The 57,671-nt window shown below is 45.1% G+C and carries 51 protein-coding genes, 2 pseudogenes, 1 riboswitch and 1 other annotated feature (2 of these 55 only partly in view); of the genes and pseudogenes, 24 read left to right on the forward strand and 29 right to left on the reverse strand.

Annotated elements, in window-relative coordinates:
* Together hcp and L9Q40_RS12800 are read left to right on the forward strand one after the other, a co-directional pair.
* Positions 1–810, forward strand: the end of a protein-coding gene (gene hcp, locus L9Q40_RS12795; RefSeq protein WP_498793513.1) for a hydroxylamine reductase. 852 nt of this gene lie to the left of the window's left edge; the window shows 810 of its 1,662 coding nt (coding positions 853–1,662); its start codon lies beyond the left edge, outside the window; the stop codon is at positions 808–810.
* 83 nt (positions 811–893) lie between these two features.
* A complete protein-coding gene (locus tag L9Q40_RS12800) occupies positions 894–1,943 on the forward strand; it encodes an FAD-binding oxidoreductase (RefSeq protein WP_498793514.1) in 1,050 nt (349 codons plus the stop codon).
* Positions 1,944–2,036: 93 nt separating this feature from the next.
* Here L9Q40_RS12800 and L9Q40_RS12805 read toward each other — a convergent pair whose 3' ends face one another.
* The 3 genes from L9Q40_RS12805 to L9Q40_RS12815 all read right to left on the reverse strand — a co-directional run bounded on the left by L9Q40_RS12805 (position 2,037) and on the right by L9Q40_RS12815 (position 5,271).
* A complete protein-coding gene (locus tag L9Q40_RS12805) occupies positions 2,037–2,969 on the reverse strand; it encodes a class I SAM-dependent methyltransferase (protein WP_498793515.1) in 933 nt (310 codons plus the stop codon).
* A gap of 30 nt (positions 2,970–2,999) precedes the next feature.
* Positions 3,000–3,692: a TIGR01621 family pseudouridine synthase gene (locus L9Q40_RS12810; RefSeq protein ID WP_498793517.1), complete on the reverse strand. Its 693-nt coding sequence runs from the start codon at positions 3,690–3,692 to the stop codon at positions 3,000–3,002.
* A gap of 208 nt (positions 3,693–3,900) precedes the next feature.
* Entirely contained in the window at positions 3,901–5,271 is a 1,371-nt protein-coding gene (locus tag L9Q40_RS12815) for a sodium-dependent transporter (protein ID WP_217906122.1), read from the reverse strand.
* A 425-nt stretch (positions 5,272–5,696) separates the two neighbouring features.
* On the opposite strand from L9Q40_RS12815, the gene cls reads away from it, so the two are divergent.
* Both cls and L9Q40_RS12825 read left to right on the forward strand, forming a co-directional pair.
* Complete coding sequence (gene cls / locus L9Q40_RS12820) at positions 5,697–7,151, forward strand: cardiolipin synthase (RefSeq protein ID WP_014231527.1); 1,455 nt, start codon at positions 5,697–5,699, stop codon at positions 7,149–7,151.
* Between the two features lie 240 nt (positions 7,152–7,391).
* Entirely contained in the window at positions 7,392–8,597 is a 1,206-nt protein-coding gene (locus L9Q40_RS12825; RefSeq protein ID WP_498793519.1) for a cystathionine beta-lyase, read from the forward strand.
* 59 nt (positions 8,598–8,656) lie between these two features.
* Here the strand turns inward: L9Q40_RS12825 and L9Q40_RS12830 are convergent, their stop codons facing one another.
* From L9Q40_RS12830 to pspA, 7 genes and pseudogenes are all read right to left on the reverse strand, one after another.
* Complete coding sequence (locus L9Q40_RS12830) at positions 8,657–9,226, reverse strand: DNA-3-methyladenine glycosylase I (protein WP_065296668.1); 570 nt, start codon at positions 9,224–9,226, stop codon at positions 8,657–8,659.
* A 63-nt stretch (positions 9,227–9,289) separates the two neighbouring features.
* A pseudogene (gene vmeI, locus L9Q40_RS12835) lies at positions 9,290–12,390 on the reverse strand (efflux RND transporter permease subunit VmeI).
* The gene (locus L9Q40_RS12840; protein WP_498793521.1) at positions 12,387–13,472 is read right to left on the reverse strand and encodes an efflux RND transporter periplasmic adaptor subunit; all 1,086 of its coding nucleotides are present in this window, start codon (positions 13,470–13,472) and stop codon (positions 12,387–12,389) included. The pseudogene vmeI and the gene L9Q40_RS12840 overlap by 4 nt, the downstream one beginning before the upstream one ends.
* Position 13,473: 1 nt before the next feature.
* The gene (locus L9Q40_RS12845; protein ID WP_498793523.1) at positions 13,474–14,505 is read right to left on the reverse strand and encodes an efflux RND transporter periplasmic adaptor subunit; all 1,032 of its coding nucleotides are present in this window, start codon (positions 14,503–14,505) and stop codon (positions 13,474–13,476) included.
* Between the two features lie 159 nt (positions 14,506–14,664).
* Entirely contained in the window at positions 14,665–15,054 is a 390-nt protein-coding gene (pspC, locus tag L9Q40_RS12850; RefSeq protein ID WP_020332968.1) for an envelope stress response membrane protein PspC, read from the reverse strand.
* Positions 15,047–15,280 (reverse strand): envelope stress response membrane protein PspB, encoded by a 234-nt coding sequence (gene pspB / locus L9Q40_RS12855; RefSeq protein WP_014231520.1) that lies wholly within the window; start codon positions 15,278–15,280, stop codon positions 15,047–15,049. Before pspB ends, pspC begins: the two co-directional genes overlap by 8 nt.
* A 14-nt stretch (positions 15,281–15,294) precedes the next feature.
* Entirely contained in the window at positions 15,295–15,966 is a 672-nt protein-coding gene (gene pspA / locus L9Q40_RS12860; protein ID WP_020332966.1) for a phage shock protein PspA, read from the reverse strand.
* Between the two features lie 232 nt (positions 15,967–16,198).
* Between pspA and pspF the strand changes: the two genes are divergently transcribed.
* The 6 genes from pspF (at position 16,199) to L9Q40_RS12890 (ending at position 22,678) form a co-directional block, all read left to right on the forward strand.
* Positions 16,199–17,206: a phage shock protein operon transcriptional activator gene (gene pspF, locus L9Q40_RS12865; RefSeq protein ID WP_014231518.1), complete on the forward strand. Its 1,008-nt coding sequence runs from the start codon at positions 16,199–16,201 to the stop codon at positions 17,204–17,206.
* A gap of 236 nt (positions 17,207–17,442) precedes the next feature.
* Positions 17,443–19,062 (forward strand): ABC transporter substrate-binding protein, encoded by a 1,620-nt coding sequence (locus L9Q40_RS12870; RefSeq protein ID WP_498793526.1) that lies wholly within the window; start codon positions 17,443–17,445, stop codon positions 19,060–19,062.
* A complete protein-coding gene (locus tag L9Q40_RS12875) occupies positions 19,062–20,024 on the forward strand; it encodes an ABC transporter permease (protein ID WP_065296661.1) in 963 nt (320 codons plus the stop codon). The genes L9Q40_RS12870 and L9Q40_RS12875 overlap by 1 nt, the downstream gene beginning before the upstream one ends.
* Positions 20,011–20,898, forward strand: a complete 888-nt coding sequence (locus L9Q40_RS12880; RefSeq protein ID WP_014231515.1) for an ABC transporter permease subunit — start codon at positions 20,011–20,013, stop codon at positions 20,896–20,898. Before L9Q40_RS12875 ends, L9Q40_RS12880 begins: the two co-directional genes overlap by 14 nt.
* On the forward strand, positions 20,898–21,893 hold the full coding sequence (locus tag L9Q40_RS12885; protein ID WP_014231514.1) for a peptide ABC transporter ATP-binding protein: 996 nt from the start codon (positions 20,898–20,900) through the stop codon (positions 21,891–21,893). Before L9Q40_RS12880 ends, L9Q40_RS12885 begins: the two co-directional genes overlap by 1 nt.
* Positions 21,890–22,678: a peptide ABC transporter ATP-binding protein gene (locus tag L9Q40_RS12890; protein WP_264902001.1), complete on the forward strand. Its 789-nt coding sequence runs from the start codon at positions 21,890–21,892 to the stop codon at positions 22,676–22,678. Before L9Q40_RS12885 ends, L9Q40_RS12890 begins: the two co-directional genes overlap by 4 nt.
* 66 nt (positions 22,679–22,744) lie before the next feature.
* Here L9Q40_RS12890 and L9Q40_RS12895 read toward each other — a convergent pair whose 3' ends face one another.
* Both L9Q40_RS12895 and L9Q40_RS12900 read right to left on the reverse strand, forming a co-directional pair.
* Positions 22,745–23,134 carry a DUF2750 domain-containing protein gene (locus L9Q40_RS12895; protein WP_498793528.1) on the reverse strand — a complete coding sequence of 130 codons (390 nt, stop codon included), beginning with the start codon at positions 23,132–23,134 and terminating at the stop codon, positions 22,745–22,747.
* A gap of 75 nt (positions 23,135–23,209) precedes the next feature.
* The gene (locus L9Q40_RS12900) at positions 23,210–24,115 is read right to left on the reverse strand and encodes a manganese-dependent inorganic pyrophosphatase (RefSeq protein ID WP_498793530.1); all 906 of its coding nucleotides are present in this window, start codon (positions 24,113–24,115) and stop codon (positions 23,210–23,212) included.
* Positions 24,116–24,309: 194 nt separating this feature from the next.
* On the opposite strand from L9Q40_RS12900, the gene L9Q40_RS12905 reads away from it, so the two are divergent.
* Positions 24,310–25,524 (forward strand): putative manganese transporter, encoded by a 1,215-nt coding sequence (locus tag L9Q40_RS12905; RefSeq protein WP_498793531.1) that lies wholly within the window; start codon positions 24,310–24,312, stop codon positions 25,522–25,524.
* A 60-nt stretch (positions 25,525–25,584) separates the two neighbouring features.
* Here the strand turns inward: L9Q40_RS12905 and L9Q40_RS12910 are convergent, their stop codons facing one another.
* The 4 genes from L9Q40_RS12910 to torE form a co-directional block, all read right to left on the reverse strand.
* Positions 25,585–27,324, reverse strand: a complete 1,740-nt coding sequence (locus L9Q40_RS12910; RefSeq protein WP_498793532.1) for a glycoside hydrolase family 36 protein — start codon at positions 27,322–27,324, stop codon at positions 25,585–25,587.
* A 229-nt stretch (positions 27,325–27,553) separates the two neighbouring features.
* Entirely contained in the window at positions 27,554–30,016 is a 2,463-nt protein-coding gene (gene torA / locus L9Q40_RS12915; protein ID WP_329352466.1) for a trimethylamine-N-oxide reductase TorA, read from the reverse strand.
* A gap of 25 nt (positions 30,017–30,041) precedes the next feature.
* A complete protein-coding gene (gene torC / locus L9Q40_RS12920) occupies positions 30,042–31,226 on the reverse strand; it encodes a pentaheme c-type cytochrome TorC (RefSeq protein WP_020332960.1) in 1,185 nt (394 codons plus the stop codon).
* A gap of 50 nt (positions 31,227–31,276) precedes the next feature.
* Complete coding sequence (torE, locus tag L9Q40_RS12925) at positions 31,277–31,456, reverse strand: trimethylamine N-oxide reductase system protein TorE (RefSeq protein ID WP_014231506.1); 180 nt, start codon at positions 31,454–31,456, stop codon at positions 31,277–31,279.
* Positions 31,457–31,896: 440 nt separating this feature from the next.
* Between torE and L9Q40_RS12930 the strand changes: the two genes are divergently transcribed.
* Positions 31,897–32,700: an ABC transporter permease gene (locus L9Q40_RS12930; RefSeq protein WP_498793534.1), complete on the forward strand. Its 804-nt coding sequence runs from the start codon at positions 31,897–31,899 to the stop codon at positions 32,698–32,700.
* A 245-nt stretch (positions 32,701–32,945) separates the two neighbouring features.
* On the forward strand, positions 32,946–33,083 hold the full coding sequence (locus L9Q40_RS12935; RefSeq protein ID WP_014231504.1) for a hypothetical protein: 138 nt from the start codon (positions 32,946–32,948) through the stop codon (positions 33,081–33,083).
* Between the two features lie 101 nt (positions 33,084–33,184).
* On the opposite strand, the gene focA is transcribed toward L9Q40_RS12935, so the two are convergent.
* Positions 33,185–34,045, reverse strand: coding sequence for a formate transporter FocA (gene focA / locus L9Q40_RS12940; protein WP_014231503.1), 861 nt, complete (start codon positions 34,043–34,045; stop codon positions 33,185–33,187).
* Between the two features lie 302 nt (positions 34,046–34,347).
* On the opposite strand from focA, the gene L9Q40_RS12945 reads away from it, so the two are divergent.
* The 3 genes from L9Q40_RS12945 to L9Q40_RS12955 all read left to right on the forward strand — a co-directional run bounded on the left by L9Q40_RS12945 (position 34,348) and on the right by L9Q40_RS12955 (position 36,359).
* Complete coding sequence (locus L9Q40_RS12945; RefSeq protein WP_014231502.1) at positions 34,348–34,584, forward strand: TIGR02647 family protein; 237 nt, start codon at positions 34,348–34,350, stop codon at positions 34,582–34,584.
* A 312-nt stretch (positions 34,585–34,896) separates the two neighbouring features.
* Positions 34,897–35,724: an NAD-dependent epimerase/dehydratase family protein gene (locus L9Q40_RS12950; RefSeq protein ID WP_498793535.1), complete on the forward strand. Its 828-nt coding sequence runs from the start codon at positions 34,897–34,899 to the stop codon at positions 35,722–35,724.
* A complete protein-coding gene (locus L9Q40_RS12955) occupies positions 35,721–36,359 on the forward strand; it encodes a YdcF family protein (protein ID WP_065299456.1) in 639 nt (212 codons plus the stop codon). Before L9Q40_RS12950 ends, L9Q40_RS12955 begins: the two co-directional genes overlap by 4 nt.
* A 71-nt stretch (positions 36,360–36,430) precedes the next feature.
* Here the strand turns inward: L9Q40_RS12955 and L9Q40_RS12960 are convergent, their stop codons facing one another.
* Both L9Q40_RS12960 and cysS read right to left on the reverse strand, forming a co-directional pair.
* Complete coding sequence (locus tag L9Q40_RS12960) at positions 36,431–37,009, reverse strand: thymidine kinase (protein WP_118118179.1); 579 nt, start codon at positions 37,007–37,009, stop codon at positions 36,431–36,433.
* An 80-nt stretch (positions 37,010–37,089) separates the two neighbouring features.
* Positions 37,090–38,472 carry a cysteine--tRNA ligase gene (cysS, locus tag L9Q40_RS12965; RefSeq protein ID WP_065296655.1) on the reverse strand — a complete coding sequence of 461 codons (1,383 nt, stop codon included), beginning with the start codon at positions 38,470–38,472 and terminating at the stop codon, positions 37,090–37,092.
* A gap of 203 nt (positions 38,473–38,675) precedes the next feature.
* On the opposite strand from cysS, the gene L9Q40_RS12970 reads away from it, so the two are divergent.
* The 4 genes from L9Q40_RS12970 (at position 38,676) to L9Q40_RS12985 (ending at position 41,876) form a co-directional block, all read left to right on the forward strand.
* Positions 38,676–39,170, forward strand: a complete 495-nt coding sequence (locus tag L9Q40_RS12970; RefSeq protein ID WP_020332956.1) for a peptidylprolyl isomerase — start codon at positions 38,676–38,678, stop codon at positions 39,168–39,170.
* 60 nt (positions 39,171–39,230) lie between these two features.
* Positions 39,231–39,959: a UDP-2,3-diacylglucosamine diphosphatase gene (gene lpxH, locus L9Q40_RS12975; RefSeq protein ID WP_498793536.1), complete on the forward strand. Its 729-nt coding sequence runs from the start codon at positions 39,231–39,233 to the stop codon at positions 39,957–39,959.
* 108 nt (positions 39,960–40,067) lie between these two features.
* Positions 40,068–41,282 (forward strand): EAL and HDOD domain-containing protein, encoded by a 1,215-nt coding sequence (locus tag L9Q40_RS12980; protein WP_498793537.1) that lies wholly within the window; start codon positions 40,068–40,070, stop codon positions 41,280–41,282.
* Positions 41,283–41,372: 90 nt separating this feature from the next.
* Positions 41,373–41,876, forward strand: coding sequence for a YchJ family protein (locus L9Q40_RS12985; protein WP_329345864.1), 504 nt, complete (start codon positions 41,373–41,375; stop codon positions 41,874–41,876).
* 243 nt (positions 41,877–42,119) lie between these two features.
* On the opposite strand, the gene hisIE is transcribed toward L9Q40_RS12985, so the two are convergent.
* The 8 genes from hisIE to hisG all read right to left on the reverse strand — a co-directional run bounded on the left by hisIE (position 42,120) and on the right by hisG (position 49,301).
* The gene (gene hisIE, locus L9Q40_RS12990) at positions 42,120–42,755 is read right to left on the reverse strand and encodes a bifunctional phosphoribosyl-AMP cyclohydrolase/phosphoribosyl-ATP diphosphatase HisIE (RefSeq protein ID WP_014231493.1); all 636 of its coding nucleotides are present in this window, start codon (positions 42,753–42,755) and stop codon (positions 42,120–42,122) included.
* Complete coding sequence (gene hisF / locus L9Q40_RS12995; RefSeq protein WP_014231492.1) at positions 42,752–43,525, reverse strand: imidazole glycerol phosphate synthase subunit HisF; 774 nt, start codon at positions 43,523–43,525, stop codon at positions 42,752–42,754. Before hisF ends, hisIE begins: the two co-directional genes overlap by 4 nt.
* Positions 43,507–44,244: a 1-(5-phosphoribosyl)-5-[(5-phosphoribosylamino)methylideneamino]imidazole-4-carboxamide isomerase gene (gene hisA, locus L9Q40_RS13000; RefSeq protein WP_498793538.1), complete on the reverse strand. Its 738-nt coding sequence runs from the start codon at positions 44,242–44,244 to the stop codon at positions 43,507–43,509. The genes hisF and hisA overlap by 19 nt, the downstream gene beginning before the upstream one ends.
* Before the next feature lie 13 nt (positions 44,245–44,257).
* Positions 44,258–44,872, reverse strand: coding sequence for an imidazole glycerol phosphate synthase subunit HisH (gene hisH / locus L9Q40_RS13005; RefSeq protein ID WP_020332950.1), 615 nt, complete (start codon positions 44,870–44,872; stop codon positions 44,258–44,260).
* Positions 44,873–44,908: 36 nt separating this feature from the next.
* On the reverse strand, positions 44,909–45,982 hold the full coding sequence (gene hisB, locus L9Q40_RS13010; RefSeq protein WP_014231489.1) for a bifunctional histidinol-phosphatase/imidazoleglycerol-phosphate dehydratase HisB: 1,074 nt from the start codon (positions 45,980–45,982) through the stop codon (positions 44,909–44,911).
* A 68-nt stretch (positions 45,983–46,050) separates the two neighbouring features.
* The gene (gene hisC / locus L9Q40_RS13015; protein WP_065299453.1) at positions 46,051–47,091 is read right to left on the reverse strand and encodes a histidinol-phosphate transaminase; all 1,041 of its coding nucleotides are present in this window, start codon (positions 47,089–47,091) and stop codon (positions 46,051–46,053) included.
* Positions 47,092–47,106: 15 nt separating this feature from the next.
* Positions 47,107–48,399 carry a histidinol dehydrogenase gene (gene hisD / locus L9Q40_RS13020; RefSeq protein WP_330470458.1) on the reverse strand — a complete coding sequence of 431 codons (1,293 nt, stop codon included), beginning with the start codon at positions 48,397–48,399 and terminating at the stop codon, positions 47,107–47,109.
* Between the two features lie 5 nt (positions 48,400–48,404).
* The gene (hisG, locus tag L9Q40_RS13025; protein ID WP_014231486.1) at positions 48,405–49,301 is read right to left on the reverse strand and encodes an ATP phosphoribosyltransferase; all 897 of its coding nucleotides are present in this window, start codon (positions 49,299–49,301) and stop codon (positions 48,405–48,407) included.
* Between the two features lie 51 nt (positions 49,302–49,352).
* Positions 49,353–49,490 (reverse strand) — a sequence feature (His leader region).
* A 362-nt stretch (positions 49,491–49,852) separates the two neighbouring features.
* Here hisG and L9Q40_RS13030 point away from each other — a divergent pair.
* From L9Q40_RS13030 to L9Q40_RS13040, 3 genes and pseudogenes are all read left to right on the forward strand, one after another.
* Positions 49,853–50,318: pseudogene (locus L9Q40_RS13030) on the forward strand (sigma 54-interacting transcriptional regulator); the annotation flags it as partial.
* Positions 50,319–50,417: 99 nt separating this feature from the next.
* Positions 50,418–50,768 carry an AAA-type ATPase lid domain-containing protein gene (locus L9Q40_RS13035; RefSeq protein ID WP_498793547.1) on the forward strand — a complete coding sequence of 117 codons (351 nt, stop codon included), beginning with the start codon at positions 50,418–50,420 and terminating at the stop codon, positions 50,766–50,768.
* 175 nt (positions 50,769–50,943) lie between these two features.
* On the forward strand, positions 50,944–53,337 hold the full coding sequence (locus tag L9Q40_RS13040; protein WP_498793539.1) for a hypothetical protein: 2,394 nt from the start codon (positions 50,944–50,946) through the stop codon (positions 53,335–53,337).
* A gap of 102 nt (positions 53,338–53,439) precedes the next feature.
* On the opposite strand, the gene tet(35) is transcribed toward L9Q40_RS13040, so the two are convergent.
* Complete coding sequence (tet(35), locus tag L9Q40_RS13045; RefSeq protein WP_014231483.1) at positions 53,440–55,041, reverse strand: tetracycline efflux Na+/H+ antiporter family transporter Tet(35); 1,602 nt, start codon at positions 55,039–55,041, stop codon at positions 53,440–53,442.
* A gap of 109 nt (positions 55,042–55,150) precedes the next feature.
* A riboswitch (Lysine riboswitch) is annotated at positions 55,151–55,331 on the reverse strand.
* A 591-nt stretch (positions 55,332–55,922) separates the two neighbouring features.
* Between tet(35) and L9Q40_RS13050 the strand changes: the two genes are divergently transcribed.
* Positions 55,923–56,330, forward strand: coding sequence for an H-NS family histone-like protein (locus tag L9Q40_RS13050; RefSeq protein ID WP_014231482.1), 408 nt, complete (start codon positions 55,923–55,925; stop codon positions 56,328–56,330).
* A gap of 121 nt (positions 56,331–56,451) precedes the next feature.
* On the opposite strand, the gene L9Q40_RS13055 is transcribed toward L9Q40_RS13050, so the two are convergent.
* Positions 56,452–57,671, reverse strand: the 3' portion of a protein-coding gene (locus tag L9Q40_RS13055) for an inosine/guanosine kinase (protein WP_065296650.1). Its footprint extends 85 nt past the window's final position; 1,220 of the gene's 1,305 nt are visible here — the last part of the coding sequence; its start codon lies off the right edge, out of view; it ends in the stop codon at positions 56,452–56,454.

Genomic DNA, 57,671 nt, shown 5'->3' on the forward strand with positions numbered 1-57,671 from the left:
GAGCTTAAGAAATACCCTCACCTGGTGGGTAACTACGGTAGCGCCTGGCAAAACCAACAGAAAGAATTTGCGAACTTCCCTGGCGCAATCGTGATGACATCAAACTGCCTGTTGAACCCAAATGTGGGTCAATACGCAGACCGCTTATTCACACGTAGTATTGTTGGCTGGCCTGGTGTGGCTCACATCGAAGGCGATGACTTCAGCCAAGTGATTGAATGTGCACTCGCGCAAGACGGTTTCCAACATGATGAAATCGAACACCACATCACGGTTGGTTTCGGTCGCAATGCACTGATGAACGCCGCGCCTGCGGTTATCGACCAAGTGAAACAAGGCAACATCAAGCACTTCTTCCTGGTAGGCGGTTGTGACGGCGATAAAGCCGAGCGCAGCTACTACACCGACTTCACGGCAGAAGCGCCTGAAGATACGCTAATCCTGACATTGGCGTGTGGTAAGTTCCGCTTTAACAAAAATACGTTCGGCGATATCAACGGCATCCCTCGACTGTTAGATGTAGGCCAATGCAACGATGCGTACTCAGCAATCCAGCTTGCTCTGGCACTGGCGAAAGAGTTTGACTGTGACATTAATGAACTGCCACTCACTCTTGTGCTTTCCTGGTTTGAGCAAAAAGCGATCGTTATCTTGCTAACGTTGTTCGCTCTGGGTGTGAAAGGCATTTACACCGGCCCTACTGCACCGGCTTTCCTAACACCAAACCTAATCGCAATCATCCAAGAGAAGTTCGATATGCGCAGCATTGGCAATGTTCAGGATGATCTAAAAGCTATTCTGGCAGCCTAAGAGACCGCTCGCTATGCGCCTCCTAATCTGGGGGCGCTTTTATAATCTAAGATTTTGAACTCGCTCCAACCAAAGAGATTGTTATGTTTTTTGAATGGCAAGGCAACCAACCCGTCACGCTCCGTTGTATCGACAAATATTTCGAAACACACGATACCGTCAGCATCAAGTTGGCCGAATTAACCGAATCACTTCTGTTTCAATTTAAACCCGGTCAGTTTATTAATCTGGGTGTCGAAATTGATGGAAAATTGGAATTTCGTGCCTATTCAATCAGCTCCGTTAATGAAGACGATCACCTTCAACTTACCATCAAGCGTGTAGCTGGCGGTAAAGTATCTAACTACATCGTCGACTCATTACTACTTGGCGATACCGTTCAGGCTTTGCCACCAGCAGGCGAATTTAACTGCATTGACCACCCGCCCGTTCTACACGACGGAAAAACAAAAGCGCTGCTGATCAGTGCTGGTTGCGGCGTCACACCAGTATTTTCGATGGCAAAACACTGGCTGAATAATCAGGATGAAAGCAACGTGGATATTGAATTTCTCCATATCGCGCGTAGCCCAGAAGAGACGATTTACTACGATCGGTTAGAAACGTTCGGTGCCGTGTATCCCAATTTCCATTTGAAGCTGTTGCTGAAGAACAACGAAGGAACGTTGCATCCGCAAGGTCGCTTGGACGCAGACTGGCTGCAAACGCTAGTCCCTGATTTTAAGCAACGCACGGTTTACCTCTGTGGCCCAAGCCAGTTCATGCAAGATGTTCACGGATACTTGAGCGAACTCGGTTTTGACATGGCAAACTTCTATCAAGAGAGCTTTACGCCAGCAGCTACGGAACCTTCAGCGGTATCAGATGAAACCGCCAGTGTCTCCGTGCCTGACTTTGCTCAAACCATTGATGCGCAAAAAGGTCAGGTATTGGCAGATGTGCTTGAAGGCGCGGGCTTACCCCTCATCGTCGCATGTCGAAGTGGCATATGTGGGTCTTGCAAGTGCAAAGTTCGTAAAGGCAGCGTCTCTTCCACCAGCCTAGAAACATTGACGCAAGAAGAAATTGAACAAGGCTATGTGCTCGCCTGCTCATCAACCATTGAAGCAGATCTTGAAGTGCAGATTGGTTAATTCTCCAAATACAAAAAAGCGCCGCGATGCGTCTGATTAGATGTTTCGCGGCGCTTTTTGTTTAATTTTTCTTCTATTGCGACAGAGAGTTTTTTAGCTAAATAGCAACACTTTCAATGCCGCTTCACTGTCCACGTCCGTAAACTCTGGCGGGTTATCCAGACGCTCGCGGAACGTCAGTTGTGGCGCTTCTTCTTGCATACTTTCAATCAAGAAATCACTGGTCACAGATGGTGAGTTCACACACGCCATTACTTGCCCGCCCTCTGCCAACAAATCAGGCAGTCGGCGCAGAATCTTTTTGTAGTCTTTGGTCAGTGCAAAGCTGCCTTTCTGGAATGAAGGTGGGTCAATGATGATCATATCGTACAGGCCAGATTTTTTAATTTTGCCCCACGACTTAAAGATATCATGCCCCATAAAGCTGACTTGGTTTGTGTTGTGACCATTTAGCTTATGGTTCTCGCGCCCTTTAGACAGCGACGCTTTCGCCATATCTACGTTTACGACTTTGTCTGCACCACCCGCTATGGCAGCGACAGAAAAGCCACAGGTATAAGCAAACAAGTTAAGCACATTTTTATGCTTGGCATTTTCGCGTACCCAATCGCGACCGTAACGCATGTCCAAAAACAGACCAAAGTTTTGGTTGCGGCCAATATCCAACTGGTATTTCAAACCGCTTTCTTCAACTACGGGGCGAGCATCTAACTCACCAACAAGCACTTCTGAAGGTGCGCCATCGGCATAACGGTGCTGAAGTACCATTGTACGGCCTTGTTTGCTTGCCCACAGTTCTGATTCAGCTAACGCATTGAGGCCACTTTTCAATTCAGCGAGAAACGCGTCGTCGACTTCTTTGAATAAGTTAATGATCAACTGACCTTGTAACCAGTCGCAAGTGATTTGCTCTAGACCTTCAAAACGACGGCCACGGCCGTGAAACAGTCGACGAATTTCACTCGGAGCTTGCGCGAGCTCGGTTTCCAGATGCTGAAAAAACAGCGAAAGTTGTGATGCTTGCATCGAATTCTCTTATTAATTTCTTTGTGACGGTTATTTGATCGTAGGCCAGTTCAGTTCCCATGGGGAAAGCCAGCTATCCAAGCCTTGAGAGACAATTTCACTGTGCCATTTATTGCCAAGGGCTTCATAATCTCTCGGATCGCAGACAAAGCGATATTGCTCATCATGATATTGGAAGCAAAGTGAGAAGGCATGCAGATAACCGCGATCAGCTTCGTTACCCGCATTGTAAATTGGATCGCCAACAATACCTGAGCCAACCGATTTTAATGCCACGCGGATTTGATGCGTTTTGCCAGTGTGAGGCTTACACAAAAATAGGCGCTCACCGGGTTCTGCAGCAAGGGAGAAAAACTGTGTTATCGCAGGATTATGTTTGCTGTTTACCAGTTTCCATGATGAACGGCGTGAACGTTCCATATCGCCAATCACCAAACCTTGTTTCTTTTTCGGCTTTTTCGAGCCAATCGCCAGATAGAATTTTTCCACTTGTCGATCAGCAAAGGCTTGAGACAAGACGCTGGCCGCTTTGGCGTTGCGTCCGAGGAGCAGAATACCCGACGTCATTTTATCCAACCGATGGATGAGATATAGCTGCTCATCCCCACTCTGCTTCGCCACTTCTTGCAGCAGCATAGTGTCACCATCGTCTTTATGAACAGAGACGTTGGGATGCTTGTTGATGATCAGAAAATCTGGATGGGTATGTAGAATATCGAACATAAAAACCTAGCTCCACGTTTGGAGCCAGAAGTATACCGATTCTGATTGATTAGGCGAGCTTAAACTGCCTATTCCGCTTTCCCTACCCCTAGCTTACGCTCTAAAAGTTAACGTGTGTAAGCTGCCTACAAATTATCAAGTAAGCAAGAATCAGTAACTGGAATAAAAAAGGGAGCCGACCTGGCTCCCTTTTTAAAGATGTGACGGTTTACAGCTTCTTCGAGAAGATAGCTGCCAGGCCGATAGTCACGATACCGAGTACCATGATTTCACCTTTACCACTGTCAAATCCTGATTTGATGCCCATGAAAGCAACAATTGCAATCGCGACTGGAATAACGTACTTCACTAGGTTGTACCATAGCCCAAATAGTGGGAAAGATACTTCACCATCATTCGTGATTTCTTTCTCAAGTTCATCACGCTTGAGTCTCCAGCCAGCAAAGATACACAGCAACATACCACCAACAGCCATAAAGATTTTGTCAGTCAGTAGGTCGAAGATGTCGAATGCACCTGTACCAAACAGTGTTGGACCCATTCCGCCCAGTGACAAAGAAGCGAATACACACAATATTGCCATTACCGAGCTTGCTGAAAGCACCGCTTTTGAACGCTTCATACCTTTTTCATCGATTAGGTAAGAAACCACAACTTCAAGCAGTGAAACCGAAGACGTTAATGCAGCCGCCGTCAGACCAACAAAGAACATAATCGCAAACAGGAAGCCGATTAGACCGCCCATTTCAGCAAACAGTTGTGGAACAACAACAAACACCAGACCTGGGCCTGCTGCTGGCTCAATACCGAAAGCAAACATCGCAGGGAACATTGCAATACCCGCAAGAATTGCGACGCCTGTATCCATTGCTGTAATCATGCCTGTGGTTTGAACCACGTTTTCTTTCTTCTTCAGGTAAGAGCCGTAAGTAATCATACAACCCATACCCAAACTTAGTGAGAAGAACGCCTGCCCGAGCGCAGCAAGTACCACACTGCTGTTGACTTCAGAGAAGTCTGGCATGAACAAGAACTCAACACCTGCCATTGCACCTGGTAGCATCAGACCTTTTATTGATACGACGATCAAAATAAGGAATAGCAGTGGCATCAGAACTTTACCTGCTTTCTCGATACCGCCAGAAATACCTTTCATAACAATGAAGATATTCATGAACAGGTAAAGCGCCATCCAAATCAGAGGCTGGATAGGGTCAGAGATAAAAGCTCCAAAGCTATCGCCGATAGCGTCAGGAGTACTCAGCAAGCCCGAGCCCACCTTAAAGATGTAAGCCAGAGCCCAGCCGCCAACAACAGGGTAGAAACCCATGATTAGCAGGCCACTCAGTACGCCCATTACGCCTGTAAACGTCCAGCGGCGATCGGTTGATTTAAATGCACCAACAGCAGCTCGACCTGTTTTTCGACCAACGGCAAATTCGGTCAGCATTACACTAAAGCCAATAAAGATGACGAAGATTAGATAAATGGCAACAAATGCGCCACCGCCACCCTCTCCCGCCGTGTAAGGAAATTTCCATATATTACCTAAGCCGACAGCGGAACCCGCTGCGGCCATAACGAAGCCTAATTTAGACCCCCACGTATCACGTGGTGCTGTATTAGTTGTAGCCACGCTTTTTCTCCAAAATTAAATGTGTTGTGTTTGCATTGAGATAGGCGTCAAAAATGTGTGTTTATATTAAGTTATACACTTATGAAAATAATGTTAGACGCTCTATGCGGTCAGTAAACCAGTTCCCCATTAAAATTAAAAGCCTCAACAAGTATATTTATCGCACAATTGCTGCATCACGCATGTTATATGCTGCTTTTTTATTCACTGATTAAAGATTAACCTTGGTTTTCAAACATGAATAACAGATTCCCCTGTTATGAACTTAATCCCTCATATAAAATCACTCTAACTCTTAATAAGAAAGCAGTTTCCCCAACACACTTTTATGCCTAATATCCTAGATGGGCGTATAAATTTGAGCGTATATGGATAAGTTTTATCATTTTCTTACTCTTGCTGGCATTGGACTGTATTGGTTATTGGTCGCTGGTGTCACCATTCGGGTAGTTTTAAAACGCCGTGCCGTAAGTGTTTCGTTAGCGTGGCTGATGATCATTTATATTCTTCCGGTTCTTGGTGTCGCGTGTTATTTCCTGTTTGGTGAACTTAATTTGGGCAGAAAGCGAGCTGAGCGCGCGAAAGAGATGTTCGCCCCCTTTGCAGAATGGTTCAGCCAACTTAATGATTGCCACGCGCACATGCCTGAAACGATGGGGCGTCATATCTATCGCATTGATGAACTGTGTAATAACCGTCTCGGGCTACCCGCTCTCAGTGGTAACACGCTCTCATTGCAACAGAAGCCAGACGAAATTTTGCACTCGATTATCGAAGATATCGAAAATGCGCAAACCAGTATTCGGATGGTGTTCTACATTTGGCACCCCGGAGGTCTAGCCGATTCCGTCGCCTCAGCGCTTATCCGAGCATCCAAACGTGGTGTCAATGTAAAACTGTTACTGGATTCTGCTGGCAGCCCACGCTTTTTCAGAAGCCCGTGGTACCGCATGATGAAAGATGCGGGCATTGAAGTTATACAAGCCTTGGAAGTGAAAATGTGGCGTATTTTCTTGCGCCGTTTAGATCTTCGCCAACACAGAAAGATCATTGTTATTGATGACGAGATCGCTTACACCGGCTCAATGAACCTCGTCGATCCGGCTTACTTTAAGCAAAGCAGTGGTGTCGGTCATTGGATTGACATTATGGTGCGGATTACTGGCCCAACGGTTAATGTGCTAAGCGCCATTCACTGCTGGGACTGGGAGGTCGAAACCGGCGAGCGTCAACTTCCTAAGCGACCGGAATGCAAAATCGATAGTTATCAGTACCAACATCCGATACAAGTGGTACCGTCAGGTCCAGGCATGCCGGAGTATCTTATTTATCAGGTGTTAACGTTAGCGATCAATCAGGCCAATCGTTCGGTGAGAATCACCACTCCGTATTTCGTGCCGAACACCGATTTGCTTGAGACACTGAAGATGACCGCGCAAAGAGGCATTGAAGTAGAACTTATCATCCCTCATAAAAATGACTCGGTAATGGTTCAGTGGGCTTCTCGCGCCTTCTATAGTGAGCTTCTTGCCGCGGGTGTAAAAATTTATGAGTTTTATGGCGGGTTGCTGCATACAAAATCTGTCGTTATTGACGACCAATTTTGTTTAGTCGGCACCGTAAACATGGACATGCGTAGCTTGTGGCTGAACTTTGAGGTAACGCTTGCAGTCGATGATGAAGACTTCACCAAAGAGATGTCATCTCTGCAAGACAGTTACATCAAACAGTCCTATCCGGTGGAAAAAAAGGTGTGGGATAAACGGAGCTTGTTCTCTCGCTTCTTAGAGCGTGTTTTCTATCTGTTTAATCCTCTGCTTTAAAGAATTTTGCTGGTAAGAGCGACTTCAATCCCGCACCAAACTGTTTGGCGCGGGATTGTTTTATCTGACTCCTATAAACCCCAAATAAGTGAGATAACCCTCATCACACTCACTGGGTATTCCCTTAGGCTATTAGGTGTTCCAAGTGGTTATGGCTCGATAATAGAGTTTTCCCTTGCAAACAACCCGTAGTCCATGTTTTAAATAATCAAAATCGTTTTATTTAAACAGGGAATTTATATGTCAGAGGGCAAAAAGACCAAGCTGATTACCGCAGGCCGCGATAAAAAGTGGACAAACGGTGTTGTTAACCCACCAGTTCAGCGTGCTTCAACCATCGTATTTGATAGTGTTGCAGAAAAAAACCAAGCAGCAATTAACCGCGCAAACAAAACGCTGTTTTACGGACGTCGTGGTACTAACACACATTTCGCGTTTCAGGACGCGATGGTTGAAATTGAAGGCGGTGCGGGGTGTGCTCTCTACCCTTGTGGAACTGCAGCTATTTCGAACACAATCCTGTCTTTAGTTGAGACTGGTGACCACATTCTTATGGTTGACACGTGTTACGAACCGACTCGTGATTTCTGTAACGTCATCATGAAAAAAATGGGCGTAGAGACAACCTACTACGACCCAATGATCGGCGAGAACATTCGTGATTTAATTCAACCAAATACCAAAGTACTTTTCCTGGAATCTCCGGGTTCAATTACCATGGAAGTACAAGATGTTCCGACCCTTGCTCGTATCGCCCATGAGCACGACATCGTTGTGGTACTCGATAACACTTGGGGCGCTGGTGTTAACTTCTCTCCGTTTGACCATGGGGTTGATATTTCAGTGCAGGCTGCGACGAAATACATCGTCGGTCACTCAGACGTTATGCTGGGCACGGCAGTCGCTTCAGAGAAATACTGGCCACAATTGAGAGAACAAAGCTACTTGATGGGACAGTGTGTTTCTCCTGACGATGTGTATCTGGGCCTCCGCGGTCTGCGCACTCTAGATGTTCGTCTTCGCCAACATGCAGAGAGCAGCTTAAAAGTGGCTAAATGGTTAGAAACTCGCCCTGAAGTGGAGCGTGTACTGCATCCTGCACTGGAAACCTCGCCAGGCCATGAATTTTTCAAACGCGATTTTACCGGCGGTAATGGTCTGTTCTCATTCGTACTCAAAACATCATGCCCTAAAGCAACAACAGCCTTGCTTGACGGTATGAAACACTTCAGCATGGGCTACTCCTGGGGTGGTTACGAGAGCTTGATACTTGCCAATGAACCAAAGAGCTTTAATAGCTTACGCACAGTCTCGCACCCACATTTTGAAGGGACGTTAATCCGTCTTCACATTGGTTTGGAAGACGTCGAGGACTTGATCGCCGATCTGGAAGCAGGTTTGGCAAGATACAATGCCCTGATTCTAGAGGAAGAAGTTTCACTTTAGGAATCGATATCCACAAAAATGCCCTCAACTCGAGGGCATTTTCTTATAGTTTGGTTTAGTCAGTCCGGCACCGTTTTACACGGACATCCGACGATATGGTCATCTACCATTCCGACCGCTTGCATAAACGCATAACAGATGGTTTCTCCGACAAATTTAAAACCTTTTTTCTTAAGGAATTTACTCATCGCTTTTGATTGCTCGGTAGACGCGGGCACTTCGCTCATATCCTGCCATTGATTGATCACTGGATTATGGTCGACAAACTGCCACAAAGCCTCTGACAAACTTCCATACTCATCAATCAACGCCTTAGCGGCTTTTGCGTTACTGAACACTGAATTGATCTTGCCGCGATGTTTGACGACATCATAATTGTCTACGATATATTCAGCTCGCTCTTCACCATGCTGCTCCAAAGCATCTAAATCGTAGTGTTCAAATGCTTCTCTGTAGCCTTCTCTTTTCTTTAGTATGGTTATCCAGCTTAGCCCCGCTTGTGCACCTTCAAGCGTAATAAATTCAAACAGTACTTTATCGTCATAAACGGGTATTCCCCACTCAGCATCATGATACTCACGTTCCAGCGGGTGGTTCATCGCCCAGGCGCAACTGTTATTTTCTGTCATTATACGTCCTTATAAAAACGCCCCTGACTCGCTAGCCAGAGGCGTTATCGATTTATACTCATTCTATTTCGGTACGGCTACTCTGTGGAATAGACGATACAGGACTGGGACAACAATCAAAGTTAATACCGTCGCAAAACCCAAACCGAACATGATCGTCACAGCCATTGGCTTGAAGAAAATATCGGGTAAAAGCGGAATCATGCCTAAAATCGTGGTGATTGCCGCCATACATACAGGACGGACACGGCTCACTGCGGCGTCGACAACCGCATCATAGGCATCTTTACCTGACTTCATTTCAATCTCAATTTGATCAAGCAAAACGATGCCGTTTTTCAGTACCATCCCCGACAAACTGAGAAAGCCCAGTAAAGCCATAAAACCAAATGGCGTATTCAGGGCCAAAAGTCCTGTGGTAACACCAATCAGAGCCAGTGGAACAGTCAGCCACACAATCAAAGGTTCTTTAACCGAGTTGAACAGGAATACGGTAATAAGGAACATGAACAAGTAACCCATTGGCATTGTCGTAAACAACGACGCCTGAGCATCACCTGATGACTCGTATTCACCGCCCCACTCGATAGAATATCCCGGCGGCATCTCAATCGCTCGATTTGAGGTTGTAGACGCTTTTGCAATGTTGAAGCCGTTTCTTCACCCAATATATCAGGGTCAGCCATCACAGTGAGCATACGTTTACGATTTTTACGCACAACGATTGGATCTTCCCAACGCATATCGTATCCCATTGTCACTTGTTGCAGCGGGATAAATTCAGTTTTTGCCGGACTCCAAATTTTCATTCCTTCAATGTTACGAATATCGATTCGTTCATCTTCAGGCAATCGAGCCACGATTGGCATCAACGTCGTACCATCACGATAAAGACCAATCTTCATACCCGAAAACGACATGGAGAGATAATCATCGACATCTGATTTGGTGATACCGTAACGGCGAGCTTGGCTCTCGTTAAACTGAGGCTCCAAAACTTGAGTACGTTCTCGCCAATCATGTCGAATATTCGTCGCGGCAGGGTCAGCGTACATAATATCCATTACCTGAGTGGCGAGCGTGCGAAGCACCGTTGGGTCAGAACCGATAAGTCGCGCTTCAATTTTCGCACCACCACCCGGGCCTAACTCAATTTGTTTAAGTTTATAGTTAATTTCAGGGTAATTGGCTTTTAGATGCTCTCGGAAACGCGCCATCAAGGGCTCAAGCGCTTCATAGTTTTCCATTCGCGTGGTGATTTCACCATACGCGGCATAACTTTTCTCTGGTGCATACGTCAACATGAAACGCTGCAAGCCTTTCCCTGCCGTCGTCGTAATATGCTCAACATGTTCTTGTTGCGCTAACCAATGTTCAAGTTCGTTCAGCTTATCATTGGTTGCTCTAATATCCGTCCCCTCAGGTAACCAAACATCCAACTGAAAAATCGGTGTTGTTGAAGATGGAAAGAAGGACTGTTTTACAAACATAAATCCGTACACACTGGCCGCGAGCCCAACAATTAAGACCACGACAGTGAACCATGCCCGACGCATGCAAAACTCGAGAAACGTCTTGTAGGTAACAAAAACAATACCATTATACGGGTCGCTATCTTCGCCTTCCGTTTGATTTATTTTCTGGCCTTTGAAGAAAATGTCGGCAAAAAATGGCGTCAATGAAATCGCGGTAAACCAACTGAGCATCAAAGAGATGAGAAGCACGGTAAACAAGGTACCGCAGTACTCACCTGTGGAGTCCTGCGAAAGCCCAATCGGCGCAAAAGCGGTGACCGCAATGATAGTCGCGCCAAGCAAAGGCCACTTAGTCTGGGTAACGATATCGGTCGCTGCTTGTAAGCGCGTTCTTCCCTTTTGCGTACCTATTAATATCCCTTCCACAACGACGATGGCATTATCCACCAGCATCCCCAAAGCGATGACCAACGCCCCTAAAGAAATACGTTGTAGATCGATGGCCAGGTACTTCATGAAGATGAATGTGCCAAGGACGGTTAGCAGCAGGATCAAACCGATAAGCAAGCCAGAACGAAGCCCCATAAAGAACAGCAATACGACGATCACTATCCCAATCGCTTGTGCGAGACTCACAACAAAGCCACTTACCGATTTATCCACTTCCTTCGGCTGACTATAAATTTCTGAAATCTCGATTCCGACGGGTTGTTGATACTTCAATTCAGCAAGTCGGCGATCAAACACTTTCCCGACTTCAACAACATTAACCCCTTGTGCAAACGAAACACCGACATTCAGCGCCAAGCTGCCATTGAAGTTGACGATATTGGTTGGAACCTCAATATACCCGCGTTTAATTTCGGCCACATCTTTAAGGAAAATCAGCCCCTGAGCACCCACTTCGGTCAGCAATAAATCACCCAACTCATCGACATTTTGAAACTGCCCGGTTGGTTGGATTCGAATATACTCATCACCAATTCTGATCGCACCAGCATCAGAGATTACGTTTTGAGTTGAGAGGAGACCGAATACGGTATCGGGAGACAAACCCAAAGTGCTCAATTTCTTCATCGAGATTTCAATAAAGACCTGTTCTTGCTGTGTGCCAGACACAGATACTTTACTCACACCGTCTACAAGTTCGAGCTCCCGTCTCAGGTAATCAACGTAATCCAGCAGTTCTTTGTAGCTATAACCATCTCCGGTCACTGCGAGCAAAATGCCGTAGACATCGCCAAAGTCATCAATCACCTGAGGATCATTCACACCAGGAGGTAACGTGCCTTTCAAGTCATTAACTTTTCGTCTTAATTCATCCCAAATTTGAGGTAAGTCATCCGGGCCGTAATTGTTTTTCATCGTTACGGTAATTTGAGACAGCCCACGACTCGAAATAGAATTCACCTCATCGACGTATGTCAATTGCTGAATGGCTTTTTCAAGTGGGTACGTGACCTCTTCTTCCACTTGTTGAAGCGTAGCGCCGGGATACGAGGTGACGACCATGGCGTCTTTGATGGTGAAAGCAGGATCTTCCAGACGTCCTAATCCAAAAAATGCGGAGACCCCACCGATCAAGAAAATCAGTGAAACCATCCAACTGATCACACGGTTTTTAATAAAGTACGCCGCGATTCCCGTTACGTCTTCATCCGTTTGAGGCACTTTATTTTTCTCGTTCATAAACCAGCCTCCTGCTCAACCACTTCTACTTGCATACCTTCTCTGAGTCTCGCAACCCCGGCAACGACAACCTTGTCGTGTAGTTCAAGCCCATCAAGCACTTGTATCGATGTCTTTGACGCTTTACCTGTACGTATCTGTTGGCGAGAAACGGTATTATCTTCATTCAATACCCAAACGAACTTGTTTTCACGACTCAGGTCATCGCCATCCGCGTTGAAAATTGCTTCGATTGGTACATTAATCCCGACATTCAAATTCAAACCGACCTTTTCATCTTTTGACGTGACTTCAACCGCCATTCCATCAAGGATGTATTCGTCTTTTGGCATCGGAAGTGAGAGGGTAACCGTGAACGTGCCGGTTGCTGGGTCGGGCTCAGTGGTAAACTCTTTTACGGTTCCTATGTATTCATTACCGCTTGGAACACGCACAACCCCCTGAATGGAGGTGAGCCTTTCATCAGTCGGAGGCTCTTTGACATACAAACGATCCGGAAATTGAATAAGTACTTCGAAACGATCCAAGCTGTGTATATTCACGATATATTGGCCAACTTGAATATTTTCGAACTGATCAACATTAACTCTGGAGATGATGCCATCCACTGGTGCTTTTAAAGTCGTAAATGACAAACGTAGTTGAGCTAGTTTCAGCTCTGCCAGAGCGATTTGGCGCTGAGCAGCAATTTCATCAAACTGCGATTTAGCCAGTAAGCCTTTATCGACAAGAGGACGAGAGCGGCGGTATTGACTATCCACTACAGAAAACCGGGCAGAAGCATTGTCCACATCCAATTGATAATCCGTCGGGTCTAACGTGGCAATAACGTCATCTTTTTTCACCTTATCGCCCTCTTTGACCCTGATACTGCTAATTTCTCCCGCAACTCTAAAACTGAGATGCGAACGATCAGCCGCATTGGCCACCGCAGGAAAGTACAGATTATCGTCGACCTTACTCCCCTCTAAAGAAACGACTCTTACTCGGGGGATTTCCACCTCTTTTTCAGGCCCTTTATCACCGCAACCCGAGATGAAGAACGGCAGGCATAAGACAGCTAAGGCTATAATTCTTTTCATATTACAACCCTCTTTCCTTAACCCAGGCTCTGACTTTGATACCCGGCTCTATCACGTTGACGCCAGAAATCACGATCACATCACCGTCATCCAGGCCTTGTAGAACCTGATTTTTGTCATTCATTGTGATCGCGGCTTTGGTCACAATACCTTGCTCATCTACACGCCAGACGTAGCTTTGTCCTGACTCTACAAACAGTGCTGAATTGGGAATGGTTGTAACGCCGGAGTTCAGTGAAGTAACAAGCACGTTACCGGACATCCCTGGTAAGATCCCAACGCCTTCAGGACGTTCCATTACCATAGTGACTTTGTAACTGCCCGTTTTAGGGTCGGCTTCGGTATCGATCTCCTGAAAAGTTAAATCGAATGACCGTTCTGGAAAGGCATCAAATTCCATTTTTGCTGTGACGTTAACCCCTGGTGCGTAACGATTAAGCAAGTGGCTAGGAAGCTGGAATATCACCTTCATCAATTGATTGGTTTGGATATTCATCACGCCTTCTTTGGCGGCAACGTATTCATGGTTTTCCGCAGGAAGGTATGAGATCGTACCATCATAAGGAGCAACGAGTTTGGTGTAACTCAAATTCGCTTTCGCCTGATCCCACTGAGCTTTGGCAGAATTGTGATTGGCTTTCGCTTCATCAAAGTCCTGTTCTGACACAACCTGATCGACACGAAGCTTTTTATACCGTTGGTATTGCACGTCCGCGAGCGCAAAATTTGCTCTCGCTTGTTGTTCCAGAAGCGTGTATTCGTCGGGGTTCAGTGTTGCCAACACATCACCTTTACTGACGAGTTGGCCTTCGTGAACGTCAATCGACTGAAGTAGCCCGGGCACACGAAAGGCTAATACGGCTTTATCGCCAGAGTCAGTCGTAGCAGGGAAATGACGATCAAACTGTGAGTTACCAACAGAGACCGTAAAAAGTTTAGCGGGTCGAGATTCTGGTTCGGGAACGGGTGGTAGTTCTTTACCACATCCCGACAAAGCAGCCGTAACGGCTATTGGAATGAGCAACTTTTTCATCATATTCATCCAACGAATATAGAGACTACATTTAAGTTAGATGAACAATGCTCAAGCTGCCATGTGAGGCGGAGATAATATTGATTTAAATGAGGAAATTGTGAGCAAAAAGCAGGCTTGGGGCCTGCTCTTTAAAATAAAATCCTAGTTGCATAATCCTCAGAGTTTGTTGAACTCTCTGTTGACTCTGAATGTATCGGAAGTGACATACGCTTCCATATTGCGAATTTTGCCATCAATGCGGTTAAAATCACGCTCAAGCACACTCAAGAACTGCTCCGGACTTTGACCCTTCTGCCATGGCTTACTCTTTAGAGTATGATCCTGCTGGGCCTTGATATTTTCTGAATAAGTCATTGGCTGCTTTTCCAACATAAACGCCAAAGCGACATAGGCGAGAAGCACCAAAAACGTACCGCCTAGCAAACCTGCAGAAATAACCAAGATACGAATCAACCAGACCTCCACACCAAAGTAGTTAGCAAATCCGGCACACACACCGGCAAGCTTGCCATTTGCTGGGTCGCGATAAAGCTCTCGACTACTCATACTTGCGTCTCCACGTTGGTGACTCTGCGTCTAGAATGCGTTCAAGTGTATCTACCCGAGCCTGCATCGATTCTGCTTTTTCGGATAGTACCTGAAGGCGCTCCAGATCCTGGCTCGACAGTGCACTATCCGTTTTACGTTTACTGCGATAGTGTAAGAAGAGCCAAAGTGGAGCGACAAAGATCAAAAAGACAATGACTGGTCCTGTTATAAAAAATGTCGTCATAAATGGCTCCTCTTTTATTTATCTTGTGATGACATCTGTTCTTTCAGTTTTGCCAACTCTTTTTCAATTTCATCTTGCGCCTGAAGCTCTGCAAACTCCTGCTCTAACGATTTTGACTGGCCAGTGCTTGAATATAGGTCAGCTTCCGCTTCCAACTCATCGACTTTACGTGAGTATTGTTCAAACTTAGCCATCGCTTCATTGGTACGGCTAGTGTGAAGATGTTTTTGTACATCACGACGATTAGTTGCCGTTTGATTACGGATTGCCAGAGCTTGCTGTTTCGCTCGTGTTTCCGCAATTTTGTTTTCCAGCTTACCAATTTCACCGGTTAACTTATCAATGGTCTCTTCAACCAAAGTTTGTTCTGTATGAAGACCTTTGATTAACTGTTCAAGCTTTTGCTTCTCTATAAGAGCAGCACGCGCTAAATCTTCACGCTCTTTCACTAACGCAAGACTGGCTTTTTTGCCCCATTCGTTGATCTGATCTTCGATAGCCTCAACTTTACGAGCCAGCTCTTTTTTGTCTGCAATCGCTTTCGCTGAGTTGGTGCGCACTTCGACAAGCGTGTCTTCCATTTCTTGAATGATGAGACGGATCATTTTTTCAGGATCTTCCGCCTTGTCCAACAATGCACTGATGTTTGAGTTAACGATATCTGCAAAACGAGAAAAAATACCCATGACGGAACTCCTCTTTTTTCCTATTAAAACCCGACAAGGTGGTGATTTACCTTGTGTCTACCTAAATACATAACAAGTTACGTGCCAACTTAAATTCCACCATAAAATCAATAGGTTATTCATTTTGTTGTTGTTATGCACCATTATGCTATGATGTTTTTCACCAACTGTTGGTGAATTTCACCAATTCCCTATTGAATTCACACCTAGGCAGCTAAGTAAGAAGGAATCTATGAAGCAAAACCTGATTGGTGAATCGCCCGCTTTTCTCGCTGTATTAGATAAAGTATCACAACTTGCGCCAATTGAACGCCCGGTACTCATTATTGGTGAGCGCGGTACCGGTAAAGAGCTTATTGCACAGCGTTTGCATTATTTATCAAGACGTTGGGACAAGCCACTTCTGTCATTAAATTGTGCCACATTGAGCGAAGGTTTGATTGATTCTGAATTGTTTGGCCATGAATCTGGCTCGTTCACTGGGTCAAAAGGCAAACATAAAGGTCGTTTTGAGCGAGCGGAAGGCGGTACCCTTTTCCTTGATGAACTGGCGACTGCGCCACTGTTAGTGCAAGAAAAGTTGCTGCGCGTAATCGAATATGGTGAATATGAACGCGTTGGCGGGCACACTGCTTTGAATGCCGACGTGCGATTAGTCTGTGCGACCAATGCCGACTTACCCAAACTTGCTGAACAAGGTGATTTCCGTGCCGATCTGCTCGACCGGCTTGCTTTTGATGTCATCATGCTTCCTCCTCTCCGTGAGAGAAAAGAAGACATTCTTTCTTTGGCGGAATACTACGCCATTAAGATGTGCCGCGAACTTCAGCTTGAATATTTCGTCGGTTTCACCGCAGAAGCAGAACGCTCGTTACTTGACTATCCTTGGCCAGGGAACGTTCGGGAACTGAAAAACGTTATTGAGCGCGCGATCTATCAACATGGCTTGAACGCCGATCCAATTGATCAGTTGATATTCAATCCTTTCGCAACCGTCTGGGACAACGCTTTGGGTCACTCGAATGAGCAAGAAGAAGAACAAGATGTGGCCGAACAAAGCACTCAAGTTCATTTCCCGCTCGATTACAAACAGTGGCAAGAAGAGCAAGATATTAGCTTGCTCAACCGTGCGCTGGAAGAAGCTAAGTTCAATCAGCGTCAGGCTGCAGAATTGCTCGGGCTAAGTTACCATCAATTACGTGGAATGGTTCGCAAATATGGGTTAGTCGGGCAAAGTTGATGCCGGGTTGAACTCAATATTTGCTATCACAAACAGAAACGAGACCTAAACATGCGTAACAATTTAGGTCTACAGTGATAATTAGACTAGGTCTTTTTATCTAACACACTGCGAGCAAAAGATTTTGTATTTGGAGCGAGTTCACAAAGGTGTTAAATTAGCGGGATCATTTTCGCTTGTAACGCCAGATGAGTAACTTCGATGAAACAAGCAAGATCCAATGAACATTTCATATTATGAATGCTTTTATAAGATTATCGCTGAGCCTTATCGGGATTAGCTTACTCACCGCCTGTGGCGATGAGATCGACCACAATGATATTCGCCAAACAGGATTTGTGTTTTGTGGGCAAGGTAAGCCAACAACATTTAACCCACAATTGGTTGATAGTGGTATTACTGCTGAAGCATTGAGCCCTCAGTTGTATGATACGTTGCTTACGCTCGATCCTACATCCCATAAGCCGGTTGCCAATATTGCACAAAGCTGGTCAGTAAATGCAGATGGAACTGAATACACGTTTAAGCTCAAGCATGGTGTTCAATTTCAGTCGACATCTTGGTTTACACCCAGCAGAGCACTGAATTCGCAAGACGTCGTGTTTAGCTTCAAACGAATCATTGATGACAACCACCCTTTCCATCAAGTGGGCGGTGGTTTGTATCCATGGTTTGCCGGTCTGGACTTCAAGAACTTGCTGCAAGATGTCATTGCTATCGACAATGACACCGTCATGTTTAAGCTTTCAAAGCCAAACTTCTCTTTTCTGGCCAACATTGCCACCAGCCACGCAGTATTGCTATCGGCTGAGTACGGACAACAACTCGCGGCTAAAGATCATAAAGAGCAGATCGATCAATTTCCCATTGGTACAGGCCCATTCCAGCTAAAAGAGTTTCAGGTGAATGATTTAATTCGCTTAGAACGTCATGCTCAATACTGGAATTCTCCTGCAAAAATGGAACAGGTGGTTTTTGATATTTCTCACCGTGGAACCGGCACACTGGCAAAATTACTGAGAAATGAATGCGATGTGTTGTCTTCGCCAATTTCAAGCCAGATACCAGTCATTCAGGAAAATGAAAATCTGGAATTGAAAGCGACACCAGCAAACAACGTCTCTTTCATCGCCATTAATACTGGCAACCCTGCGCTGACTGATCCTCGCGTTCGTCAAGCGCTTAACCTTGCGATAAACCGACAAAACATATTGGATTCCGTCTATTACGGAACAGGTTCTCAGGCCTACACCTTGCTCCCGCCAAACTCATGGGCTTATCAAAAAGATAGTGTCAAAATACGCTACGACAGAAACTACGCTCTCGCGCTTCTTCGTGAGGCTGGCTATCAAGAAGGCTTAGCGCTCACCATGTGGGTGCCGCTAGAACCTCGCGCGTTCAACCCAAGTCCTCGTAAAACGGCAGAGTTGATACAAGCTAACTTTGCCGATATTGGTGTGGATTTAACCTTGTTGACAGATGATAGGTTTGAACGTGTCGATTTGGATAATCTAGACAATCTTGATTTGCTGCTTACGGGGTGGATAGGTGATACGGGTGACCCAGATAACTTCTTCCGACCGTTATTGTCATGTGAGTCTGACCGAGTTGGCCTGAACGTTTCGATGTGGTGTAACGATGATTTCGATTTCCTACTGGATTTAGCGATAGAGACGCAGGAACCACGATACCGTTTGAACCTCTACCGTCAGGCGCAAAACATATTGAATGAGCAATTCCCTGTTATTCCACTAGCGCATGGTGTGCAATTCCGTGTTCGCGACAAATCGCTGACAGGCTTCAAATCAAGCCCTTTCAATGCACAACCATTTGATAGAGTTGAGAGAGTTCACTGATGTTTTTGTATACCATTCGACGCTTTAACCTATTTTTCATCACATTGATGATCCTCACTTTGGTGGGCTTCTCTCTGCTGCGTCTCGATCCTCTATCGCATTGGGCACAAGTTGAGTTTTGGTCGGGTTGGCAAAGTTATCTTGTTAACCTGTCACAGCTTGATTTCGGCTACAGCAAGAGTGGCAATGCCATTTTCGATGAGTTAGCCATCGTGTTCCCGGCAACGTTAGAGCTGTGCTTTTTTGCTTTTCTGGTTTCGCTGTTTATTGGGATTCCATTAGGAACTCTGGCGGGGATGAAACAGGGAAAAGTGTTAGATACCAGTATCTCGTTTTTAGCCATGTCCGGGTATTCCGCGCCAATTTTTTGGGTGGCGTTGCTACTTATCATGGTGTTTTCACTCGAGTATCAATTTTTCCCGGTGGCTGGCCGCTATGACCTGCTGTATGAAATCGATCATATCACCGGCTTTGCGATCGTCGATGCCTTTATGGCAAAGGGCGAGTATCGTGCCCATGCATTGCAAAGTGTTATTGAGCATATGGTACTGCCTTGTTTGGTATTGGCACTCGCGCCAACGACGCAAGTTATTGGTTTAATGCGTTCGTCGGTTGCCGAAGTAATGAGTCAAAATTACATTCGTGCCGCTCGAATTAAAGGTCTTTCCAACCGAGAGATCATCACACAGCACGTACTACGCAACGCGATTCCACCCATCGTCCCAAAAGTCGGCGTTCAACTATCAAGCATGATCACCCTTGCGATCATTACCGAGTCTGTTTTCAACTGGCCAGGTATTGGCCGCTGGCTATTAGATGCGCTGGCAAACCAAGATTATGCCTCTATTCAGGCAGGCGTTATGGTGCTTGCAACACTGGTTCTGACCGCCAATATCCTATCGGATTTGATTGGTGCCATGATTAACCCTCTGGTGAGAAAGGAATGGTATGCTAACAAATAACGTTTATCAGGAAGAACACATTCCAACTCAGTTCGAACGATTCTGGCGCAGTTACCGCGCTAACGGTTTGGCAATGTTTGGCTTATGGTGTCTCACTTTCATTGTATTAATCACCCTATTTGCGCCGTTAATTGCCCCTTTTGACCCTCAGGCTCAATCTGGCGAGCTGCTTGTGCCACCTTCTTGGTCACCATCAGGTTCTGTCGATTACTTTTTAGGAACGGACGACTTGGGACGCGATATTCTGTCACGTCTTATCATCGGGTCTCAGCTCACGTTTGGTGCAGCAGTGGGTATAACAGTCACGGCAGCCATCATCGGTTGCCTGATTGGTGTATTGGCCGGCATGACTAAAGGTCTGCTGTCCAGTACCTTGAACCACCTGCTCGACACAGTAATGTCCATTCCCTCGCTACTATTAGCGATCATTTTTGTGGCATTTCTGGGGTTCGGCGAGTTCAATATCTTGCTGGCGATTTGTTTGGCGCTCATTCCGCGTTTTATTCGCTCGGTTTACATCGCGGTTCACACTGAGGTGGAAAAAGACTACATCATGGCGGCACGTCTGGATGGTGCAAATGATTTCTATCTACTTTGGAGCTCGATACTGCCTAACGTGCTTACCGTCATCGCCGCAGAGTTTACGCTCGCGCTTTCTACTGCGATTTTAGATATCACCGCGTTGGGCTTTCTGGGTTTGGGAGCACAAGCACCAAGTACTGAATGGGGCGCTATTTTGGGCGATTCAGTCGAACTTATTTACATCGCACCGTGGACGGTAACCCTACCAGGCCTCACTATCATGTTTACTGTCATTACCCTAAACTTAGTAGGTGAAGGGGTACGCCGATCGCTTAATGCGGGGATCGAATAATGCCGTTATTAGACATTCGTCATTTGACCATTGAAATTGAAACACCTCAGGGAATGGTGCGAGCTGTAGACAGAATGAGCCTAACGTTAAACGAAGGTGAAATTCGCGGCTTAGTAGGTGAATCCGGCTCAGGAAAAAGTCTGGTTGCTAAAGCCATTGTTGGCGTTAGCAAAGATACTTGGCGAATCACCGCAGACCGAATGCGCTTGGGAAATATCGATCTCCTGCAGCTTACTCCTAAGGAACGGCGTAAAGTTATCGCACGAGATATTGCGATGATTTTTCAGGAGCCTTCGACCTGTCTGGATCCTTCAGAGGAAGTCGGCCGCCAACTGATTGAATCGATCCCTTCTCGATCTTTTGATGGTAAATGGTGGGAGCGATTTAAGTGGCGTAAAAAACAAGCCATTGCCCTACTCCATAAAGTTGGCATCAAAGATCACAAGCGGATAATGGGCAGCTACCCTTACGAGCTCACGGACGGTGAGTGTCAAAAAATCATGATTGCCATGGCGATTGCCACTAAGCCTAAATTGCTGATCGCAGACGAACCGACCAATGACCTTGACCCAATCACTCAGTCGCAGATCTTGCGTCTGTTGAGCCGGATGAATCAGCTCAACAACACAACGATTTTGCTTATTGGCCATGACCTAACCACTATCACACAGTGGGCAAACCGCATTACCGTGATGTATTGTGGTCAGTCTGTTGAGTCTGCTGACACACGTAAGATAATTGCAGCACCCAAGCACCCTTACACAGATGCTCTGCTAAAAGCGATGCCCGACTTTAACGATTGGGTACCACACAAACAGAAACTCCAATCTCTACCTGGCTCAATTCCACCTTTGCAGCATTTGCCAATTGGTTGTCGATTAGGTCCGCGTTGCCCTTATGCGCAAAAGCAATGTGTTGAAATCCCGCACACCCGGCGAATCAAGAATCATAAGTTCAACTGTCACTTTCCACTCAATACGGAGAAAAAGTCATGAGTGCGCTACTTGAAGTCGATAATTTGTCGAAGCAGTTTGTCACGCGCTCAGGTTTTTTTAAACGTGAAACGACTGTAGCTGTAAAGCCTGTCAGCTTCACTCTTGAACCGGGACAGACCATTGGCTTTATTGGGCAAAATGGCTCTGGTAAGTCGACACTGGCTCGTATGCTGGCTGGGGTTGTAGCACCAAGTTCTGGCGAAATTCGCGTAAATGGTGAACGTTTGGAACATAAAGATTATGCGACACGCTGCAAGCTGATTCGTATGATTTTTCAAGATCCGAATACCTCTCTCAACCCTCGCATTCAAATCGGTCGCATATTAGAAGGTCCGCTCAAGCGAAACACCAATATGCCGCCGGATGCGCGTATGAAACGCGTTAAAGAAACCCTTCGTCGAGTTGGCTTGCTGCCCGAACATGCCTATTTTTATCCGCAGATGCTGGCTGCTGGACAAAAGCAGCGTGTCTGTCTGGCACGCGCTTTGATACTTCAGCCATCGATTATCGTTGCTGATGAAGCACTAAACGGTCTCGATATGGCTATGCGCTCGCAGATTCTGAATTTATTCTTAGAACTACAAGAAGAGATGGGCTTGTCTTTCGTTTATGTGTCGCAGCACATTGGTATCGTCAAACACATTACCGATAAAGTCATGGTCATGCATGAAGGCGAAGTGGTGGAATGTGGTGATACTCAACAGGTTCTTACCCACCCTGAGCACCCAATTACTCAACGATTGGTTGAAAGTCACTTCTACAAAGCGCCCAACCACTCTATGTAACGAAAAAGCCTGCATTATGTGCAGGCTTTATTAATTCTTGGGCTGGTCAATGATCGTTGAATTTAACTATCGTCGACCCGCGAGTTTACGAAGTTCGAAATCAAACTCATCCGGAAACAGAACAACACCCTCTTCGTTCTGATTTGGGAATACCACAACCGAAAGCTCGTCATCTTCTAGTCCCACAGTCCAGCGGCTGTGCCACTTATTAAGTGAGATGGCTTCTGGTTCGCAATTTTCCCATTCACCTGTCGCCCATTGCTGAGCAAACTCTTCGTTCGGCCATACTGGGACACAATCGTCATCTTCTGTATTCAGCATCACGCAACCGTGTTCATCTTTTAGAATCCATACCTTGCGATTCTCGACGATCTCTTTTACGCAGTACTTCAACCGTTGTTCTTCATTATAACGATTGATCGTATCCATTTGCTCTTGGGTCAATGCCTCGGACATGTTGGTCTCCTGTTTCCCATAGAAAAATGCCCACCTATCGGCGGGCATTTCAATTATAAGCTGGTAATGTGAAAATTACGCTAATTCAGTTTGAAGCCAAGGCCAACCTTGCTTCTTACGGCTTAGAGTATTTTCCATCATTAGCATGCCGTTGTCTTCATGCTTAACTAGCTTCTCTGCCCACTCACCTTTGTATAGAAGACGAGTTTGAGCAGTAGTGATGTCTGTTAGCATCACAGCAGCGAAAGCTAGGTTATCTTTCTCACAACGAGATTCTAGGTCTGCTTCTAGTGCTTCGATCATACCGTCAACTTGCTCTAGTGTTGCAAGCTCAACCTGACCTACTACTACGTCACGACCGTTGAATGGGTAACCTTTCAGGTCTTTTTCAACTAGCTCAGCTGCTGACAGACCTTCGATGTTTGTTTTCGCGATCAGAAGATCTTTCGTGAATGCGTCAACGTCTTGTACGTCTGCGATTGCAGCTAGCTCTGCAACGGCATCTTTGTCTTTTTGAGTACAAGTTGGAGAAGCGAAGCCCACTGTGTCAGATAGGATTGCTGACATCATTAGCTTAGCGGTTTGAGGCTTGATCTCGTGACCTTCAATCTTGAACATGTTGAATAGTACCGTGTTAGTACAACCAACAGGCCAGATCCATGCTTCCATTGGGTTTACTGTCATCACGTCACCTAGACGGTGGTGGTCAACGATACCCGCAATTTCAGCTTCAGCGATGTCGTCTGGTGCTTGCGCTAGATCTGAGTAGTCTACTAGCCAAACAGTTTCACCCGCTACTGAAGTGCGAAGTTCTGGAACTTCTGCGCCAGCTACTTCAAGGATGTGCTGAGTTTCACGGTTGATTTCGCCCTGACGAATTGGCATTGCTTCAACACCACGCGCCGTAAGAAGTTCAGTTGCAACGAGTGCACTACAAATACTATCACTGTCTGGGTTCTTATGACCTACAACTAGAATCATGTCTCTTCCTATTCAAGTCAATTTGATACGCTTCCTGATAATGGCATCTTGTGCCTTGGAAGCTGTTTGCTCACAAAGGCCCGTACTTTACCTGATTTGTCGGACTTTGACACGAAGAAAAGTGCATAACTCTGTTGCGAATAAATCTCATTTATATATAATGATAATTATTCCCATTTGCATTTGAGCCCAGAATGAACGCGACGAGATTTTTGCATTCAGCCCAGCACTTGCTTCGGCCAACTCAGTTCCGCCTAGCGTATAAACGCCTACTTATTCCTGTCTTTATGCTCGCGTTGTTGATTAATGAACACACTCGTGATGTCGCGGTTACAACACTGTCCGACTCCTTTTGGGCAGTATCGTGTTATGTCTGTGCGACTCTGGTGATTTATCATTACCTTTCCCACTTATTATCGAAACCGAATCGATTTACCGAGCTCTACCGTCACTCTCAAACTCATCAGGTATTTTTCGCTGCGCTGCTTGGTGCCTTGCCCGGATGTGGCGGTGCAATTGTTGTGACGACTCAGTTTATCAGTGGACGAGTTGGTTTTGGCGCCATTGTCGCTGTACTGACATCAACAATGGGTGACGCGGCTTTTTTACTACTCGCGGCTAAACCCATGGTTGGGTTGGGCGTAGTTGTTACGGGCATCGTCGTCGGCACGATTTCCGGGCTGGTTGTAAATGCTTTTCATAAAGAAGATTTTTTACGCCCTGTCCATAAAATAGATCCAAATGAATCTTTTGATACGCAAAGCCAGAGCGAGCGCTATAACGAACAAGAACAAAAGGCGATCAATTTACAAGGCACATTCTGGAAATGGCTGCTATTGCCGACCAGTGTTATCGCACTGATGATGTCTTTCCAACTGGATATCAACAAGTTGCTTAACTTGCCATCAAATACCATTGAATGGATTGGGGCGACTTTCTCGGTGATGACGATGTCACTTTGGGCAATGACCAAAGAGCTGGGCTGTTACCAATCGACGGTATCCGAAGATGCCAAAATCACCGACTCCCATCCGATTCAAAAAGCAGCGCAAGATACTAACTTCGTCAGCGCGTGGGTGATCATTGCCTTCCTCGCTTTTGAGTTTACGACGTACTTTTCGGGGTTGGATATAGCCGGTTCTCTCTCGGATTGGGGGATCTGGATGCCATTGGCCGGGCTGGCAATTGGCACGCTTCCAGGGTGTGGGCCTCAGATTTTAGTGACAAGTTTGTATCTTTCCGGTGCTGCACCATTTTCAGCGCAAATAGCCAATGCAATTTCAAACGATGGTGATGCCCTTTTCCCGGCTATTGCAATGGCCCCAAAAGCGGCACTTGTTGCGACTATTTACTCATCGATTCCTGCATTTATTGTTGGTTACGGTTACTACTTTTTATTTGAGCTTTAACCGCTTCAAAATGGAAAAAGAGCCTCATTTGAGGCTCTTTTCTGCGCTTAATTCATAACACTATACTGTTACGATGGCTTTTGCATTCAAGCCCTTATCCAGGCTGACTAAAAACATCTGACAAGGGTCTTGATTCAGCTTTTCTCCCGTCCAGAAATCATACCAGTCGACAGGCTTGTCCGAAGTCAGCGTAAACTCCGTTGCGTCTTGATTTGAGAAGTTAAACAAACAATGCAGATCATTTTTCGATGTTAGCTTCAAAAATGCGTGATTTAAATTCAATGACGAAAAGATGGCAGACTCTTGGCTGCGACGCTGGCGCAACATAAGTTTCGACAACGTTTTGCTCGCAAATGGGGTAATCTCTGGCAGTGGATCGCCAGAAAGTAACAAGCCGCCACAAGCCAAAAGTACAGTACGATGAAATTCGTAGTCCTCACGCGAAGCCGCTTGATTTGGTAACGAGGTAAACGTTGCGCAGTCTGGGTCAATCTGCCAAAGCTTCCGGTGCTGCCAACTGCGGTAAAATGTTTCTTTTGCGATCTGTTCGAAGCGATGACTATGACGTTCAACGTCATCGGAAACACGCATCGCATCCACCAGCCCCAGTGAAGGCCACATTGGCGCATTACAACCCAGCAGCCAAGCGTCACCCGCCCCTTTCGCTATCGCTTCCATTCCCATTCGGTACGCTTCTACACCTGTCACTCCAGATTGACTGCGTTTTCCCTTGAGAGTACCCCAATAGTTTGCATCCAGCTTAAACAGTTCGACGCCCCACTCTTCACGCATGACAGACACCACATGGGAAAGGTGATCTTGGACTTCTGGAAGAGAAGTATCGAGAATATACCACGGTGTGCATCGCCAGCCTCCGTAGGTGACATCCTCTGCTTTCATTAAACTGCCATCATGATGACGCACAAACCAGTCAGGGTGTTGTTTGAACACTTCCGACTCTGGTTGAGCAATAAATGGCGCCATCCAAATCGCTGGCTTTTTCCCCTTAGAACGAATGTTCTGAATTAACTCTTTTACACCACCAGAAAACTTATCGGAAGGCGTGAGCCAGTCCCCCATGAACGCCTGATAGCCATCGTCAAGTAACACCCACTCCAGATCCGCCAGCTTATCGCTCATACACTCTACATTTTGCAAAATGTTCGTTTCTGTCACGTCAGCGTAATAGGCGTACCACGAGCACCAACCTACAGGAGCACGTTGTGTGACACCGTTACGTACCGGATGATTGTCTGTAATCATCTTGCTGTATTGTTGGTAAAGTGCTGACAATGATGTTCCGCTCAGCACGGTAACAGACTCCAAAGCATTACTTTCCCAGTCGGTCACTTGTGTATGCTCGCCATCAATAGCCGCAGCCAGAGTCCACTGATCTTCATGCAATCGCACATCAAAATAGCCAGCGAAGCGACGGCAACTGGTAAAGCCAAATAACGTATAGCCATCAGAGTCTTCAACCACTAAGTAGTTGTAGTAACGCTTGGGTTCATCTTGAGAATAGATCCGATAACTCGGATTGTTATCAGGACAACGACCAACATCAATGGGCTGGCTGATGGTCCCTGAGGTTTGTGCCAGCATCTGAAAACCGTCTCCGATCACGCGAGCGCCATGTTCATATAAAAATGGGACTTCAAAGAGCACTTCGCGATCAGTAAAGGTCTTCTGGTGGATACCAGCAAAAGAAAAGTGTACTTGATTGCCGATGACATCGGCGTGCAGGTCGTTATCAACGACGGTAATTTCTATGCGATTAGCGAACTGAAAGGTTTGAGTCATATTAGATCTACTTAGTTATTATTATCTTTATACCCAAGAGACTTGGTTCAATATGAACCGTTAGGTACGGTTACCATTATCCTACGGTTTAGAAGCGTAAATCGTTAGTTGCCTCACGAATACACCTTAGCTCTTAGTGAAACATAATTATTGAGATAACGCTCCCCAAAATTCTGCTAAAAAAATACCAGCCCGAAGGCTGGTATTGCGTTTTAAACTTGTGCTTGTATTAAGCAACTTCGATTGGGCCACCGAATGATGTGACCGGCGGCACTTTACCTGTGAACTTCTCAAAGTCGACGATACAAGTGTTCGCAGAAGTAGCCTGTGCAAGCTCAGACGAACCGATGTCTTGCGTTAGCGTATTAGGGTCACCATACGTACAGATAGCGCCTTCTTTCTCGTTGAGAGGACCATACCAGGCACCTTCTTCGATACGAACAACGCCACGTGGGTAACTGTCGGTCAGAACCGCACCCGCCAAAAGCTGACCACGACCGTTAAATACACGCACCAGGTCACCATCTTTAATGCCTTTTGCTTTTGCATCAACCGGGTTGATGTAAACAGGCTCACGACCTTGCACCGCGTAAGTGGCGCGGAACTCTTCAGATTCACACATTTGTGAGTGCAAGCGCTTATCAGGGTGACAAGACTGCAACCAGAATGGGTATTTGTCTGAACCCGGACCACCGTGTGAACGTTCTGATTTTTCGAACCACATTGGGTGCTCTTGACAATGCTCGTAACCGTAACGACCGATCTTACGAGAGGTAATCTCGATGAAACCAGATGGCGTACCCAGTGGATTCAACTCTGGGTCTTTACGGAAATCCGCGTGACGAACCCAAGGTTTGCCTTCACCAAAGTCCAGTACACTCTTCTCCCAGAATTCGTTGAACTCTGGCATTTCGAATTTACCTTCATTGGCTTTCTTACAATCGTTGTACAGGCTTTCGATCCATTCCATCTCACTCATACCACGGGTGTACTCTTCACGGCGGCCAAAGCGTTGTGTCAGTTCACTCATGATCTGGAAGTCAGGTTTAGATTGGAACAGTGGATCCACCAAACGGTGCATCGCCACCAAACCACGGCTTGAGTATGACCCATAAACGTCGATATCGTTACGCTCCCACTGAGTACAAGCTGGTAATACGATATCTGAGAAGCGACAAGTTGCCGTCCACGCAAACTCAATGGTCACAACCGTTTGTAGCTTCTTGAACGCTTTCTTCATGCGATTGCGATCTTGGTGATGGTGCCATGGGTTACAACCCGAGATAACCATCATTTTGAAATCTGGCAGTTTAACTTTGCCGCCGTTGTAATTGATCTCTTTACCTGGCTCCAGAATAGCATCGATCCAACGCGCTACCGGGATAGTACGGCTGTAGCCGTTGAAATCATTGTTATCCCACTTCGGCTTCATACCCTGATCAAGGTTACGCGGGAAGCCACCAGGGCCTGCGAAACCCGTTGATGGAACACCGATACTTGAGTAGTGGTGACCATAAGAGATACCGCCGCCTGGCAGGCCAATCTGACCTACCATCGCAGCAACAACCGCAGCCGCCCAATATGGTTGCTCGCCGTGTTCCTGACGCTGAATACACCAGCCCATTAAGATTTGTGTACGACCATTAACCAACATGCGGGCGAATTCGCGAATCTTGTCCGCTTTCACACCACAGATAGCTGCAGCCCACTCTGGAGTCTTTTCCGTCTTATCTTTGGTTTGACCCTGAACGTATTGAATGAACTCTTCAAAGCCTAAACAGTAGGTCTCAATGAATTTCTTATCGTATAGCTCTTCGTTGTACAGCACGTGTGCAACAGCCAGCATGAACGCTACGTCGGTCATCGGGTTGATGTACAGGTGATCGTTCTCTAGGTAGCGCTGAGTTTTGTTCTTCACCGGGTCAACAGACAAAACGTTGATCTCACCTTTCGCGACTTTCTCTTTTAGCTGTTCTAGATACTTGAAAGATTCGTGCGTTTCACAGTTCCAACCTACCTGAAGGTTTTTCACTGGATCGTTTGCCCACAGAACAATGTTGTCTGAGTTCTCTAGGATTTCAGACCAAGAGGTACCTTGTGCATAAACTTCTGTTGAACCGAGTACGTAAGGCATGATGGTTTGGCCCGCCCCCGTCGAGTAGTCGCCAACTTTTGTGATGAAGTTACCATGCATGCCTACCGCACGTTGCATGTGCGCCGTACAGTTGTTGAACGCACCCGTTTGGTTCCAGCCAGTTTGGCCAGCGTGTAGCGCCCAAGGACCGTATTCTTTCTGTACACGCTCTAACTCACGGTAGAACAGATCCAGCGCTTCATCCCACGTTACACGGATAAAACGGTTGTTGCCGCGAGTATCTGCGCTGTACTTGTGCTTTTTCAGCCAATCCAGACGAACCATTGGGTAACGAACACGCGATGGGCTGTAAATGATGCCCTTGATGCCGTTCAGCATCTCTGTCGGGTTCTTATCAAGCTCTAGTGGTTTGATCTCCTGAACCTTACCCGCGTAGATATGAGCGCGGAATGCGCCCCAGTGCGAGCCCGTCACTTTCCAGGTACCAGTCGATTCCGCGGCTTTTGCAGAAGCTGACGCTAATAAGCTTGGACCGATAACTGACGCGGCACTTGTCGTTGCTACGCCTTTAAGAAAACTTCTTCGTGTAATAGCCATTTAAAATTCTCCAATCCGACGCTTATTAGTGGTGGCCTTCAGCATAATCTGAAGAGTGCTTCTGTAGATATTTCAAGATAAGCGCTTCGCTGTCCGTATCCAGGTTCACGAACGCTAACATACCGTCGAACATACCTGGCCAGGTGTTCGCGTCGAAGTGCGCTTCAGCAGGTTGCGTGTGACATACTGAACAGTTGGTTTTGTACGCTTCACGAGATTTTTCCCATACTGGATTGATATCGTTCAACGCCGACTCTTTCTTCAACCAAGCTTTTGCTGTCACTTTTTCCCATGGGAGACCAGTGAGTTCGTCAACACGTTTTTCACCTGTCGTTACCATGTTGCTGTCGGTAGACGCTTCTTTAAGCAGAGATGCAGTCGCAATGTTCTTACCGAAATCTTCTTGGATTACGCGACCAAAGCCTTTCGCTTTACGCCAGCCATCGATTTCGATTTCAACAAAGTCGCCTTTTTCTTCGATCACTTTTACGGTCGATGCCGGGTTCAGAAGACCCGCTTCTTTGGTGCCTTGCTCATCAAAGTAAAGTGGAAGATGACGAATGCTGACTAGCTGCTGACCTACTGCGTAATCCGTGTTTGAAGTCATTTGTTCCAGATCGCCGACAATACCGCCGATGCTATCCATACCAGCAGGCAAGTTGTGCGCAATGCCTTTGTGGCAATCTACACAGCTTTGATCTTTCTCTGCGGCTTGTTTCATTTGAATACGCGCGGTCGGAGACATCTGGTCGAAGTCCATCGAGTCGTAGTTATGGCAGTTTTTACATTCAAGAGATTTGTTCGCAGAAAAACGATCCCATTCATGTTTGGCTAACTCGATACGGCGCTCTTCAAACACCCCTTCTTCATCGTAGTTACCAAATACTTGTGCAAACACTTCTTTAGAAGCCTGCATCTTACGAGCGATTTTATCTGTCCAGTTATGTGGCACGTGACAGTCAGGACAAGTCGCACGTACACCAGAGTGGTTTTTCCAGTGAACCGTGTCTTGCAGTTCAACATAAACGTTATCGCGCATGGTGTGACAGCTGATACAGAACTCTTCCGTGTTGGTCGCTTCTAACGCTGTGTTGAAGCCACCCCAGAAAATAACGCCTGCGATAAAGCCACCCATAGTTAGCACACCAAGGCTGATATGCACGGCAGGGCGTGTCATCGTACGCCACAGTTTAATGATTAATGATTTCATTATTTGCTCTCTTAAAATCTTTTCAAAAGTGTGGTTATGAGCTCAACGGCTTACATACCGTGCGCACCAGGAGGTCCAAAGAAGAACACCTGCAACATCCATACGATGAATCCGTAACCGCCAACGAAACCCACACTTAAAATTGGAAAGAGAACAACCGCGATAAAGAAAAACGACTTCCATTCAAGGGAGCGTTTTTCACCGCACTCAATATTATTAACATCTTTCATACATTTGCCTACTTTGTATTTAGTGTTATTGAAAAGCTCAGGAAATAGAGCTTAAGTTTTTTACAATTTATAACCGAAAATGTTAGTCCATATTAATAGTAGGGTTCAATCAAATAACGCCCTTCAACCCTTGTTATTCAACACTTTTTTGAGTTCGAACGGAGATGTGTGGGATTGATATTATTTATTAAAAAACATGAACAGATATGAAAAAATAAGTCTTTTAAATAAACGTTAAATTGGTAACAATATAAAAACACAAATAACATTTTCACGTTAAACATTACGGGAAAAATGTATTTTCATAGCGAAGAAAAACCAAATAATGTAAACAAATTGATAAGAAATGACTTATAAAGGAGGCTTTAACTCGCATTTAAAATCATTCGAAAAATATGAGTTAATATAGAAAGGGTAAAGACGAGAACTTAGGAGAATTGATGGACAGCGTAGTAGATATTAGCTGGATAAAACTGGCGTTATTCAGCTTGATTTTGCTCATCCCACTGGCAATTAACTATCGCTACAAATTGGGAATTGCGAAAGACACTACGATCAGTGTTCTTCGTATGACAGTGCAGCTGATCCTGATAGGCGTTTACTTAGAGTACCTCTTCCACCTAAATAGTTTACTGATCAACGTGCTATGGATAGCTGTCATGATTGTGGTTGGCGCAAGCACGATTGCGGGTAAAGCTCACTTACCTAAAAAACCATTGATGCTGCCCTTAATCACAGGGCTTGTTTGCGGTCTATGCCCGCTTCTGATTGCCTTGACGGTAGGTTTAGTTAAACCGACACCTCTTTATAGTGCCCAATACATGATTCCTCTGGCTGGTATGTTGTTAGGTAATAGCTTAAGCAGCAACATCATCGCGCTACAAAACCTCTTTACCGCCTTTGAAGAACGTAAGACAGAGTACGAAGCCGCTATTTCACTTGGTGCATCTCCTAAATACGCTTCATTTCCCTTTGTTCAAGAGGCGCTAAGAAAATCCATGGCCCCAATCTTAGCGTCAATGACTGCAACTGGCCTTGTCACGCTTCCAGGGATGATGACAGGGCAGATCTTAGGAGGAGCAAGCCCTCTGGTCGCGATAAAGTATCAATTGGTGATCATGTTAGCGATTTTCGTCATGTTAAATATATCTGTGGTTATCACCCTAGAAATGACATTGAGCAGCGTGCAAACCAAAGAAGGCCGGATTAGAGTAAAAATTGAGCAAAAAAGTTCTACAAAATAAGCTCGACTTACTCGCATATAACCGTTTAATTTTATAATATTTTCTACAGTCAGATAGATACACACGATCTTTAAGACAGGTTATCCACAGAAAATGTGGATAAGCAATGAAAAAACATACGCAATCAGAAACATAACAGGTTGTCTGGAAAAAGGTTTTTCCGAAACGTAACGGTCATAAATTGATCACTTGGCTGAAATGCTCTAGTTTTAGAGTGCAGGGAGTAGCATAAAGGAGCAACTATCATGGATGTATTAATGGTCTCTGAAAAGTATGATGAATTGTTGTCTGACACGCCGCTGGAGTGGCTGGTTCAGGTACCAAATGAAATGACGTCACACTGGGTGCCGATCGAGTTTGGGATTAACGAAGAGTTGGTATAGCTGCATAGGTTTAAAGCGAGCAGATGCAAGACAGCAGACAAGAGAAAGGCGAGCCATTTGAGCTCGCCTTTTTACTAATCTGAAATGGAAAAGATCACTGATTATCTCAGGTGCTTGTCTTCATCACGCAGGTAAATCATCCAATACCACATACCGACAAACACACCGCCACCGATAATATTCCCTAACGTAACAGGGATCAGGTTGTTGAGAATGAAGCCTGTCATGTTCAAATCCGCGTAATTCGCAATATCTGCGCCAGTCATTTGCCAGAACGCTTCTGGAGCAAAGTATTTAATCCCAATCGCCATTGGAACCTGGAACATGTTCGCAATACAGTGCTCAAAACCTGCTGACACAAACATGGCAACGGGTAGGATCATTACCGCAATCTTATCGGTTAAGGTGCGTCCACTGAATGTCATCCAGACAGCAATACACACTAAAACGTTACACATAATGCCTAGGGCGACTGCCGCGAAGAAACCGTGATGTAATTTATGCTGGGAAATAGCCATGGCATTTAAGCCGACCTGCCCGCCATCAAACATATACTGCTTGCTGACCAGCATACAAGCCACCAGCATAGCGGCACCAGCCATGTTACCAAAGTAAACTACAAACCAGTTTTTAACTAACGCCTTCCAGGAAATTTTTCCACTGGCGCGCGCTACCAGTGTCAACACCGAGCTGGTGAAAAGCTCACCGCCTGTGACCACAACAAGGATCAATCCAAGACTAAACGCAAGACCACCAATTAAACGCGTCATGCCCCAAGGTAAGTCGCCTGCACCCGTTGTTACGGTAGTATAGAAAATGAATGCAATACCAATATGAAGCCCTGCGGAGATGGCAAGTAAAAAGGATTTAACAGGTGCTTTAGTCGCTTTACCTACACCAACTTCGGCAGCGCGTTCAGCAGCTTGCGGCGGTAATAATGAGTCAAACTGATTGAAATTCATGGTGGCGTAACATTTAGAAACAATTAAGGAGGCGGCGATAATCGCGCGATTTTCACACTTTTTCAAGGGGTATTTGTAGTGTTAACTAAAAATATTGTTTGCGGGATGTTTATCACCAAATCTGGGACACTAAAATGGCAAATTTTTACTGTCATTGATATGTGACAAGAATATTTTCTTTCGAACAAAAATCCCACGTTATATCAGCCTGATAGCAATACAGTTAACACTTCTCGCGGTTTTGTGTTGCTCTAGTTGGTTTTTGAGACTAGCTTGGATAAAAAAGCGCAAAGGAATTATTTATGAAATATTCAGCGGAACACATGGCCGAATTGAATCTACTTCTTCAGTTCGATTTAAGCAGCGCGGCAACGGGCATTAAAGTTCACAAAGATGCGTCCGAAGAAACGCAAACTGCCATTGCTCGTCTGTATGAGAAAAAACTCTGCACACAGCCTGATGGTGGCTATTTAACTGACGAAGGTATCGAGGTCGCAGAACACGCAGAAAAAATCTTACGAGTACTAGCAGCAAGCTAATCTAAACGTAAATGGCTGCATGATTAGCGTTCAAGCCGTCAAAAGCGGTCTGAAACCGTAACATCGCCAGCTTGACCGTACAAATATCAATCACCTTTCCTCCTATAAAGTGCCATCATCATTGATGGCATTCACATATTTTGCCAATAGGTTTACACTTATTTCTAATACACTGAAGTTTGACTATTGCAATCAATAACGTACATCGATACCAGATTAGACGCCTGATAAGGTATCCCCTCCCTTGCTTCAGTGAACAATACAACGCGCATAACTCTGTTTAACAATTTTAATTTAGTCGGGAAGAGACATATGGCAAACACATTGATTGTAGGTGCAGGCTGGCTAGGTACACCACTCGCCCAAGCGTTAGTAGACGAAGGACAGACTGTTGTAGTGACTCGCCGCAGCCAGGAAAGGTTGGATGAATTACCATCGACACTCATGAACGCTGAGATCCTCGATCTCACTCAACCACACGCAGAAATAAAATTGCCAGAGCTTATCCAGCGGTATCAAATCAAGCACATCGTCGGTGCGTTTCCCCCAGGATTTAGAAAAGGTGGTGGTCAAGAGTATGCTCAGCAATGGGCAACCTTAGTTGAAACCGCAAAGCAGCAAGAGATCGAAAAGTTAGTGATGATCAGTTCCACGACGGTCTACCCTAATTTGCCCTCTGACATGAATGAAGATTGCGCCTCGTTGAAACTGGCACAAAACCATCCTCATTTTTCTGAAAACGCGCAGATCATGTTGCAGGCGGAGCAGTCTGTCATCGACTCTGGTATTCACTATGCCATTTTAAGATGTAGCGGGTTGATTGGCCCGGACAGAAACCCGGCTCGCTTTGCTGCGCGACTCAAACAAGTAAGCCGCAAGGCCCCTGCAAACATGCTTCATCAAAAAGACGCGGTTGCCGCTGCAAAATTTGCACTGGAACACATTGATAATGAAATTGTTAACGTGACAACACCCAATACCGTCAGCAAAGCCGAATTCTATCAGGCTGCAATCACTAAGAGTGGCGCGGAGCTTTATCTTCCTCCAGTGACAGAAGATGCCGATAAGCGCATTGTCGCAGATAAGCTCGTATCTCTCGGTTATCAATTTCAATTTAACTCAACGCTGGATGCACTATGAAGCTTTATCAACATATCGAAACACTCTGGGATTACATGCAACTTAAGCATCAGCTAAAACCAGCGGATTGCTTATTAGTCATGTGCAGTAATGACCTTCGTGTCGCAGAACATGCTGCAAAGCTTTATCAGCAGAAACTTGCACCACTCATTGTGTTCTCTGGCGGTAAAGGGCGATTTACAGATGGTTTGTTTGACAAAAGTGAAGCTGAAACTTTCGCAGAAATCGCGCAAGCGGCAGGTGTCCCTGGCGATGCAATATTGTTAGAAACCCAATCAACAAATAGTGGTGAAAACATACGCTTTACTCATCAGCTACTCGAAAACAGCGGTATTTTGTGTGACTCAGTGATTTTGGTGCAAAAACCATTTATGGAGCGTCGAGCCATCGCTACGTTCGAGAAACAATGGCAATCGCCCTATTCTCAACTTCAAGTGAGCTCCACTGCACATCCGTTCTTCGAGTACATTAATGAAGATATGCCGTTGATGATGGTGTTAGAAGCACTGATGGAAGACTATTCTCGCGTCAAAACCTACCCTGAAAAAGGTTTTCAGACTGAGCAAGTCATTCCGGAAAATGTCGAGTCGTCTTATCAGGCATTACTGCAACGTTTCGGTTTTAACTTCGCATAATTGAATAACGCCAAATCGCAAAAAAGCCACCGATTTTGGTGGCTTTTTGGTATGCGTTTAGCGAATCAGGACTATTTCCCTAACGCTTCTTTGTAATGCTGACGACAAACCGAAACATAGCGTTCATTACCGCCAATCGCGACTTGGTCGCCCTCTTTTATAGCAACACCATTTTCATCGGTACGAATAACCATATTCGCTTTGCGCCCACAGTGGCAAATCGTCTTAAGTTCTACCAACTTGTCTGCCCATGATAATAGGTACTTGCTGCCTTCAAAAAGTTCACCAAGAAAATCGGTTCTTAGGCCGTAACAAAGCACAGGGATATGTAGCTTATCCACCACTTCTGTTAGTTGATATACCTGCTCTTTGGTTAAGAATTGGCACTCATCAACAAGAATACAATGTCGCTTTTCAACCTCGTTTAGAGCAGCAATCTCCTGATATAAATTGGTATCCTGACCAAAAAGATGAGCGTCTGACTGTAGACCAATTCGTGAGCTTACTTTGCCCACACCGTAGCGGTCATCAAGTGCTGCCGTAAATATCACTGGCGTCATACCGCGTTCTTGGTAGTTAAAAGAAGATTGAAGAAGAGTCGTTGATTTACCCGCATTCATCGCAGAGTAGTAGAAATACATCTGAGCCACAGAGCATTACCTGAAGTTAAAAATATAGAAGTAGAAAATAAAAGGGCTGAATTATCAGCCCTTTAAAAAAGAAAATTCAATTACTTACGACGCCAAGTTGTGCCTTCTGGACCATCTTCCAGCACGATGCCCATTTCGGTTAGCTTATCGCGAGCCATATCTGCGTTTGCCCAATCTTTAGACGCACGAGAGTCGTTACGCAGTTTGATCAACGCTTCAATTTCTGCCACTTCATCATCATTACCTGCGTCACCTTTCAAGAAGGCTTCAGGATCTTGATAAAGAATACCGATAACATCTGCAAGCTCACGCATTAATGCGCCAAGCTCGCTTGCTTTCTCGATGCTTTCTGTCTTCAGACGGTTCACTTCACGCGCCATATCAAACAGTACTGAATAAGCTTCAGGCGTGTTGAAATCGTCATTCATCGCGTTAGTGAAGCGAGAAACGTACTCTTCGCCACCAGCTGGTGCTGCTTTTAAATCAAGACCACGTAGCGAAGTGTATAAACGCTCAAGTGAAGCACGCGCTTGGTTTAGGTTATCTTCGCTGTAGTTTAATTGGCTACGGTAGTGACCAGACATCAGGAAGTAGCGTACTGTTTCCGCATCGTAGTGACCTAGAACGTCACGGATGGTGAAGAAATTGCCCAGAGACTTAGACATTTTCTCGCGATCGACCATCACCATGCCACTGTGCATCCAAGTATTCACGTACTTAGTATCGTGTGCACAGCAAGACTGAGCGATCTCATTCTCATGGTGAGGGAACTGAAGGTCAGAACCGCCGCCGTGGATATCGAAGTGGTTACCAAGAATTGACGAGTTCATTGCAGAACATTCAATGTGCCAACCTGGACGGCCAGGGCCCCATGGAGATTCCCAAGTTGGTTCGCCTGGCTTAGACATTTTCCAAAGTACGAAATCTAGTGGGCTACGTTTTGCTGTTTCGATATCAACACGAGCACCAGCCTGAAGCTGATCCAAGTCTTGCTTAGACAGTTTACCGTATTCGTCAAACTTGCCTACTTCAAACATGACGTCGCCGTTATCCGCAACATACGCAAAGCCACGTTCAATCAGCTTTTCAACCAGCTCGATGATTTCTGTGATGAACTGCGTAGCGCGAGGCTCAACGTCTGGGCGCTTCATATTTAGCGCATCGAAATCAGCATGCATTTCGCCAATCAGGCGCTCAGTCAATGAATCACAAGATTCACCGTTTTCTGCCGCACGCTTAATGATCTTATCGTCGATATCGGTGATATTGCGAACAAACGTTAGATCGTAACCCAAGTAACGCAGGTAGCGAGAAACAACGTCAAAAGACACAAAAGTACGACCGTGGCCGATGTGACAGAGATCGTAGATGGTAACTCCACAGACATACATGCCAACTTTGCCGGCTGTAATTGGTTTGAATTCCTCTTTCTGTCTTGTGAGTGTGTTATATATCTTTAACATGATCTCTATCTATGATTGTGAATGATTCCAAGAAGGCCGAGTATAACAACTCCGACCTTATTAGGTAATAGGAATTAACCGATAAAACGATAATCGGCTAAACTTCAAGCACAAAACGATTAATTTCTTCTTCCTGAGTTTTTAAAGCGTTGTAACTTAGGCTAGAATCTCGGGCTCAATACAACACAGTAAAGGACAGTAGCATGATCACCCTTCACACTAATTTTGGTGACATCAAGATTCAACTAAACGAAGAGAAAGCGCCAGAAACAAGCGCAAACTTCCTACAGTACTGCCGCGACGGTTTTTACGACAACACTCTATTCCACCGTGTTATTGATGGTTTCATGGTTCAAGGTGGCGGCATGGAATCAGGTCTACGTGAAAAAGCAACACGTGCACCGATCAAAAATGAAGCAAACAACGGCCTTAGCAACAAAGTAGGTACTCTTGCTATGGCACGTACTATGGAGCCGCACTCAGCAAGCTCTCAGTTCTTCATCAACGTAAACAACAACACATTCCTAGACTTCCGTAGCGAAAGCCTAGACGGTTGGGGTTACTGTGTATTCGGTGAAGTTGTAGAAGGTATGGACGTAGTTAACCAAATCAAGGGCGTTAGCACTGGTTCTTACGGCATGCACCAAGACGTACCACTAGAAGACGTGGTAATCACTGGTACAACAATCGAAGAGTAATTCTTACGAATTATTCCCACCACTTAATTGAATGGGGAGGCATCGCCTCCCCTTATTTCTATGACAACATTATTTATATCAGACCTGCACCTTACGCCGTCACGCCCTGACATTACAGAGTGTTTTGTAACGTTTATGCGCACAGAAGCCCCAAAAGCCGATGCGCTTTATGTATTAGGTGATCTTTTCGAGTTTTGGGTCGGTGACGACGACAAAACGCCTTTTGCAAACCAAATTCGTACCGAGTTTAAAGCCCTGACCGACAGTGGTATTCCCGTCTTCTTTATTCAGGGCAACCGTGATTTCCTGCTAGGTCAACGTTTTTGCAAACAAACGGGTATTACGCTTCTCGATGATGTTTGCACCATTGATCTTTATGGCACAAAAGCGGTGATCCTACATGGAGACACCTTGTGTACAGACGATGTGGACTATCAGAAATTTCGTAAGACCGTTCATCAACCTTGGTTGCAATGGGTCTTCAATCATATCCCTTGGTTTATAAAGAAAAAAATTGTTGCGAAAGTTCAGTCTGATATTCGAGATGACAAAAGTAGTAAACCTTTGGACATTATGGATGTCAACCAAGGTGAAGTAGAGAAAGTAATGTCTCAACATTGTGTCGACCTGATTATTCATGGTCATACCCATCGTCCAAAAACCCATATTTTTGACATAAATGGCGTGCCAAAGAAACGGATAGTTTTGGGAGATTGGTATACGCAAGGTTCGGTTTTACAAGTAAATTTTGATGGTTTTGATCTACAAACAAGACCTTTCAAGCGATAATTTACGCAAAACCTGTCCAAAGCTTACAATATTCGGACTTAAAGCATAGATATTTTACGAAAAATCGTTATCATCATATGACTCAGTTAAGCAGAATGAAGTACCTAATTGAAGTATTCTTACGTAGCTCGCCAGCCGATTCTAAACAGAGAAAAGCGAACCATTGGTTATGAGCTTCTCTTTCGCGACGGCCCAAAAAATACCTTCCCTGAAGTAGAACCTGAGCTGGCTACCAGTCGATTGCTGTCCGATCATTTTTTATCGACGCATTACAATACATTAGGTAACAAGCTGGGGTTCGTTAACTTCCCCCAGCAAAGTCTGATAAATCTGGTTCCGACGTTGTTTCCAAAAGACTCATTAGTTATCGAGGTTCTGGAAGATTGCGAGCCAACTGAAGAGCTGTTTAAAGCGATTAAACACTTGCATGAATATGGTTACAGAATAGCCTTGGATGATTTTGTACCGACCAAAGCCTGGAAACGATTTCTTCCTTATGTATCCATTATCAAGTTTGACATTCGCTTGGTGCCGATAGAAAAAGCGGCAATTTTCATTCAATCTCTTAGTCACTACAACATCGATTTTCTTGCAGAAAAAGTGGAAACCTATGAGGAGTTTGAACAAACTCTAGAAGCGGGATTCAATTACTTTCAGGGCTACTTCTTCAGCAAACCGGAGATGATCAAGAAAAAGCAACTGAAACCCTCATTTCTGGCAGTTATCCAATTATGTAAAGAGATTGCGGATAAGCCCATCGATTTTGATGAAGTTGAACGACTCTTTTCTATTGATCTTTCACTTTCATACAAACTACTGACTTACGTTAATTCCGGTTATACGCTCGCCACCAAAATTAAGTCATTCAGACAAGCTCTGATTTACTTGGGTGAAGATCGCTTGCGACGATTCATCTCACTCGTAGCCATCGCTTCTGTCCAAGATGACAAACCGGATTCCCTGTATACCCTTGCAATCCAGCGCGCCCGAATGTGCGAATTATTACTGAGCCTGATGAAGACTAAATACGATCCGGGGCAAGCCTTCCTTACGGGGATGTTTTCGCTGCTAGATTCACTGCTCGACCAACCGCTTAGCGATGTGATTAACGATATTCCTGTGGACGACGATATCAAATTAGCGCTCACAAGCCACAAAGGTGTATTGGGTTACTTACTGTCGATGACTATCGCTTATGAACAAGCAAACTGGGAGCGAGTTGAGAAATATTGCACGGCTCTAAAGCTCACAGAAGAGCAACTTGTCGAAGCATTTAACCAGTCTACCGTCTGGGCTCAGGAACTCCTTTCCCAAAGTTCTTAAGCGTTTCATCTTCTGATAACGTCGTTCGGGTGTATAATCCTACCTATCTCACCGACGTGAGCCTGTTTAATCAAATAGAGATTTCTTTTTATGTCTTCTACCTGCCCATGCGGCTCTAATCTCCCTTATCAACAGTGTTGTGAAATTGCCCATAGCAATCACAAAAATGTAGAAACACCAGAGCAGTTAATGCGCTCACGCTACAGTGCTCATGTTTTAGGGTTAGTGGATTATGTTGTCGCGACTTATCACCCGAGTTGTCATGCTGAAGATCAGCGCGAAGGCATTGCACAATCTATCGATAGTGACTGGTGCCAACTTGAAGTAATAAAAGCTGAAGCAGGCAGCAATGAAAATGAAGGGTTTGTTGAATTCAACGCCTACTTCAATGAAGAAGGTAAACGCTACTGCCTGAGTGAGCGCTCACGCTTTGTCAAAGAGAGTGGCCTCTGGTACTACATTGACGGAACCTTCCCACAAGACGAACAAGAACCAGATCCTCGTCTGAGCCAGCCAGTAAGTAGCCTGAAAGTTGGCCGTAATGACCCATGTATTTGTGGCAGCGGTAAGAAATTTAAGAAATGTTGTGGGTAGAAGTTAGATCCTAGGATTTTAGGTCCTAGAAGAGTACGCTGGGAATAAAGCGAGAAACGTAGATTCCTACATTAACTGTTTTGGAATACAGATTACTGAATACTGATGATATTCACCCCTTCCGTAATCTGTAAGCGAAGCGCTCTGTATCCCCAAACAACAAGCACAAAACCTATTGTTTTCAATCAATTCATAGCGTTAAAACCTAGGACCTAGATTCTAAAACCTAGGTCCTTTTTATTTTTACTTGTGGCGTTCTTTAAGCTTATTCACTACGTCGTTCATAGACAGACCTTGGTCTTGCAGCAAGACCATTAAGTGATAAATTAAATCCGCCGATTCACACACTAGTTCCGCCTTGTCACCCGACGTTGCCGCAAGCGCGACTTCAACGCCTTCTTCGCCCACTTTCTGCGAAATACGCTTGGTGCCACGGGCATAAAGGCTGGCGGTGTAAGAGGACTCTGGGTCGGCGTCCTTGCGGGCAGCCAATAGCTGCTCAAGTTGATGAAGCCACACCATTTGAGACTCTTCTTGTGGGTCTCCATCCCAGCACGTAGTGGTGCCAGTGTGGCAAGTTGGACCAATCGGGTTCACTTTGACCAATAATGTGTCGTTGTCACAATCCAGTGAGATGTTCACTAACTGAAGGACATTGCCCGAGGTTTCGCCTTTCGTCCACAAACGCTCTTTGGTGCGAGAAAAAAATGTCACCTGACCAGTTTCGCCCGTTTTAACTAGCGCGTCCTGGTTCATGTAACCCATCATCAGCACTTGGCTGGACTGGAAGTCTTGGACGATAGCAGGTACCAGACCATCCACCTTCTCCCAGTTGATTCGCTCTTGTAGCGAACTTACTTCGGCGGCTGCAAAACTCATACTCGTACCTCTATACCTTGCTGTTTTAAATACTGTTTCAACTCGCCAATATTGATGACTTGTTTGTGGAATACTGACGCTGCCAATGCGCCGTCAACATTCGCTTTTTGGTAAGCTTCTGCAAAGTGCTCCATTGCACCCGCACCACCTGAAGCAATCAAAGGCACCTTACATACTTCACGTACCATATTGAGCTGCTCAATGTCGTAACCGTTGCGGACGCCATCTTGGTTCATCATATTCAGTACGATTTCACCAGCGCCGCGTTTTTGTACTTCTTGCACCCAATCACGTGTTTCCCATTTTGTCGCTTTTGTACGCTCTTCATCACCAGTAAACTGGTAAACCTGATATTTTCCCGTGTCCTTGTCATAGTATGAGTCGATGCCAACCACAATACATTGAACACCAAACTTATCAGCCAGATCCGTAATCAGCTGTGGATTCGCGAGAGCCGGAGAGTTGATCGAAACTTTATCAGCACCAAACTCCAGAATACGCGCTGCATCTTCTGCTGATTTAATGCCACCGGCTACGCAGAAAGGAATATCGATGACTTCAGCTACGCGCTTCACCCAGCTCTTATCAACCACACGACCATCGCTAGACGCGGTAATATCGTAAAACACTAACTCGTCAGCGCCTTCTTCCGCGTAGCGCTGCGCAAGAGGAACAATGTCACCGATGATTTCGTGGTTACGAAATTGTACCCCTTTCACCACCTGACCATCACGTACATCAAGACATGGGATTATTCGCTTTGCCAACATGTGAATGCCTCCTCTGCGGTGAACTTTCCATCAAGCAACGCGCGGCCAACAATGACACCTGCCACTCCGCTGCCTTTCAGGGCTTCAATGTCGGCCAGTGAGCCGATACCACCTGACGATTGAAACTGAACTTGTGGGTATTGCTTACAAAGATCCACGTACAGATCTACGTTTGACCCTGCTAGTGTGCCGTCACGAGAAATATCCGTACATAGCACGTGCTTCAGACCAACGGTTAGGTAGTCATCAATCAATGCTTCAATGGTTACGCCCGAGTCTTCCTGCCAACCAGAGATAGCAACTTTACGTGTACCATCCTGATCGATGTTGATATCGAGAGCCAGAACGATTCTTTCTGCTCCGTATTTTTCCATCCAGCCTTTTACTAACTCTGGCTGTTTAACGGCTGTAGAGCCAACTACGACACGCTGAGCACCTGCTTCTAACAGATCCACAACGTCCTGTTCAACGCGAACCCCACCACCAATCTGAATGTTGGCTGGTGTGCTTGCCAATAGTTTTGCAATTAGATCAAGCTGTCGTGCAGAGGTGTCTTTTGCACCTGTTAAGTCAACCAAATGCAGCCAATTTGCACCCGCTTGATGATACAGGTTGAACTGCTCTGCTGGATCAACTTTGTATTCAGTTACTTGTCCGTAATCACCTTGGTAAAGGCGAACCACCTGTCCTTCAATTAAATCAAGAGCTGGAATAATCACACTAAATTCCTTTTTATAATTCTAAGAAGTTTTGAATAAGCTTCGCGCCCGCTTTTGAAGAACGCTCAGGGTGGAATTGCACTCCGTAGTAGTTGCCGCTCTGTACGGCTGCGGTAAACGGATTGCCGTAATTACACTCAGCAATGGTGTAATCTCCGACTGGCATCGCAAAGCTATGTACAAAGTAGAAGTACTCACCCTCTTCGATGCCTTTAAACAATGGGTTACCCGGTTTCGCAGTAACCGTATTCCATCCCATGTGTGGTAGCGGTAAATCGCCCGTTTGAAGCAATTTCACTTCGCCATCACAAAGACCCAGACATTCAACCAGCTCATCGGCTTTTTGGCCTTTCTCTTGAGAAACCTTACCCAATAGTTGCATGCCCAGACAAATTCCAAGAAGCGGCTTTTCGACCTTTTTCACCAGCTCGATGAGATCGCGCTCCTCAAGGTTTTTCATCGCTTCGCTTGCTGTACCTACACCTGGCAAGAAAAGTTTATCCGCCGCCAAGACGACTTGAGGGTCTTTTGAAACGGTTACTGTGTAGCCAAGGCGCTCGATGGCAAATCTCACCGAAGAAACGTTGGCACAGCCGGTATCAATAATCACAACTTTCTGTTCTGTCACTGAACTCTTCTCCTATCAATACGCTAAGAAATGACCTTAAAGAACGCCTTTACTACTTGGCAGTTCGTTACCTTCTACTTTGATCGCCTGGCGCAATGTGCGGCCGAAGGCTTTAAACAAGCTTTCAATGATGTGGTGATCATTGTCGCCAGCAGATGACAGGTGCAGAGTACATGCTAACGTATCGGTCAATGAGCGGAAGAAGTGCACCACCATTTCTGTCGATAAATCGCCCACTTGCTCACGGCCAAATTCCGCGTCGAATTTAAGGAATGGGCGGCCTGATAAATCTAATGCGCATTGTGCCAGACACTCATCCATCGGTAAGCTAAAGCCAAATCGGCCAATACCACGTTTATCGCCTAGTGCTTCTTTCAGTGCCTGTCCAAGTGCAAGCGCGGTGTCTTCGATAGTGTGGTGGTCATCGATGTGAAGATCGCCTTCTACTTTGCATACCATCTGGAAACCACCGTGAGTTGCGATTTGATCAAGCATGTGATCAAAGAAACCCAACCCCGTTGAAATATCGTTACCGCCTTGCTCATCAAGATTCACGGCAACTCTAATGTCCGTTTCTTTGGTGGTACGAATAACTTCAGCAACACGTGCTTTTACCGTCAGATCTTTCAGGATTTGCTTCCAACCCATGGTCTCTGGGTTGTATTGAATACCACGGATGGCCATATTCTCAGCAAGCTGAAGGTCTGTCGCTCGGTCGCCAATCACAACCGAATTCTGGAAGTCCACTTTGCCGCCCTGAAGGTATTCTTTCACCATACCTAGCTTAGGCTTGCGGCAAGAACAGTTATCTTCGTCAAAGTGTGGACAGATAAGAACGTCATCAAACTTCACGCCTTGAGATTCAAAAATCTCCATCATCATGTTGTGTGGCGCATCAAAGTCGTCTTGCGGGTAGCTATCTGTACCCAAACCATCTTGGTTAGTCACCATGACTAAACGGTAACCTGCATCTTGTAAAGCAAGCAAGCTTGGAATTACGTATGGCTCTAACTTCAACTTGTCGAGGCGGTCTACTTGGAAATCAATCGGTGGCTCAACAATCAGTGTGCCATCACGGTCAATAAAAAGGATTTTTTGTTGTTTGCTCACTAGAACATCCTTATTGCTAATCTTGGTTGGCTCTCACTCAAGTGTGAGAGCAAAGTAACTTTATGGCTTTACGAATAGTAGTTTCGAATAAATCCAAGTGTCTTTTCACACTCTTCGCGATTGCCGATACTGATACGCACACAGTTTTCAATCGGCGAGTTACGTAAAATAATGCCTGTATCCCATGCAGCTTTAAACAGAGCGTCACCATCTGGGAATTTCACCAGCAAATAGTTCCCCCAGCCTTCGAACACTTCGAGCCCAGGAATCATAGACAAACCAACTTGCAGGTATGCTCGGTTGGCGTTGAGATCCAGAACCTGAAACTTAGCGCGAGCCAAACCGGCTTCCGATAATGCTTGCGTCGCAATGTCTGCAACCGGAACGGGTACCGGATAAGGTGCGATAACTTTAAGAAGTACATTAATCAGCTCTTCGTTTGCAAGCGTAAATCCACAGCGCAGACCAGCAAGTGCAAATGCTTTAGATAACGTACGCAGAATCGCTAAGTTCGGGTATTGCTCCAGTAAGTCTACCGTTGATGCTTCTGGACAAAAATCGATGTACGCTTCATCCATGACCACGATCGCACGATCTTTTGTCATTTCAAGCAGCGCAACAATATCCTCACGCTTAACTAAATTGCCGGTAGGGTTATTTGGAGAGCAAACAAACACCAGCTTCACGTTATCGAGATTCGCTTCAATACCCGCCAGATCCAGTTGCCAATCTGAAGTAAGTGGCACGGTCTTACGCTCGACACCAATGGTTTCTGCACTGATTGAGTACATACCGTAAGTTGGCGGACAGTAAAGAATGGCATCTTCGCCAGGCTCACAAAAAGCACGAACAAGTAGCTCGATACCTTCATCAGCACCACGAGACGTCAGCGTCTGCTCTGGTTTTACGCCAGCGTAAGCCGCGTATGCCGCAATCAGTTCTTTTGGCTGACACTCACTGTAGCGATTAAGACGAGCAAAATCGGTTTTGTATTCATTATCAAATGGTGATTCGTTTGCATTCAGCCACACATCACCCGTTCCACCAATACGGCGAGCCGATAAGTAAGGAGTTAATTCCTGGACTTGTTTACGCGCTAGCTTTTCCATCTCAATGTTTCCTTCTTACTTCGCTGCCAGTTTTTCTACACGAATCGTTACTGCACGTTTGTGCGCGTCTAAACCTTCCGCTTCAGCCATGGTTACAACCGTTGGAGCCAGATTCTTAAGGCCTTCTGCAGAGAGTTCTTGAACGGTCATACGCTTCGAGAAATCCGCTAAGCCAAGGCTAGAGTATGTGCGAGTGTAACCATACGTTGGAAGCACGTGGTTCGTACCTGACGCGTAGTCACCCGCAGATTCAGGCGACCAGTCACCCAAGAAAATTGAGCCCGCGTTATCAAGCAGAGGCAGCAACTCACGCGGGTTTTTGGTTTGAACAATTAAGTGCTCTGGGCCGTAGTAGTTCGAGATAGAAACCGCTTGAGTCAGGGATTCAGCGATAATGATCAAACTTGATGCAAGTGCCTTTTGTGCGATATCAGCACGCGAAAGCTGTTTCAGTTGACGTTGTACGGCATCCGTTACTTGATCCGCAATGATTGCTGAAGGAGTAACCAGTACAACTTGAGAATCAGGACCGTGCTCTGCCTGGCTAAGTAGGTCAGCAGCAATAAAGTCAGCGTCGGCCGTATCATCAGCAAGAACCAACACTTCAGACGGACCAGCAGGCATATCAATCGCTGCACCACGGAAATCGTTACTTACCTGGCGTTTTGCCTCTGTAACATACGCATTGCCCGGGCCGAAAATCTTATCAACTTTAGAAACCGTTTCCGTTCCGTAAGCCATCGCTGCAACCGCTTGACCACCACCCACATTGTATACTTCATCGATACCGCAAAGTTTTGCAACGTACAGGATTTCATCAGCAATTGGCGGAGGAGAACAAAGCACCACTTTGCGACAACCTGCAATTTTTGCTGGTACACCAAGCATCAAAACGGTTGATGGCAATGGCGCGCTGCCACCCGGGATGTACAAACCGACTTTTTGGATTGGACGAGTCACTTGCTCACACATTACGCCCGGTTGAGTCTCAACTTTAATTGGCTGAGGCTTTTGCGCTTTGTGGAACTTAGCAATATTGTTATAAGCTTGATTCAACGCGCTTTTCATCTTCTCAGAAAGACGATTTGCAGCTGCGTCAATTTCTTTAGCAGAAACACGAATTGATTCTGGCTTTACGCGGTCAAACTTTTCCGTAAGTTCTACAAGTGCAGCATCACCTTCGCTACGTACTTTCGCAATAACCTCTGCAACCGCAGCAGTGATGTTTGCACCTTCTGCAATGGCTGGACGCTCTAAAATCGAATCTTGTTGATTCTCACTCAGTGATTGCCAAACAACTGTTCTCATGACCCTTACTCCATCATTTTTTCAATTGGTAGCACGAGAATTGAGCTCGCACCTAGCTCTTTTAGCTGTTCCATTGTTTCCCAGAACAGATTCTCAGAGCTCACCAAGTGAACCGCCATTTTCTGCTTGTCTGCTGATAATGGTAATACAGTTGGGTCTTCCGCACCCGGTAGTAGCGCTTTAATTTGCTCCAGCTTTTCTGCTGGCGCGTGCAGCATGATGTATTTTGACTCTTTTGCTTGCTGAACGCCTTGCATACGAGTAAGTAGCTTATTGATCAGTGCCGTCTTATCCGCGTCAAACTCACCTAAGCGTTGAATAAGCGTTGCTTTTGATTTAAAGATGACCTCAGCTTCTTTAAGACCGTTGGCTTCTAATGTTGCACCGGTTGAAACTAAGTCGGCAATCGCATCCGCCAGACCAGCGCGGGGAGCAACTTCTACAGAACCTGTAAGCATACAAGTTGAGAACGGCACACCAGCTTTATCCATGTATGCCTTTAGTAGGTGCGGATAAGTCGTAGCAATGCGTTTACCCGCTAAATCTTGAGGACCGTTATATTCTTCGTCTTTATCGATAGCAATAGACAGACGACAACCACCAAAATCAAGGCGACGAAGTTGAACAAATTCACATGGCTCACCTTGTACTTTACGGTCTAAACGCACTTCTTCCAGTTCGTTTTCACCGATGAAACCAAGGTCAACAACGCCATCCATAACCAGACCTGGAATATCGTCATCACGTACCAGCAACAAATCAATTGGCATATTTTCTGAGTGAACCACAAGACGCTCACCCATGAGGTTAAACTTCACGCCGCACTGTTTAAGTAGAGCTTGGCTCTCTTTGCTAAGACGACCTTTTTTCTGAATTGCGATTCTTAAGCGTTGTGATTGCATTGCTATGTCCCTGTACAAGATATTGAAAAATAAATATTTTTTAAACCAAAAACGAAAAAACCCTCGGAAGAATGTTTTCTCCCGAGGGTTTTAAATCTGAATTTCTTTGATTTTAACCTCCGGGAGTATCCTGTCTCCCGGGTATGCGCACATCTCCCGAAAGACTAGACTGGGTGATGATGGTGATGAATGTTCATTACAAAATTGCGCATATTTATTTACTGCTCTGTTTCGTTGCTCTGTTGGTAAACACACTAACCAAGGATTCTGTTTTTTTCAACACTAAATTTTACCTTTTCTAACATTTTTTACTAATACATTGTTTTTGTTTGATTTTTATTTATCTAACCTGTACTAAAAACCAATGAAAAAAGTCTCTATTCAACCGGTATCCTAGTAAATAACGTCGAATTTATAAATTTTGCTATAAACAGCGAGTTAGCATTTTTCATCACTATAATTAACAATTTTCTCAATAAAAAGACAATAACTCGTCTTAAGGCAACTAATTAAAAACTATTATTTTATTGGGGCAAAAATAGTGATTAATGATGAAACTGCATAACAATAGTGCTAACAAAGTTGTGGATTTCAGCGATGCCGATTTATATCCATTAATCGGTAACAGCGCATGTATCCAAGAACTTCGTAATGCAATTAAAAAATACGCTCGATGCGATGCAGAAGTGCTCATTCAGGGAGAAACAGGTGTGGGCAAGGGCTTGTGCGCCCGCCTTATTCATCAGTTGTCGAGAAGACGGGAGTGGCCTTATTGCGTCTGAACTATTTGGGCATGAAAAAGGCGAATTTACGGGTGCTATCGCTGATCGCATCGGTTTTATTCAGAAAGCACATAAAGGCACTTTATTTTTAGATGAGATTAGAGATATGCCTCCCGATCTTCAAATTCATTTATTACATTTTTTATAAAGTAAACAGATACATAACGTCGGCGCTGATAAGTTTATCGATGTCGATTGTCGTGTGATTGCTGCCAGCCATGTAGATTTGAAAAGTGAAGTGGTACAAGGAGAGTCCCGAGAGGATCTATTCTACCGACTCAATATATTGCCTTTGACGACCCCTCCTTTGAGAAAAAGAGGCAGGGACATTCTTATGCTTTCAGAGCATTTCCTAAACAGTTTATCGAATGGCCAAGTAAACAAAATGTCTGCTGACGTCGAAGAGATGCTACTCAAGCACCGTTGGCCGGGTAACGTGCGCGAACTGCGTAATGTCATCCAAAGAGCGATAATCATGTGTGACGACAACACATTGTTGGTTGAAGATTTAGGGCTCGATTGCAACGAACGACAACTCCTTCCATCAGTCGACCAAATCGACCTTGATTATTTGCTGCAAGCTATCGAAGAAAACAAACACAACATGAGTGCTGCGGCAAGAGATCTTGGCATATCCAGAACAACACTCTACCGCCTTATCAAGAAATACAATTTGAGCGTTTAACGCTGTAGAGCTGTAACGTAACACTGTGTAACAGTAAACTTATCTATTATCATTCACTTAAAATTTTCTCGCCAAAAGCTGAAATTCAGCCCCTTATAAATCAACAAGTTAAAATAGGCATACTCTTTGCTTTCTACTCCTTAGTCATTAAACAATGATGACACAGGAGCAGAAAATGAACACCAACAGGCGATTTTCCAGAATAAGGACAGCGACTCTTGCGGTATCTTCACTGGCTCTCATGTTTTCAATGTCAGCTTTTGCTAGATTAGATGACGCTATTTTCACAACTACGCCAGCGGGCGACATCGTCAATGAGAACGTCCGCTACCAATCTAAAGAAGAAGTCTTTTTAGATGGTGGCTCTGGGCCGAATGCCCCAAGACATGCAGCAGCATTGCCTGAGGGAGACTACTATTTCCAAGTAACTGATCCATCGGGTAAATGTTTGTTATCAAGTACTCTAGAAAGCACTGATACAAACGGCGGTACCTGCTACGAAGATGGAAAAATCAAAGGTAAAAATGCAAAAAACGCCGAGGTATTTTACGCTGAACCACTATCATGCCGACTTTTCTACTTTGATGGTGAAGATGGCGTGACCTTTATCAACGACTCGTACACTATGACTCAGGAAGTGAAAGTTCGCGGTAAAATGGAAACGCAATCCATAGTCGTAGAATGTAGACATCAGCTTGGTAGTGAGTATTTGGAAATAGACCCGTCAGCAATGCCAGATGGCGAAACTATTCAACTCTTCCCGTTTGCAAATACGCTTAATTCGGGTGGTGTTTATAAAGCGTGGGTCTCCACTGCAGAAAGTGTAGAAGCAGCGTGTGAAAGTTCTCCAGACTGGAATGAAGGCATTGAAACCGGTGAAAACTGTAATGGTTTCTTTGGTTTTATTCCACGTAACTCGAAAACGGATAACTTTAAAGCTCTTACAGCAACACCTCCGCCTAACTTTGATATTGCACTTCGTTCTTTCCACGATAAAAACCTTAACTGTCAATACGACCCACTCGTTGATGAAATTATTCCGAATTGGGAGTTTGGTCTTCGTGATATAGATCCAAATATGCTAGGTATGCGAAATACCAAACTATCTAATGACTCCCCTGATAAACCAGTTAGATTTAGCGTAATGGGTGTAGAAGATCACCCTTGGAGTGTTGACCAATTCATGTGGTGGGCTCAAAGCGTTGGTTTTGCGGCCATGAATACTCCGTTTACCCACTTCACAACTTTTGCTGATTTAAGAGATTTCGCACCAACATTTATGGATGGTGAGCTTCACATCGGCTTTGCCAATGCACTAGCTTGTAATGACAATATTTCCGGCAATGTAAGACGATCTGCTGGTGAAGACACCGATGAAGCGAGTGGCGAAGAAGAAAGTGATACTGGTTTTATTCCAAGTGCTTGGGCTCAAGCGGACTTGGACCCAGAACCAAAACTAACTATTCGGTTTGGTTCAATTGGTATTGCTAGTATCAAAGTATGTAAATCATTTGATGCAAATGCTAATGGTATGCACGATGAAGGCGAAGCTCTGATTCCAAATTGGCCAGTATACCTTCATATCCCGGACAGTGTTCCAGTTCCAAAACCGTTCAATGAGAATGAACCTGCAAATGGGGAGTTCTTACGTATACAAGAACTTCTACTTGAAGCTGGGGTTCTGCCCGCTGGAAAAACTCTCGCTACTGTTGACGCTCAGGGAATAGTAGAGAGATTTACAGAAGCTGAAGGCGAAGATAAAGGGTGTGCCACATTCTACGTATTAGTTCCAAATGTGCGAGGCGAAGATCCAGCGCCATATTCAATTAGCGAGGATGTAGCAAGTCTTACCCCTACATGGATGAATACCAGTGCTTATAACATCACCTTTGATGTTGAGTCAGTATTAAGTATGGTCGACGGCGCACCGATGATAGATGGTGTGGTACGTAATCGTAGTGATGGCGAAGAAGGTAACCAAGTTTACTTCAACAACGTCTGTAAAATCACTGTCGATTTTGATACCAAAGGTTATTGGCACAACAAAAATGGTTTAGCTGAACTCACTGAAGCCGACCAAGCTTATGTTAATACATTAGCCCCTTACGCCACTTCTAGTGCCTACTTTGACGCTGGTGATGAACCATTCGACGGTAAATACATGGACGGCACTGATGTCGCTGCAGCCTTCTCTGACGGTTCAGCAATATGGGGAGCAGGCACCTGGCAATCAGAAGTGTCACACTTCCTAACCGATAACAATGGTAATGCCGATCTTAACGAGCACAAAGAACAGTTAGCGCAACAATTATTGGCATTTATCTTTAACACTCGTCATCGCCCTGTTGATTCAGGATTAACTCTTGCAACCAAACTTTGGTTCGGCGGTGAATGGGTATCTGTAGAAGACATCATCAACAGTGCAATTGCTGCATGGCAGGGTTCTGATATTTACACAATCGATCATATTAAAACCCTACTAGATGGTATGAACAACAATGATGCAGTTGAAATTCCTGTGTCATCACCAGAGGAGTGCCCTGCTGCTTATCCACCTGAAGAAAGCTAACCCCAAAAACGCGATTGCCCCCCTCACCTAAATCGCGTTTCAAAAAAAGCTCCGCTATTACTAGCGGAGCTTCCTCTTTTGCAATTAATAAATCAAAACTTGTTATACGTTCTGATAAGACGCCATCTTCGATTTAGATAACCAAGACAGAACGCTACACACAATCACAAAAGTAACGGCTGCTGCTGAGAATGAAATTGCGATAGATGCTGTCATTCCCAGAGTAATGAAGCCAACACAAGACACTAACGCCACAGATAGCGCGTAAGGTAACTGTGTCGAAACGTGGTCAATATGATTACAACGTGCACCAGTCGATGACAGAATTGTAGTGTCTGAGATCGGCGAACAGTGGTCACCAAATACCGCACCGGCTAAAACGGCGCTTAACATAGGCAGCATAAGTGCGATATCCGTCGCACCCGCCATGTCACCCGCGATAGGCAGCATGATACCGAACGTACCCCAAGATGTACCCGTCGAGAATGCCATCAAACCAGACAACAAGAACAGAATCACTGGCAGCCAGTGTGGGTCAATATTACCTTGTGCCAACGTTGACAGGTAAGAACCCGTTTTCATGTCACCGATAACAGAGCCGATCGTCCACGCAAATACTAGGATCAAAATAGCGCCAAACATGGATTTCGCACCGATCCAAAGTGTACGGATGATTTCACCCATTGGAATACCCTGCTTCAGCACAGTAAATAGACCAACCGCCAGACCAAGCAAGCTACCGTAAATTAGAGACATACCCACATCGGTATTCTCGAACGCGCCCAGTAGAGCAAACTCTTTACCATCCGCAGCCAAAGCCTGACCACCGGTGTACATCATCGCAGCAATTGTCGCGACAATCAGTGTTACGATAGGCAATATCAAGTCAGATACCTGACCTTTATCGCTCTCGCGAATATCAAGTTCTTCGTTGATTTCATGAGCTTCAGGCGCGTCGTTCTCTGTATCCTTGTCAAAGCCACGGCCTTGAGACGCAGAGATCTCATGCTCGCGCATCTTACCGATGTCCAGACCAAACCATGCAACAGCAAACACCATCAATAAAGCGAATACCGCGTAGAAGTTCATAGGAATCAGTCGAATGTATGCACCCAAAGCTGAGTATTCTGTGATGCCATGCGAGACTAAGATGCCACCAATAATAGTGATGATGTAAGCGCCCCAGCTCGATGCAGGCATAATTACACACATTGGAGCCGCAGTTGAGTCCAAAATGTAAGCCAACTTAGCACGAGAAACATAGAAGCGGTCAGTAACCGGACGAGAAATCGCACCTACTGCCAGGCTATTAAAGTAATCGTCGACAAAAATGAATACGCCTAAGAAGGCAGCAAGAAGTTTGGAGCCACGCTTACTTTTAACACGAGATTGTGCCCACTCAGCGAATGCTCGAGTACCACCAGATAGTGTCAACAATGCCGTTGTCATCCCCAACAGGATAAGGAAGCCAACAATGCTCATATTCCAGGTGTTAAGGCCACCATCTTCAACAAAGACAGAAGAGACTTGAGTACCAACATAGCCAGCGGTATCACCAACCGACCAACTATTTAGCAGTACCGCACCGAGTACGATACCCACACCAAGAGAAATTAATACACGACGAGTCAAAATAGCCAGTGTCAAAGCGACTAGCGGTGGCAATAATGAAACAGGAGAACTAGAAAAATCTATTAAATTCATGATCTTCAAAAACCAAAGTTTGGCTAGAGATCTACTGCAGACAAGTTACGTTTTACTTAAAACGTACTCATGTTGAACTTAGCGACAGGGAAGCGAACACTCCACCCAACCCTACAGTAGCGCTCCATAGTTTAATGTAAATATACTATGGCAGTGTTGTTCCTTTCGGATACAACCCCAGCAAATAATGTTGATGGATTACTTGCTTCGGCAATCTTCGCCTTCCACTATTATTCATTGGCATCACCCCAATAATAGCTACTCTTCGAGACTGCGCCTCTACGGCAACAACAAACAATTGACCGCTAATTATACAAATTAGCAACAATTTATCTGCAATATTGCATCAGGTAGCGCTATTGTACTTATGATAGGAGCCATTGCAACACATCAAACTAAATTAAACAGATAAAACTCAGTTAAGCCAACTGGAAGTGTTAACTCACTCTAACGTTATCCAGATCATTATTGTGCAACTGACATCACTTCAATTAGGCTTTCTATGAAACCTTATTACTACACAAAATTACCATGCCTTATGTAATATTGATAAATAAGGTAAATGTAATGCGAATACAAAGAGACTTTATCTTTACCGACAAGTAAAAACATCTAGGCGCTTAATAAAAGTAATTACACAATTTCTGTGATTAAAATTATGCGGACTAACTTGAATTTCCATCTTATAAGTTTTAATTCTCAATAATAATATTACTTTCTCTAAAAAAGTGGCCAAAATTAAACGAAATCATGATTTAGTATTTGCACATAAGTAAAAGATAAAGTTAAATATAAGGACTTACTATTTATTTGTAGCATGGCATTATTTCATCGTAACGATAAAAGGTGCCAAACACATTAACCTATTAATAGGAATCGTTATGTCTGAGCTGACTAAAACACTTCTAAATATCCGTAGCCTTCGTGCGTTTTCTCGTGAGCTGACTCTTGAACAATTGGAAGAAGCTCTAGATAAACTGTCTACTGTTGTAGCAGAGCGTAAAGAAGCGGAAGAAGCGGAACTCGCAGCACAAGCTGAGCAAGAAGCTAAGCTTGCTGAAATCGCAGAAAAAATTGCTCAAGACGGTATTGACGTTGAAGCTCTTATTAATGCGCTATCAGGCGAAACTAAGACTAAAGCAAAATCTAAGCGCGCACCTCGCCCTGCAAAATACAAGTACACGGATACTAACGGTCAAGAAAAAACTTGGACAGGCCAAGGTCGTACACCTTCTGCAATCCAAGAGCAGCTTGATGCAGGTAAATCACTGGATGATTTCCTAATCTAATTGCTGGATATATAAAAGGCTCCTCAGGGAGCCTTTTTTGTATCTATTAGACAAATAAAAATGGCGCATATCATTATGCGCCATTTTTACATTTGTAAATGAGCTGTTAACTTTAACTAAATTAACGTTCCCAATACGCTTCTTCTAAACTATCTTCTCGCTCTGGCAAGCCACGTGATAGACGTGGAGAATGCTGAACAAGAACTTCATAACTTGCACGGTTTGCGTATTTACAAACTTGTGAAAAAGAAGAGTAAGTTAAATACTCATTGCTGTGCTTACTTGAATTAGGCACATTTTCTTTGTGGTATTTATTCGCAGCCATGTCATGTAAAACCGCAGACAAAGCCGCATCACCTGCGCCATTGGTATTCTTAATTTTCTCCGGGCCACCCATATATGGTGAAATATGAGAATACACTTTGATCGGTGTTTCACACGCGTCTTTTTGTGCAGGTCGGCTAAATTCGTAACGGTTAAACTCTGCAATTGATCCTGGCAACAACGGCAAAGTAGTCTCACGCTTGGCGCTATCTTCTGTATAACCCGCCATAAATAAACCAACAGGTCCAGCAGTACACAATACCAAATCAGCCCAATCCAACGTCTTGTCTGATGCTGCTAAAGGATCAGATTCACCAGTCAGTGCTTCGGCTTCATCTTCATTCATTGCGACAACAGAAACATGGTCACGAATAAACGCTTGCCAATATTGAGGATCGTCCTGAATAACAAATTTTGTACCCAATGTCAGTACAACTGGCACATCATACTTTTTCGCGTACTCGATCGCCTTCATGGTTGCTTCCGGCATTGGATCGCCCTCTTTACAACGCACTAGGTAAGACGTCAATAAAAGCGCAGAAGCATTCTTGAAGATTTTCTCTGGGATGCTATCGGGATGAAGTTGGTTCATCTGACCTTCGCTGATGGCAAAAGTACGTTCACCGTCTTCTGTAATAAGAGCAAAACAACGCCCTATTGAGCCATTAACACCTTGAAGGTAGTTCAGGTCCATACGGCTTGATGTGTTACACAAATAACGGTAGCCGTAGCTACCAATTCTAATGTCCTGACTCATTACCCCAAGCAAAGTGGAACGGTCATCAGCAAGAACAGAGTAATTGTGCAACGTATTGCCAATCGTACCACCAGCGTATTCGTTGGTGATTAGGTTCTCTTCTTTTAATTGCTGATAAAGCGCTTCTGCTGTTTCATCATCAATAACTAATGAGTGACCTTTACTCAAACCATATTTTTCAATCACATCTGTCGTAACTTTCGCTTCAATATCGACCAGTGTTTGATCAATACCGATGATGTGAGTACGCGTCATCTTCT

It is taken from the genome of Allocatenococcus thiocycli, assembly GCF_921292965.1.
Classification (GTDB): domain Bacteria; phylum Pseudomonadota; class Gammaproteobacteria; order Enterobacterales; family Vibrionaceae; genus Vibrio; species Vibrio natriegens.

What these genes read in the sequence shown, in the direction of transcription:
- L9Q40_RS12800 (WP_498793514.1), top strand. Translation starts at nt 894, where the DNA reads ATGTTTTTTGAATGGCAAGGCAACCAACCCGTCACGCTCCGTTGTATC.
- L9Q40_RS12805 (WP_498793515.1), bottom strand. Translation starts at nt 2,969, where the DNA reads ATGCAAGCATCACAACTTTCGCTGTTTTTTCAGCATCTGGAAACCGAG.
- L9Q40_RS12810 (WP_498793517.1), bottom strand. Translation starts at nt 3,692, where the DNA reads ATGTTCGATATTCTACATACCCATCCAGATTTTCTGATCATCAACAAG.
- L9Q40_RS12815 (WP_217906122.1), bottom strand. Translation starts at nt 5,271, where the DNA reads ATGGCCGCAGCGGGTTCCGCTGTCGGCTTAGGTAATATATGGAAATTT.
- cls (WP_014231527.1), top strand. Translation starts at nt 5,697, where the DNA reads ATGGATAAGTTTTATCATTTTCTTACTCTTGCTGGCATTGGACTGTAT.
- L9Q40_RS12825 (WP_498793519.1), top strand. Translation starts at nt 7,392, where the DNA reads ATGTCAGAGGGCAAAAAGACCAAGCTGATTACCGCAGGCCGCGATAAA.
- L9Q40_RS12830 (WP_065296668.1), bottom strand. Translation starts at nt 9,226, where the DNA reads ATGACAGAAAATAACAGTTGCGCCTGGGCGATGAACCACCCGCTGGAA.
- L9Q40_RS12840 (WP_498793521.1), bottom strand. Translation starts at nt 13,472, where the DNA reads ATGAAAAGAATTATAGCCTTAGCTGTCTTATGCCTGCCGTTCTTCATC.
- L9Q40_RS12845 (WP_498793523.1), bottom strand. Translation starts at nt 14,505, where the DNA reads ATGAAAAAGTTGCTCATTCCAATAGCCGTTACGGCTGCTTTGTCGGGA.
- pspC (WP_020332968.1), bottom strand. Translation starts at nt 15,054, where the DNA reads ATGAGTAGTCGAGAGCTTTATCGCGACCCAGCAAATGGCAAGCTTGCC.
- pspB (WP_014231520.1), bottom strand. Translation starts at nt 15,280, where the DNA reads ATGACGACATTTTTTATAACAGGACCAGTCATTGTCTTTTTGATCTTT.
- pspA (WP_020332966.1), bottom strand. Translation starts at nt 15,966, where the DNA reads ATGGGTATTTTTTCTCGTTTTGCAGATATCGTTAACTCAAACATCAGT.
- pspF (WP_014231518.1), top strand. Translation starts at nt 16,199, where the DNA reads ATGAAGCAAAACCTGATTGGTGAATCGCCCGCTTTTCTCGCTGTATTA.
- L9Q40_RS12870 (WP_498793526.1), top strand. Translation starts at nt 17,443, where the DNA reads ATGAATGCTTTTATAAGATTATCGCTGAGCCTTATCGGGATTAGCTTA.
- L9Q40_RS12875 (WP_065296661.1), top strand. Translation starts at nt 19,062, where the DNA reads ATGTTTTTGTATACCATTCGACGCTTTAACCTATTTTTCATCACATTG.
- L9Q40_RS12880 (WP_014231515.1), top strand. Translation starts at nt 20,011, where the DNA reads ATGCTAACAAATAACGTTTATCAGGAAGAACACATTCCAACTCAGTTC.
- L9Q40_RS12885 (WP_014231514.1), top strand. Translation starts at nt 20,898, where the DNA reads ATGCCGTTATTAGACATTCGTCATTTGACCATTGAAATTGAAACACCT.
- L9Q40_RS12890 (WP_264902001.1), top strand. Translation starts at nt 21,890, where the DNA reads ATGAGTGCGCTACTTGAAGTCGATAATTTGTCGAAGCAGTTTGTCACG.
- L9Q40_RS12895 (WP_498793528.1), bottom strand. Translation starts at nt 23,134, where the DNA reads ATGTCCGAGGCATTGACCCAAGAGCAAATGGATACGATCAATCGTTAT.
- L9Q40_RS12900 (WP_498793530.1), bottom strand. Translation starts at nt 24,115, where the DNA reads ATGATTCTAGTTGTAGGTCATAAGAACCCAGACAGTGATAGTATTTGT.
- L9Q40_RS12905 (WP_498793531.1), top strand. Translation starts at nt 24,310, where the DNA reads ATGAACGCGACGAGATTTTTGCATTCAGCCCAGCACTTGCTTCGGCCA.
- L9Q40_RS12910 (WP_498793532.1), bottom strand. Translation starts at nt 27,324, where the DNA reads ATGACTCAAACCTTTCAGTTCGCTAATCGCATAGAAATTACCGTCGTT.
- torA (WP_329352466.1), bottom strand. Translation starts at nt 30,016, where the DNA reads ATGGCTATTACACGAAGAAGTTTTCTTAAAGGCGTAGCAACGACAAGT.
- torC (WP_020332960.1), bottom strand. Translation starts at nt 31,226, where the DNA reads ATGAAATCATTAATCATTAAACTGTGGCGTACGATGACACGCCCTGCC.
- torE (WP_014231506.1), bottom strand. Translation starts at nt 31,456, where the DNA reads ATGAAAGATGTTAATAATATTGAGTGCGGTGAAAAACGCTCCCTTGAA.
- L9Q40_RS12930 (WP_498793534.1), top strand. Translation starts at nt 31,897, where the DNA reads ATGGACAGCGTAGTAGATATTAGCTGGATAAAACTGGCGTTATTCAGC.
- L9Q40_RS12935 (WP_014231504.1), top strand. Translation starts at nt 32,946, where the DNA reads ATGGATGTATTAATGGTCTCTGAAAAGTATGATGAATTGTTGTCTGAC.
- focA (WP_014231503.1), bottom strand. Translation starts at nt 34,045, where the DNA reads ATGAATTTCAATCAGTTTGACTCATTATTACCGCCGCAAGCTGCTGAA.
- L9Q40_RS12945 (WP_014231502.1), top strand. Translation starts at nt 34,348, where the DNA reads ATGAAATATTCAGCGGAACACATGGCCGAATTGAATCTACTTCTTCAG.
- L9Q40_RS12950 (WP_498793535.1), top strand. Translation starts at nt 34,897, where the DNA reads ATGGCAAACACATTGATTGTAGGTGCAGGCTGGCTAGGTACACCACTC.
- L9Q40_RS12955 (WP_065299456.1), top strand. Translation starts at nt 35,721, where the DNA reads ATGAAGCTTTATCAACATATCGAAACACTCTGGGATTACATGCAACTT.
- cysS (WP_065296655.1), bottom strand. Translation starts at nt 38,472, where the DNA reads ATGTTAAAGATATATAACACACTCACAAGACAGAAAGAGGAATTCAAA.
- L9Q40_RS12970 (WP_020332956.1), top strand. Translation starts at nt 38,676, where the DNA reads ATGATCACCCTTCACACTAATTTTGGTGACATCAAGATTCAACTAAAC.
- lpxH (WP_498793536.1), top strand. Translation starts at nt 39,231, where the DNA reads ATGACAACATTATTTATATCAGACCTGCACCTTACGCCGTCACGCCCT.
- L9Q40_RS12985 (WP_329345864.1), top strand. Translation starts at nt 41,373, where the DNA reads ATGTCTTCTACCTGCCCATGCGGCTCTAATCTCCCTTATCAACAGTGT.
- hisIE (WP_014231493.1), bottom strand. Translation starts at nt 42,755, where the DNA reads ATGAGTTTTGCAGCCGCCGAAGTAAGTTCGCTACAAGAGCGAATCAAC.
- hisF (WP_014231492.1), bottom strand. Translation starts at nt 43,525, where the DNA reads ATGTTGGCAAAGCGAATAATCCCATGTCTTGATGTACGTGATGGTCAG.
- hisC (WP_065299453.1), bottom strand. Translation starts at nt 47,091, where the DNA reads ATGGAAAAGCTAGCGCGTAAACAAGTCCAGGAATTAACTCCTTACTTA.
- hisD (WP_330470458.1), bottom strand. Translation starts at nt 48,399, where the DNA reads ATGAGAACAGTTGTTTGGCAATCACTGAGTGAGAATCAACAAGATTCG.
- hisG (WP_014231486.1), bottom strand. Translation starts at nt 49,301, where the DNA reads ATGCAATCACAACGCTTAAGAATCGCAATTCAGAAAAAAGGTCGTCTT.
- L9Q40_RS13035 (WP_498793547.1), top strand. Translation starts at nt 50,418, where the DNA reads ATGCTTTCAGAGCATTTCCTAAACAGTTTATCGAATGGCCAAGTAAAC.
- L9Q40_RS13040 (WP_498793539.1), top strand. Translation starts at nt 50,944, where the DNA reads ATGAACACCAACAGGCGATTTTCCAGAATAAGGACAGCGACTCTTGCG.
- L9Q40_RS13050 (WP_014231482.1), top strand. Translation starts at nt 55,923, where the DNA reads ATGTCTGAGCTGACTAAAACACTTCTAAATATCCGTAGCCTTCGTGCG.